At 37.8% G+C, this 57,671-nt stretch carries 59 protein-coding genes (1 of these 59 only partly in view); 14 read left to right on the top strand and 45 right to left on the bottom strand.

Annotated features, from left to right (window positions below):
- The 4 genes from MKL62_RS11850 to MKL62_RS11835 form a co-directional block, all read right to left on the bottom strand.
- Window positions 1-569, bottom strand: the 5' portion of a protein-coding gene (locus MKL62_RS11850) for a LysR family transcriptional regulator (protein ID WP_001983834.1). 328 nt of this gene lie to the left of the window's left edge; the window shows 569 of its 897 coding nt (coding positions 1-569); it begins with the start codon at window positions 567-569; its stop codon lies beyond the left edge, outside the window.
- A gap of 237 nt (window positions 570-806) precedes the next feature.
- Window positions 807-1,703 carry a LysR substrate-binding domain-containing protein gene (locus MKL62_RS11845; protein ID WP_001047845.1) on the bottom strand — a complete coding sequence of 299 codons (897 nt, stop codon included), beginning with the start codon at window positions 1,701-1,703 and terminating at the stop codon, window positions 807-809.
- Window positions 1,704-2,482: 779 nt separating this feature from the next.
- On the bottom strand, window positions 2,483-2,704 hold the full coding sequence (locus MKL62_RS11840) for a hypothetical protein (protein WP_000668585.1): 222 nt from the start codon (window positions 2,702-2,704) through the stop codon (window positions 2,483-2,485).
- A 91-nt stretch (window positions 2,705-2,795) separates the two neighbouring features.
- A complete protein-coding gene (locus tag MKL62_RS11835; RefSeq protein WP_000922092.1) occupies window positions 2,796-2,981 on the bottom strand; it encodes a hypothetical protein in 186 nt (61 codons plus the stop codon).
- Window positions 2,982-3,394: 413 nt separating this feature from the next.
- On the opposite strand from MKL62_RS11835, the gene MKL62_RS11830 reads away from it, so the two are divergent.
- Window positions 3,395-4,813, top strand: a complete 1,419-nt coding sequence (locus MKL62_RS11830; protein ID WP_005128698.1) for an aspartate ammonia-lyase — start codon at window positions 3,395-3,397, stop codon at window positions 4,811-4,813.
- A 53-nt stretch (window positions 4,814-4,866) separates the two neighbouring features.
- Here MKL62_RS11830 and MKL62_RS11825 read toward each other — a convergent pair whose 3' ends face one another.
- Window positions 4,867-7,071: a TonB-dependent siderophore receptor gene (locus tag MKL62_RS11825; RefSeq protein WP_032000181.1), complete on the bottom strand. Its 2,205-nt coding sequence runs from the start codon at window positions 7,069-7,071 to the stop codon at window positions 4,867-4,869.
- Window positions 7,072-7,590: 519 nt separating this feature from the next.
- Here MKL62_RS11825 and MKL62_RS11820 point away from each other — a divergent pair.
- A complete protein-coding gene (locus MKL62_RS11820; protein ID WP_000222732.1) occupies window positions 7,591-8,877 on the top strand; it encodes an MFS transporter in 1,287 nt (428 codons plus the stop codon).
- Window positions 8,878-8,916: 39 nt separating this feature from the next.
- On the opposite strand, the gene MKL62_RS11815 is transcribed toward MKL62_RS11820, so the two are convergent.
- Genes MKL62_RS11815 through MKL62_RS11780 form a run of 8 tightly spaced genes read right to left on the bottom strand, consistent with a single transcriptional unit; the run spans window position 8,917 to window position 16,128 of the window.
- Window positions 8,917-9,198 carry a DUF971 domain-containing protein gene (locus MKL62_RS11815; protein WP_005128701.1) on the bottom strand — a complete coding sequence of 94 codons (282 nt, stop codon included), beginning with the start codon at window positions 9,196-9,198 and terminating at the stop codon, window positions 8,917-8,919.
- The gene (locus MKL62_RS11810; protein WP_005128702.1) at window positions 9,182-10,180 is read right to left on the bottom strand and encodes a HEAT repeat domain-containing protein; all 999 of its coding nucleotides are present in this window, start codon (window positions 10,178-10,180) and stop codon (window positions 9,182-9,184) included. The genes MKL62_RS11815 and MKL62_RS11810 overlap by 17 nt, the downstream gene beginning before the upstream one ends.
- Window positions 10,177-11,016, bottom strand: a complete 840-nt coding sequence (locus tag MKL62_RS11805) for an ABC transporter ATP-binding protein (protein WP_000028991.1) — start codon at window positions 11,014-11,016, stop codon at window positions 10,177-10,179. The genes MKL62_RS11810 and MKL62_RS11805 overlap by 4 nt, the downstream gene beginning before the upstream one ends.
- A 1-nt stretch (window position 11,017) precedes the next feature.
- Window positions 11,018-11,872, bottom strand: a complete 855-nt coding sequence (locus tag MKL62_RS11800; RefSeq protein WP_005128703.1) for an ABC transporter permease — start codon at window positions 11,870-11,872, stop codon at window positions 11,018-11,020.
- A gap of 34 nt (window positions 11,873-11,906) precedes the next feature.
- On the bottom strand, window positions 11,907-13,337 hold the full coding sequence (locus MKL62_RS11795; RefSeq protein WP_005128704.1) for an ABC transporter substrate-binding protein: 1,431 nt from the start codon (window positions 13,335-13,337) through the stop codon (window positions 11,907-11,909).
- Between the two features lie 19 nt (window positions 13,338-13,356).
- A complete protein-coding gene (locus tag MKL62_RS11790; RefSeq protein ID WP_000864074.1) occupies window positions 13,357-13,602 on the bottom strand; it encodes a 4Fe-4S dicluster domain-containing protein in 246 nt (81 codons plus the stop codon).
- 20 nt (window positions 13,603-13,622) lie between these two features.
- Complete coding sequence (locus MKL62_RS11785; RefSeq protein WP_005128705.1) at window positions 13,623-15,356, bottom strand: fumarate reductase/succinate dehydrogenase flavoprotein subunit; 1,734 nt, start codon at window positions 15,354-15,356, stop codon at window positions 13,623-13,625.
- A 28-nt stretch (window positions 15,357-15,384) separates the two neighbouring features.
- Entirely contained in the window at window positions 15,385-16,128 is a 744-nt protein-coding gene (locus MKL62_RS11780) for a GntR family transcriptional regulator (RefSeq protein ID WP_000080819.1), read from the bottom strand.
- 241 nt (window positions 16,129-16,369) lie between these two features.
- On the opposite strand from MKL62_RS11780, the gene chrA reads away from it, so the two are divergent.
- Window positions 16,370-17,719: a chromate efflux transporter gene (gene chrA, locus MKL62_RS11775; RefSeq protein WP_005128707.1), complete on the top strand. Its 1,350-nt coding sequence runs from the start codon at window positions 16,370-16,372 to the stop codon at window positions 17,717-17,719.
- A gap of 83 nt (window positions 17,720-17,802) precedes the next feature.
- Here chrA and MKL62_RS11770 read toward each other — a convergent pair whose 3' ends face one another.
- Entirely contained in the window at window positions 17,803-18,411 is a 609-nt protein-coding gene (locus tag MKL62_RS11770; RefSeq protein WP_000771643.1) for an FMN-dependent NADH-azoreductase, read from the bottom strand.
- A 95-nt stretch (window positions 18,412-18,506) separates the two neighbouring features.
- Between MKL62_RS11770 and MKL62_RS11765 the strand changes: the two genes are divergently transcribed.
- A complete protein-coding gene (locus tag MKL62_RS11765) occupies window positions 18,507-18,902 on the top strand; it encodes a winged helix-turn-helix transcriptional regulator (protein WP_001983845.1) in 396 nt (131 codons plus the stop codon).
- Here the strand turns inward: MKL62_RS11765 and MKL62_RS11760 are convergent.
- Complete coding sequence (locus MKL62_RS11760) at window positions 18,899-19,753, bottom strand: helix-turn-helix domain-containing protein (RefSeq protein WP_000331400.1); 855 nt, start codon at window positions 19,751-19,753, stop codon at window positions 18,899-18,901. The genes MKL62_RS11765 and MKL62_RS11760 overlap by 4 nt on opposite strands.
- Before the next feature lie 166 nt (window positions 19,754-19,919).
- On the opposite strand from MKL62_RS11760, the gene MKL62_RS11755 reads away from it, so the two are divergent.
- Window positions 19,920-20,837 (top strand): DMT family transporter, encoded by a 918-nt coding sequence (locus MKL62_RS11755; protein ID WP_001023744.1) that lies wholly within the window; start codon window positions 19,920-19,922, stop codon window positions 20,835-20,837.
- 32 nt (window positions 20,838-20,869) lie between these two features.
- On the opposite strand, the gene MKL62_RS11750 is transcribed toward MKL62_RS11755, so the two are convergent.
- The 4 genes from MKL62_RS11750 to MKL62_RS11730 all read right to left on the bottom strand — a co-directional run bounded on the left by MKL62_RS11750 (window position 20,870) and on the right by MKL62_RS11730 (window position 25,311).
- Window positions 20,870-21,874 (bottom strand): homoserine dehydrogenase, encoded by a 1,005-nt coding sequence (locus MKL62_RS11750; RefSeq protein ID WP_005128709.1) that lies wholly within the window; start codon window positions 21,872-21,874, stop codon window positions 20,870-20,872.
- Window positions 21,875-21,983: 109 nt separating this feature from the next.
- Window positions 21,984-22,775 (bottom strand): sulfite exporter TauE/SafE family protein, encoded by a 792-nt coding sequence (locus MKL62_RS11745; RefSeq protein WP_005128710.1) that lies wholly within the window; start codon window positions 22,773-22,775, stop codon window positions 21,984-21,986.
- Between the two features lie 175 nt (window positions 22,776-22,950).
- Window positions 22,951-24,606 carry a bifunctional protein tyrosine phosphatase family protein/NAD(P)/FAD-dependent oxidoreductase gene (locus MKL62_RS11740; protein ID WP_005128711.1) on the bottom strand — a complete coding sequence of 552 codons (1,656 nt, stop codon included), beginning with the start codon at window positions 24,604-24,606 and terminating at the stop codon, window positions 22,951-22,953.
- Window positions 24,607-24,615: 9 nt separating this feature from the next.
- Complete coding sequence (locus tag MKL62_RS11730; protein ID WP_005128712.1) at window positions 24,616-25,311, bottom strand: MBL fold metallo-hydrolase; 696 nt, start codon at window positions 25,309-25,311, stop codon at window positions 24,616-24,618.
- Window positions 25,312-25,502: 191 nt separating this feature from the next.
- On the opposite strand from MKL62_RS11730, the gene MKL62_RS11725 reads away from it, so the two are divergent.
- Both MKL62_RS11725 and MKL62_RS11720 read left to right on the top strand, forming a co-directional pair.
- Window positions 25,503-26,774, top strand: coding sequence for a sigma-54 interaction domain-containing protein (locus tag MKL62_RS11725; protein WP_005128713.1), 1,272 nt, complete (start codon window positions 25,503-25,505; stop codon window positions 26,772-26,774).
- A gap of 69 nt (window positions 26,775-26,843) precedes the next feature.
- Window positions 26,844-27,755 carry a bestrophin family protein gene (locus tag MKL62_RS11720; protein ID WP_000637002.1) on the top strand — a complete coding sequence of 304 codons (912 nt, stop codon included), beginning with the start codon at window positions 26,844-26,846 and terminating at the stop codon, window positions 27,753-27,755.
- A 48-nt stretch (window positions 27,756-27,803) separates the two neighbouring features.
- On the opposite strand, the gene MKL62_RS11715 is transcribed toward MKL62_RS11720, so the two are convergent.
- Genes MKL62_RS11715 through MKL62_RS11690 form a run of 6 tightly spaced genes read right to left on the bottom strand, consistent with a single transcriptional unit; the run spans window position 27,804 to window position 34,641 of the window.
- Window positions 27,804-28,862 (bottom strand): 2,3-butanediol dehydrogenase, encoded by a 1,059-nt coding sequence (locus MKL62_RS11715; protein WP_005128715.1) that lies wholly within the window; start codon window positions 28,860-28,862, stop codon window positions 27,804-27,806.
- A gap of 29 nt (window positions 28,863-28,891) precedes the next feature.
- Entirely contained in the window at window positions 28,892-29,677 is a 786-nt protein-coding gene (locus tag MKL62_RS11710; protein ID WP_000238433.1) for an acetoin reductase, read from the bottom strand.
- A 26-nt stretch (window positions 29,678-29,703) separates the two neighbouring features.
- Window positions 29,704-31,107: a dihydrolipoyl dehydrogenase gene (lpdA, locus tag MKL62_RS11705; protein WP_005128716.1), complete on the bottom strand. Its 1,404-nt coding sequence runs from the start codon at window positions 31,105-31,107 to the stop codon at window positions 29,704-29,706.
- Window positions 31,108-31,117: 10 nt separating this feature from the next.
- On the bottom strand, window positions 31,118-32,644 hold the full coding sequence (locus MKL62_RS11700) for a dihydrolipoamide acetyltransferase family protein (RefSeq protein ID WP_005128717.1): 1,527 nt from the start codon (window positions 32,642-32,644) through the stop codon (window positions 31,118-31,120).
- 1 nt (window position 32,645) lies between these two features.
- Window positions 32,646-33,665 (bottom strand): alpha-ketoacid dehydrogenase subunit beta, encoded by a 1,020-nt coding sequence (locus MKL62_RS11695; protein ID WP_005128719.1) that lies wholly within the window; start codon window positions 33,663-33,665, stop codon window positions 32,646-32,648.
- 13 nt (window positions 33,666-33,678) lie between these two features.
- Complete coding sequence (locus MKL62_RS11690; RefSeq protein WP_001177517.1) at window positions 33,679-34,641, bottom strand: thiamine pyrophosphate-dependent dehydrogenase E1 component subunit alpha; 963 nt, start codon at window positions 34,639-34,641, stop codon at window positions 33,679-33,681.
- 364 nt (window positions 34,642-35,005) lie between these two features.
- Here MKL62_RS11690 and lipA point away from each other — a divergent pair, with 364 nt between their 5' ends.
- Both lipA and MKL62_RS11680 read left to right on the top strand, forming a co-directional pair.
- Window positions 35,006-35,992: a lipoyl synthase gene (lipA, locus tag MKL62_RS11685; RefSeq protein ID WP_005128721.1), complete on the top strand. Its 987-nt coding sequence runs from the start codon at window positions 35,006-35,008 to the stop codon at window positions 35,990-35,992.
- A gap of 157 nt (window positions 35,993-36,149) precedes the next feature.
- Entirely contained in the window at window positions 36,150-37,289 is a 1,140-nt protein-coding gene (locus MKL62_RS11680) for a helix-turn-helix domain-containing protein (RefSeq protein WP_005128722.1), read from the top strand.
- A gap of 46 nt (window positions 37,290-37,335) precedes the next feature.
- On the opposite strand, the gene MKL62_RS11675 is transcribed toward MKL62_RS11680, so the two are convergent.
- Window positions 37,336-38,088, bottom strand: coding sequence for an iron-containing redox enzyme family protein (locus MKL62_RS11675; RefSeq protein WP_000126114.1), 753 nt, complete (start codon window positions 38,086-38,088; stop codon window positions 37,336-37,338).
- Window positions 38,089-38,408: 320 nt separating this feature from the next.
- Between MKL62_RS11675 and MKL62_RS11670 the strand changes: the two genes are divergently transcribed.
- Complete coding sequence (locus tag MKL62_RS11670; RefSeq protein WP_000775755.1) at window positions 38,409-39,638, top strand: GGDEF domain-containing protein; 1,230 nt, start codon at window positions 38,409-38,411, stop codon at window positions 39,636-39,638.
- 94 nt (window positions 39,639-39,732) lie between these two features.
- On the opposite strand, the gene aroC is transcribed toward MKL62_RS11670, so the two are convergent.
- The 7 genes from aroC to MKL62_RS11635 all read right to left on the bottom strand — a co-directional run bounded on the left by aroC (window position 39,733) and on the right by MKL62_RS11635 (window position 46,088).
- A complete protein-coding gene (aroC, locus tag MKL62_RS11665) occupies window positions 39,733-40,824 on the bottom strand; it encodes a chorismate synthase (protein WP_000918444.1) in 1,092 nt (363 codons plus the stop codon).
- 12 nt (window positions 40,825-40,836) lie between these two features.
- Window positions 40,837-41,841 carry a 50S ribosomal protein L3 N(5)-glutamine methyltransferase gene (gene prmB / locus MKL62_RS11660; RefSeq protein WP_000441019.1) on the bottom strand — a complete coding sequence of 335 codons (1,005 nt, stop codon included), beginning with the start codon at window positions 41,839-41,841 and terminating at the stop codon, window positions 40,837-40,839.
- Window positions 41,842-42,077: 236 nt separating this feature from the next.
- Window positions 42,078-43,283 carry a tryptophan synthase subunit beta gene (trpB, locus tag MKL62_RS11655; RefSeq protein WP_005128723.1) on the bottom strand — a complete coding sequence of 402 codons (1,206 nt, stop codon included), beginning with the start codon at window positions 43,281-43,283 and terminating at the stop codon, window positions 42,078-42,080.
- A gap of 36 nt (window positions 43,284-43,319) precedes the next feature.
- On the bottom strand, window positions 43,320-44,507 hold the full coding sequence (locus tag MKL62_RS11650) for a vWA domain-containing protein (RefSeq protein WP_005128724.1): 1,188 nt from the start codon (window positions 44,505-44,507) through the stop codon (window positions 43,320-43,322).
- A gap of 15 nt (window positions 44,508-44,522) precedes the next feature.
- The gene (locus tag MKL62_RS11645) at window positions 44,523-45,374 is read right to left on the bottom strand and encodes an AAA family ATPase (RefSeq protein ID WP_001271636.1); all 852 of its coding nucleotides are present in this window, start codon (window positions 45,372-45,374) and stop codon (window positions 44,523-44,525) included.
- A gap of 29 nt (window positions 45,375-45,403) precedes the next feature.
- On the bottom strand, window positions 45,404-45,790 hold the full coding sequence (locus MKL62_RS11640; protein WP_001206390.1) for a hypothetical protein: 387 nt from the start codon (window positions 45,788-45,790) through the stop codon (window positions 45,404-45,406).
- On the bottom strand, window positions 45,783-46,088 hold the full coding sequence (locus MKL62_RS11635) for a YcgL domain-containing protein (RefSeq protein WP_000543500.1): 306 nt from the start codon (window positions 46,086-46,088) through the stop codon (window positions 45,783-45,785). The genes MKL62_RS11640 and MKL62_RS11635 overlap by 8 nt, the downstream gene beginning before the upstream one ends.
- A gap of 442 nt (window positions 46,089-46,530) precedes the next feature.
- On the opposite strand from MKL62_RS11635, the gene MKL62_RS11630 reads away from it, so the two are divergent.
- Entirely contained in the window at window positions 46,531-46,695 is a 165-nt protein-coding gene (locus MKL62_RS11630; RefSeq protein WP_000086293.1) for a hypothetical protein, read from the top strand.
- A gap of 71 nt (window positions 46,696-46,766) precedes the next feature.
- Here MKL62_RS11630 and MKL62_RS11625 read toward each other — a convergent pair whose 3' ends face one another.
- The 7 genes from MKL62_RS11625 to MKL62_RS11595 form a co-directional block, all read right to left on the bottom strand.
- Complete coding sequence (locus MKL62_RS11625; RefSeq protein WP_000367442.1) at window positions 46,767-47,108, bottom strand: hypothetical protein; 342 nt, start codon at window positions 47,106-47,108, stop codon at window positions 46,767-46,769.
- A 130-nt stretch (window positions 47,109-47,238) separates the two neighbouring features.
- Complete coding sequence (locus MKL62_RS11620) at window positions 47,239-47,505, bottom strand: hypothetical protein (RefSeq protein WP_000183702.1); 267 nt, start codon at window positions 47,503-47,505, stop codon at window positions 47,239-47,241.
- Between the two features lie 502 nt (window positions 47,506-48,007).
- The gene (locus MKL62_RS11615; protein WP_005128728.1) at window positions 48,008-49,132 is read right to left on the bottom strand and encodes a ribonuclease D; all 1,125 of its coding nucleotides are present in this window, start codon (window positions 49,130-49,132) and stop codon (window positions 48,008-48,010) included.
- A gap of 305 nt (window positions 49,133-49,437) precedes the next feature.
- Window positions 49,438-50,034, bottom strand: coding sequence for a recombination mediator RecR (gene recR, locus MKL62_RS11610; RefSeq protein ID WP_000490551.1), 597 nt, complete (start codon window positions 50,032-50,034; stop codon window positions 49,438-49,440).
- A gap of 9 nt (window positions 50,035-50,043) precedes the next feature.
- Window positions 50,044-50,373 (bottom strand): YbaB/EbfC family nucleoid-associated protein, encoded by a 330-nt coding sequence (locus MKL62_RS11605; RefSeq protein ID WP_001024697.1) that lies wholly within the window; start codon window positions 50,371-50,373, stop codon window positions 50,044-50,046.
- Window positions 50,374-50,638: 265 nt separating this feature from the next.
- Window positions 50,639-50,875, bottom strand: a complete 237-nt coding sequence (locus MKL62_RS11600) for a hypothetical protein (RefSeq protein WP_000917295.1) — start codon at window positions 50,873-50,875, stop codon at window positions 50,639-50,641.
- A 177-nt stretch (window positions 50,876-51,052) separates the two neighbouring features.
- Complete coding sequence (locus MKL62_RS11595) at window positions 51,053-52,240, bottom strand: O-succinylhomoserine sulfhydrylase (protein ID WP_005128729.1); 1,188 nt, start codon at window positions 52,238-52,240, stop codon at window positions 51,053-51,055.
- A 133-nt stretch (window positions 52,241-52,373) separates the two neighbouring features.
- Here MKL62_RS11595 and MKL62_RS11590 point away from each other — a divergent pair, with 133 nt between their 5' ends.
- The gene (locus MKL62_RS11590; RefSeq protein ID WP_005128733.1) at window positions 52,374-53,459 is read left to right on the top strand and encodes an alpha/beta fold hydrolase; all 1,086 of its coding nucleotides are present in this window, start codon (window positions 52,374-52,376) and stop codon (window positions 53,457-53,459) included.
- A gap of 80 nt (window positions 53,460-53,539) precedes the next feature.
- Here the strand turns inward: MKL62_RS11590 and MKL62_RS11585 are convergent, their stop codons facing one another.
- The 5 genes from MKL62_RS11585 to MKL62_RS11565 form a co-directional block, all read right to left on the bottom strand.
- Window positions 53,540-54,307 (bottom strand): class I SAM-dependent methyltransferase, encoded by a 768-nt coding sequence (locus tag MKL62_RS11585; protein ID WP_000934177.1) that lies wholly within the window; start codon window positions 54,305-54,307, stop codon window positions 53,540-53,542.
- Window positions 54,308-54,481: 174 nt separating this feature from the next.
- Entirely contained in the window at window positions 54,482-54,856 is a 375-nt protein-coding gene (locus MKL62_RS11580; protein ID WP_005128734.1) for a cell envelope integrity TolA family protein, read from the bottom strand.
- Between the two features lie 178 nt (window positions 54,857-55,034).
- A complete protein-coding gene (locus MKL62_RS11575) occupies window positions 55,035-55,259 on the bottom strand; it encodes a hypothetical protein (protein WP_000826149.1) in 225 nt (74 codons plus the stop codon).
- 500 nt (window positions 55,260-55,759) lie between these two features.
- Window positions 55,760-55,960 carry a hypothetical protein gene (locus MKL62_RS11570; RefSeq protein ID WP_000564581.1) on the bottom strand — a complete coding sequence of 67 codons (201 nt, stop codon included), beginning with the start codon at window positions 55,958-55,960 and terminating at the stop codon, window positions 55,760-55,762.
- 129 nt (window positions 55,961-56,089) lie between these two features.
- Window positions 56,090-56,515, bottom strand: a complete 426-nt coding sequence (locus tag MKL62_RS11565) for a GFA family protein (RefSeq protein ID WP_000065217.1) — start codon at window positions 56,513-56,515, stop codon at window positions 56,090-56,092.
- 264 nt (window positions 56,516-56,779) lie between these two features.
- Here MKL62_RS11565 and MKL62_RS11560 point away from each other — a divergent pair, with 264 nt between their 5' ends.
- Window positions 56,780-57,049, top strand: coding sequence for a YARHG domain-containing protein (locus MKL62_RS11560; protein ID WP_001037927.1), 270 nt, complete (start codon window positions 56,780-56,782; stop codon window positions 57,047-57,049).
- Between the two features lie 18 nt (window positions 57,050-57,067).
- Window positions 57,068-57,481, top strand: coding sequence for an HIT family protein (locus tag MKL62_RS11555; protein WP_000312749.1), 414 nt, complete (start codon window positions 57,068-57,070; stop codon window positions 57,479-57,481).
- Window positions 57,482-57,671: the final 190 nt, after the last annotated feature.

The raw sequence follows: 57,671 nt of genomic DNA, 5'->3' as shown, positions 1-57,671 counted from the left end.
ATATAATCCTCTAAAGTGAAATTATTTGGGTCTAAACGTGGATGGCTTTTTGAGCTAATTACGACATAGTGTTGACGAAAAAACTTCTGCTGATAAAAACCTTCTTCTAACTGCGGTAAAAAACCTATGGCTAGATCAATTTCACCGTTTGCCATTTGATAGCTAGTTTCTGGTGTAATCGGCCTAATATTTAAGCGAATCAAAGGGGCTTTTTCTTTTAAATAATTGGTTAGTTGCGGCAACAAAACCAAATGAGACACATCAGTCATCGCAATCGTAAACAACTGATCTGAGGTCAAGGGATCAAAGTTCACATTAAAATTATTAATGCTTTCAACCTTATCAATAACTTCGCTAATGAGTGGAAAAATTTGCTTTGCCAGTTCAGTCGGAATCATTTCATTACCGACTCGAATAAACAAAGGATCATTAAAATGTTGGCGGATTTTGTTTAGACCATTACTAACGCTCGGCTGTGTCAAACCAATGGCATCTGCAGCCATTGAAACACTTTTGAACCGATAAATATGATAAAAAATATTTAATAATCTACTGTCTAGATCAAACAAAATTGTCTCCGCTTGGACTCAATAATCCATTGAAATAAGCTCAAAGTAGGTATGAAAGAGATAAATACTCCTATACTCTACTTTTGACTTATTGAAATTTACTCTAAATTATCAAAGAATTTAGACAAGGGGCAATGCTTTATACTGCCTTTCATCGTAAAGACCAAAGCATAATCTACTTATTTGCTTAATTTATATATAAATATCGTGTACTTCATTATTTCAAACGAGTAGACGTTATAGATCTTGCTGACCTTTAAAACCATTCCATATTTTCTGTACCGACTTATTATCACTCAAATTATTTTTGAAGATGTAAATATCTTGAGCAAGGCAATATTCTTGTTGGTCTAAAATGACTAATTTTCCGGCTGCAAGGTCTTCTTCAACATTAATTTTTGGAATCCAAGCAACCCCTAGACCTTGTAAAACCAGCTCTTTTAAATTGGTGGCATTATCTGTTTCATATAACGTTTTATATATAAGCTTACCTTCAATCAGTTGATCCACCAGTTTTCTTAAGTACGCGTGTTTACTATACGCTAACAGAGCAAAGTTACTTTGTATTGTATGTTTCGGGCTATGGTCGGGTTCAGTTGCAGAGACCGGTACAATAACCGTTTCAGCAATTTTGATACCACTTAAAATATCATCCCCAACTTTTCTAATATTGCTTTTATCTGCATAGCAAATCATAAAGTCACAAGCACCTTCTTTTAACAAAGACAGGCCTTCTCCACTATTCGTTGCGACAATTTCAATTTTTAAATCACGAATAAGTGTAGGAAATTTCTTTAAAAAAGTAGTTAAAAATCCAGAAGCTAAAGAATGAACAACGCAGAAACGAATGGTCGATTCAGTTTCATTTTTAATATTTTTAATGAGTTTTGCGGTCTCCTCTACCTGTTTTTCAATATTTTTAGACATCACTAATAAAATTCGACCAATGTCTGTAAATTCGATGTTGTTTTTGTTGTTCCTAATAATGACTTCAGCACCAATCATTTCTTCAATTTGTTGAATTCTTCGAGTAAATGCAGACTGGCTAATAAATCTTTTCTCTGCTGCTTTTGAGATTGAACGTTCACGTTCTAATGTGAGGAGATCCTCTACCCAACGGACTTCTAAATTCATCTTATCTATTCCCTTTTAGATTTGTAATTTTATTAATTGATATTTTTGGGAAGTAGCATAAATAAATTTAGTGATAAGAAAGAATGATAAAACATAGGGAGTACCTGCAAAAATGCGAGAAGTGAAAGGACAAAGCCAATCTATAAAATTAAGTATTTAATAATTCTGACATAGAAAAGAAGATAAGAAAATAATAGGTTTTGTTTTCACGAGACAAGAGATGAACATAAGTACAATTCAGCTAAAAAAATTATTTAAATCAAACAATAAAAAGCCATCATAAAAATAAATAAGTGATCTTAACAAGATAACTTTTAGAAATAAGCACGAACTTATATTTGTACATTTTATTGATAAAAAAAGTCCGCACCTTGGGGAAGAATGCGGACTGTAAACTGTTTCAATAACCAATCCTTATGTTATTGATTAAATTTTTCAGAATATTAATTAAGATACTTTTCCACTATAAAAGGTAGTTAAAAAATCTATTTTCATACCCTTTTTACTTTGCCTAACCCAAAAAATATGAAAAATGATTTTTTTTACTCACTCAATGGGTTGGTAAGGTAATAATTGATAAGAAAATGATTACCTTACCTCATTTCAGGATTTAAGCAGTCATAATAATTGATTGTATTTAAATACAATATTTGAAAAGAGTATAAGATAAAAAGATAATTCCGACTATTATACTAAAGTATCTATTTGAGTGTACGCAAACGTATTGAGTCCCCTTTAAAAGCGGTGACGATTTTCGCAGACGGGTTGATCAAAATGACCTAATATTCACCAATCAAGTAGTATAACTTTCTTGAAATTTCAACCATCATATTAGAAGTATATTGACTGATTTCAAATATCTGTTTTTTCTGTGGATTGAAAACCATATTGTCTTTTTCATCACTAAAAAAAACATAAGTTGTGTATTTATCCATGTGATGAATATGCTCTTTCAAGCTGAGTTTCTCACCAGAATTAGGGTCATATGCAATAAACTTCATTCTCATGCATTTGTCTCTTTACAGCGTGCTTACACCTTATAAAATTTCAGTCAAAAGATTATTTAACAGACAATAATCTTGAATGCCTAAATTATTGATACGATGCAGTAGGGATATTTTGTTTAGCTTTTTGAATAGATAACTCAGCATTCTTAATTGATTGCTCAGCTTCTTTAAGCATGTGCGAACTTTTAGTTTCAGCTTTTTCTTCATTACCCCAAAGGAGATAACAAGCAAAACTTCCCAATATTAATAAAGCAGCAGTTACTTTTAACATAAACTTAATAAATCAAAATTTTCTGTATTATAAGTATTTTTATGTGAAATGCATCACAATTTTATTAAAATTTATTAAACAAAACTCATTATTTGCTTATATAAATTAACTTTCACATGAAAAATCAAATATTTTTTTGATTTTAATACACGGAAATGATTGCTTAGTTTTCTGTATAAATTTTGATTTACTTATATTTTCACACCTTTGACCAATCTATAAAATTAAATAAATATTTGAATATATTAAACTTTAGAACAAGTATTCATTCTATATACGCTCATATACCAACGATTATTTCTCGACTACCCTCTTTTTTGTTATGCAAAAAATGCATAATTACTTTAATAAATGCATTAGAAGTGAAGCATTTCGAATTCTAAGATGAATCATCTTAACTAATTCGAAGTTTAATGATGAACGCTGATATTACTACCCGTATTGAGAAGGATCTTATTGGTCATCGAGAAATCAACAATGACCATTATTACGGAGTTCAAACATTACGTGCTTTAGAAAATTTCAACTTAACAAATAGCAAAGTTGCAAATTTCCCTAATTTAATTAAAGCATTAGCTATGGTTAAACTAGCTTGTGCTGAAGCAAACTATAATCTTAAAAACTTAGATCAAACTAAATTTGAAGCGATTGAATACAGCTGTAATCAGCTTATTCGTGGTAATTTCCATGACCAGTTCCCAATCGACATGATGCAAGGCGGTGCTGGCACTTCAACCAATATGAATGCAAATGAAGTATTGGCAAACGTTGCTTTAGAATATATGGGCCATTCTAAAGGTCAATATCAATACTTGCATCCAAATAACGACATTAATATGTCGCAGTCAACAAATGACGTATACCCTACTGCAATTCGTTTAGGTTTATTACTTAGCCTAGATGAGTTAAATCTTCCATTTAACAATTTGATTCTTAGCTTCTTGAATAAATCTCAAGAGTTTGCACACATTTTAAAAATGGGTCGTACTCAGTTACAAGACGCTGTGCCTATGACATTAGGTCAAGAGTTTGGTGCTTTTGCGGTAACTCTACAAAAAGACCTTGAGCAAATTAATACGCTTATTCCAAATGTTTTAGCTTATATGAATCTTGGCGGTACAGCGATTGGTACAGGAATTACCACTGAATATAGTTACCGTGAACTCGCGATTCAAGCACTTGCAAAAATCTCTGGTAAGAAAATTAAGTCAGCTCCAGATTTGATTGAAGCCACTTCTGATATGGGTGACTTTGTTCTTTTATCTGGTTTATTAAAACGTACTGCAACTAAACTTTCAAAAATTGCCAATGACTTGCGTTTACTTTCAAGTGGTCCACGTACTGGCATTAATGAAATTAACTTAGAAGCACGTCAACCTGGTAGCTCGATCATGCCAGGTAAAGTAAACCCAGTTATACCTGAAGCAATGAACCTTGCTTGCTTCCAAATTATTGCAAATGACTTGGCTGTAACTTTAGCTGCTGAAGCTGGTCAATTACAATTAAATGCAATGGAACCACTTATTGCATTCAAACTGTTTGAATCGATGGACTTGCTTGGTAAAGCAATGGCAATGTTCCAAACTAAGTGTATTGATACGATTACGGCGAACCCTGAACACTGTAAAGCTTTGGTTGAAAATTCAATTGGTATTGTGACTGCACTTAACCCATACCTAGGTTATGAAACTACAACTCGTATTGCTAAAACAGCAAACGAAACTGGGCAAAGCGTATTGGCTTTAGTTCAAAATGAAGGTTTATTATCAGCACAAGTACTTGATGATATCTTGTCGATTAATAATATGGTTAAACCAAAAATGTCGGCTTAATTCCTGAAATAAAAAGGAGCTTTTATAAGCTCCTTTTTTATTTGTTCTATATTTTAAAAACTGAAAGTTGTAGAGAACTGGGCTGTACGTGGATTACCTAAGAATAAATAGTCATCACCCATAAATGCCCCTACATCACGCCAATATTTCTTGTTAAATAAGTTATCAATATTGAATCTAAAAGTTGTGTCATGCCCAGCAAAATTTGTTTTATAGGCAGCACCAATATTAAAGACACTATATCCGCCTACTTTTGCAGTTCCCTCTTTATTTGCATATTTACTGCTACTGTATTGCATACCACTCAATAATCTTAAACCTTCAACTGACGGTACTTTATAAGATAACTGGGCTGTGGCACGTACTTTCGGCACATTTTGAGTTTGATGACCTTTGTAGTTGTCAGTATCAATATCAACAAGACGAGACTTGGTATAGGTAACACCTGAACTTACATCAAGTGTATCGGTTAAGGCACCTGTTAAACCTAACTCAATACCTTGATTGTGTTGTTCGCCTTGTGAAATAAAATCGAAAGTTCCTTCTGCATTTACTTTGCTATATTGATTGTCTTGTTTTAAATCAAAAATAGCTGCTGTTACTAAGAAGTTCCGAATTTGTTGCTTAACACCAACTTCATATTGTTCAGAGTTTTTAGGAGATAGAACTTCTAGAGCATTATTAGCGAACCACGGAGCTTCACCACCATCTGATAATCCTTTGGCATATGAAGCATAAAGATTAGTCGTGGAAGTTGGACTATACATGAGTGCTAATTGTGGCAAGAATTTGTTTAAATCCGTATCACGGCTTTGCTGCCCATCTGAATTATAAGCTTGCTCATCAAGGTGAATCAGTTTTCCACCGAGTAGAGTTGACCATTGATCATTAAATTGAACTCGGTCAGATACAGTAAGTGCAGTCTGATCACTCTCTAGAGCTTTGTAACGATCGCCTGGGCTTTCCGATGAAGGACTGTAGTCGACCGTATCTTCATAGATATTGCCTGTTCCTACCCCTACATTCAGTGGTGTATGGTGTTTTAAGGTTTTATATGTACGTTGTAATTCGAAAGCGATTTGATGCTGAATATTGCCAGTGTTGAATTGACCATTTAACCCAGCAGCGAACTGGTTAGTAATTCGTGTATCATCTGGGCTGCGGAAGTCATAAATGTCATAATTTCCGTGTTTATCAAAAGTATTGCCCAAACCGGTAACTTCACAAATGCTGCTATAACATCCCCATGGGAAAGCACTATTATCATCAATCACAACACGGCTTTGCGATGCACTTAAGCTACCATTCCATTGATCGTTAAATGCATATTGATATTTCAAACTCGTATTTACACTGTTATTTACAACAGGTTTACTCCAAGACTGATAACCCAATAAACGGTCTTGATCTACATTTGTTGGTACTTCTTGCCCATCAAGCAGCTGATAACCGAGTACTGAACGTTGGCTTTGATGCTGAGCTTCAATGTCAAACAGTAGTTTAGAGCGATCATTAATTTTCCAGTCTAAAGCAACTGAACCAAACTCACGCTTACCATTTGCGTGATCAACATTTGGATGGATGCTTTCATGGGCTAAATTGATTCGATAACCAAAACTATCATTAACAAAGCCGCCTACATCCGTTGCCAGTGTATAACCACCTTCTGAATTTGCATCGACTGTAATGTTTTTAACATCGGCTGGTCTTTTGGTTACATAGTTAATCACACCACCTGGTGTCGACATTCCACTTTGAATTGCAGAAATGCCTTTTAAGATTTCAACTTGTTCTTTATTTTCTAAAGCTACATTTTGTTCGCCACGTATGGTATGGCCATTAATGAGATAGCTTGAGCCTAAATCAAGCGCAAAACCACGTGCTACAAAATTTGGATAGTAGCCAATTGCAGCATAACCATCGCCTAAGGATGAATCATTTTTAATCACATCGGTCAGTGTTTTTGCGTGTTGATCTGCTATACGTTCAGATGTAATGGTGGTAATAGATGCAGGGACTTTCTTTACATCACCAGTTTGAAAACCAGATAAACTCACTTTTTTTGATGTGTATAGTGCATCACTATTTTGTGTAGCGTTCACAGTAATGGTTGGGAGCTTCGAAACCTCCGCTTCATTTGCATAGACGACAGATGTTATGAGTGCAATAGATGAAGCCAATGCTGTTTTAGAGCATGTCATGAAGTGAAGATTTAACGAACGTCTTTCCATTGAATAACTACCTGCCATACCGTGCATAATTTGAAGCGCTAGAAATAAGTGCTGAGCCGATTTTTAGCCACGCAAGAATACAGCTACATATATTGAGAAACAACATATTCTGTATTTTTTCGATTAAGTGAATTTAGTTCGACTTTTTTCAACTTATCATTCTATGAATTTCATTTATTTTCTTGGGAATTGATACTATAACTTTTTAAGTATTATCAAATATTCAAAATACACTTAAGCTCAAAATGGCACTTAAAAGGAGAAACAGAATAGAAAAATACTGGTATTAAATTAGCTTACTGATTTTAAAAACAATTAATTATGCAGTTAAATAAAAGGAAGTGTTCGATCATTGGTAAAAAATTCTTTAAATCGAACAAAAGGACGTAATCTCACTAGAATCGAATTTTAAAATTAGAAAAAATGAATGGTTAGGAATTCTAAGGACGTGCTCAGGGTCGAGTGATTTTTAAAAAGTTCATTCTATTTTCTGTTTAGCCCACCTAAAAAGTTCCTAGTTTTTGTCTACAAAGTGATGGAAGTAATATGACATATACTCAGGAAGAAAAACGTAGCAGGATACGTGGGATTGTAGGCGCAGCCTCTGGTAATTTAGTCGAATGGTTTGATTTTTATATTTATGCAGTATTTGCTGCTTACTTTACTCAAGCTTTAACCGCGCCAGATATGGATAGCACAACTAAGTCTATTTATGTTTGGGGGGTGTTTGCCGCAAGCTTCTTTATGCGTCCGATTGGAAGCTGGCTATTTGGTCGTATTGCAGATCGACATGGCCGAAAGAAGTCGATGATCATATCAATCTGTTTGATGGCTTTAAGCTCCTTTTTATTTGCAGCTTTGCCTACTTATGATCAAGTCGGTTTATTTGCCCCTTTTCTGTTACTCCTTGTTCGTTTACTTCAAGGCTTATCAGTGGGTGGTGAATATGGCGCCGTTGCCACTTATATGAGTGAATTAGGCTTAAAAGGTCAGCGTGGTTTTTACTCATCTTTCCAATATGTCACCCTCTCTGGTGGTCAATTGCTTGCAAGCTTACTGGGCGTTATTTTATTGACGTTCTTAAGTGAACAACAATTACATGATGGCGGTTGGCGTATTCCATTTGTTATTGGTGGTATCGCAGCAATCTTATCTTTGCTTGCACGTAGTCGTTTAGAAGAAACACTTTCTCATCAAGACAGCGAACGAAAAGAGTCTGGTAGCTTAAGAGAACTCTTTAAAAAGCACTGGAAAACCTTTTTATTAGTGGTTGGATACACTTCTGCTGGTTCATTAACGTTTTATGTAGAGACCGTTTATTCAAAAACCTATTTAACCAACTTAGGGATGGACGGAAAAACCGTTGGTTATATCATGACCTTTGCCCTATTTGTCTATATGTGTGCTCAACCTGTATTTGGTGCAATTTCAGACCGTATTGGGCGACGCTCTTCAATGTTGGCATTTAGCTTATTGTCCGCCATTTTTATTTATCCCGTCATGGTGATCGGGATGCGTGCCTATATAGATTCTCCGATCATCATTACCTTGCTACTCATCTTTATGATGATGTTACTCAGCTTCTATACTTCTATTAGTGGATTGGTAAAAGCTGAAATGTTCCCACCTCATGTGCGAGCTTTAGGCGTAGGTTTTTCGTATGCAGTAGGTAATGCGCTGTTTGGTGGTTCTGCACCTTCAGTTGCCTTACAGTTCAAAGCTGCCGGAATTGAAAATACCTTTTTTATATATGTGATTGTCATGCTGATTATCTGTTTCTTATGTAGCCTTGCGCTTCCTAAAAAACCAGATTATTTAGAACATGATCATTAATTAAATAAGATGCCTTCTGTCCCAAGCAGAAGGCATCTTTTAGCTCTTAGCAAATTCTTTTAAAAAAGCCCATGGAAAAATCCCTTTATCATGCCCATCACTAAAGCAAATTTGGGCACCATAACCTTGATCAAACATAGCTGTCACTTCAACATTTTGATGCTCTATTTTAATTTGTTTAATCCGCTTCGCTCGGCAAAAGCCACATGGGCAAATTTCCCTTAAACTTTGATGACTCAGACATGCGCTTGAGCCATCGGTCCATATAAAGTGAACCTGCTTATTTATAGTGTCGACACGGATATCAGGTCTGATTTGCATACTTCACCTCACCAATTTGATTTAATCCAATACGAATCGCTTTTCGTACTTCAGGATCTGGATCATTTTGATGTTGTTCCAATAGCTTCTGAGCTTCTGCTGTACCAATTTCACCGAGTGCTAAAGCGACTTCTTTACGCAAGTTACTAATTTCATGCTTAAAGTTATCAGTCAAATGAGCAACTGCCAGATGTGATTTAAGTAGTCCCAAGCTCCGTACTGCTGCAATACGTACTTGCCAATACAAGTCTGATACAGCATGAATTAAAGGAGCTTCGAGCTGAAAAATACGTAATTTTCCAATCGTAAGAGCAGCTTCCACTCTTAGTTGCCAACTTTCCGAAGTTAAAGAGTGTTGAAGTGCTTGGATGACCTTTGCGGATATACTCTGACTATAAGCCAAACCACCTGTTGCAATACGGCGGACCTCATCATCTGTATCTGTTTCGGCAATTTTTGCCAATATCGTAATTGCTTGGTCTTGTTGTAACCAACTTAATGCACTGACTGCCTCACGGCGTACAAATGCATCTTCGTGGTGTACCAAAGCAGATATCTCTTCAAACAATTGCTGTGGTCGTAAAGGTTTTAAAGCACGCAGAATTGCACTAAGAGCAAAAGTATCCGTATGCTTTAAATACGGTGCCAGTATCTGGGCTGATGCCGCATTTTTGACTTCACTTAAACTCTGGCTGGCAGCTTGTCTCACATTCAGATCAACATCAAATAAGGCTTGCGCCAATATTTGCAAACTGCTTGGGTCTTCCCAGCTTTCTAGTTTTTTTGCCGCTTCTTCACGAACTAAAGCTGAAGAGTCGTGTTGTAGTGCTGCATGCAGCCACGGAAGTAAACTCGGATTTTCTTCATCACCAATATTCATTAAAGCGACAAAGCGGATCTTTTCATCTGCATGATTGAGCTGCGCAAGAAATTCCTGATTATATTCATTGAGGTCGTCTAAAGCTTGATAATAAAAACTCATTCGTATTCCTTAATTTGTGATTTCTTTCCAAGCCCTAATGGATTTAAACGGCTTAACTCTTCTTGTTGAGTGGCTTCTTTTAACGTTTGGATGCAATGTTTTTTAATGGCTGTAAATTCACTACTCGTTACAAGCTCAACATCCCGTGGACGTTCAAACTTAAGTGGAATTTCTTCAATAATTCGCCCTGGTCGATGGCTCATAATCAACACTCGATCGGCTAAAAAAAGTGCCTCATCAATATCGTGGGTAATAAATAAAACCGACGTTTGAATTTCTTGCCAAATTTCGAGTAATAGCATTTGCATTTTTAAACGAGTTTGAGCATCTAACGCACCAAAAGGCTCATCCATTAATAAAATGCGAGGTTGATTAATCAATACTCTCGCAATTTCAACCCGTTGCTGCATACCACCAGAAAGTTCAGCTGGAAATTTATGTTCAAAACCTTTAAGTCCGACCAGATCAATCATTTTCTGAGCTTGTTCAATACGCTTTTGTTTAGCGATGCCTTTCATTTTTAAACCAAAGGCAATATTTTCGAGCACGCTTTTCCACGGAAATAAGGTATGTTGCTGAAACACCAAACCTCTATCTGGATGAGGTTCAAATATCGATTCATCATCGACCGTTAAAGACCCAGAACTAATTGGTAAGTGCCCTGCTAAAGCACCTAATAATGTTGATTTACCGCAACCCGACGGGCCAAGTAGACATATAAACTCGCCCGGTTGTATTTCGAAATTAACCCGATCTAATGCTTGAAAACGATTTTTAGCTTGCCCTAAATGTAGAGATAGATTTTGAATACGTACATGGCCTTGTGTAATTGACATTTTAAGACTTCCTTAGTTGATACCATGGAGTAAATCGGTTTCCAATCACACGCACCAATGTACTGCTAAACATACCTAACGCTCCTATTAGCACCATGCCAACCACGATATTGCTATAGTTTTGCAAGGTAAAAGATTCCCACGTGAAGTATCCAATTCCATGTTGCCCCGAAATCATTTCCGCAGTCACTAAACAGAACCAACAAGTGCCCATTCCAATAGATAAACCCGTAATAATGTTCGGTAATGCGCCCGGAATAATGACTTCATGAATAATGGCAAGATCAGAAGCACCCAGACTTTTCGCTGACGCAACGAGCCTTGGGTCAACTGCACCAACGCCATGTACGGTGTTTAATAAAATTGGAAATAAAGCCCCAATAAAGGTAATAAAAATCATAGACGCTTCTGAGGATGGAAAAATCAGAATTGCTAAAGGGATCCATGCAACTGCTGGTATTGGACGTAATACTTCTAATGGTGGCATTAGAAAGGCAGCCAGTTTTTGATAACGTCCTGCCAACAAACCAATGCCTACACCAATTAGAGCCGCAAGCACAAAACCAACCACTACACGAAATACACTAGATTCGACATGTTCAAACGCAGTGCTGAGTTGAAAAAAAGCCCAAAGCGCATGGATGACATCTAAAGGTGTCGGGACATTGCTAAAGTTCACAAAGCCTAAATTTATTTTAAACTGAGCAAGTCCTTGCCAAATGACTATCCAAAAAGCTATAGATGTGAAAGCAATCACATGGCTTTTTAAACGCGCTGGATATGATCTCAACTGCTGAAAAAATTTAGTCAAAAATGTACTTTGGTTTTTTGGTTTTGTTTGGACCAAACTACTCATTCGTCACCTCCTGCTCATTAGGTAAGACAACACATCAGCTCTGTTTTACAAGCTGAATAGCTTTAAAGTCATATACTTTTCCACCCTGTTGTTTAGCCCATTTTTCAGCATCATCTTTTAATAAAAAGGCTTGAATTTGTCCTGCTTTGTCTGTGGCATACCATGCTAAATTAGCAAGTAACTTAATGTCGGACTGATGATCTTGGCTATAAACCACACGCACCGTTTTTCCATCGGCTTGTATTTTCTTTAAATCAGAAAAAGCATGCTCAGGCGTTTCGTAGCTACGAACTTTTTCTTCACCCGTTACCCAAATTTGGGTCACCCGATCAAATGTTTTGATGGGTTGGCCAGTTAAAGCGTCATTGGCAACCAAAGGTGATTTTGTATAGTCAGCCAATTGCTGGCTGTAATTAAGTCCAGATGCTTGAAATGCGTCCTTAATATATTGGTCATCAATAAATTTATTTACATCAAGCGTACCGTCGTTTTTTCCTAAAACTTTTAAGGTATCTATCGCAATTTGAGTCGCTTTTCGATATTCAGGTTTCCACGTTAAGTCACGAGTTTGCAGACCTAAAGGGCCATGAAATAGATAAACAACTTCGGCAGGAATACCTGTTTTTTCAGCAATAAATTCACTATATTTTTCTGGCTGTTCCTGAATCAGACGATTCGCTTCAATAGTTGCTTGTAAATAGGCTTTTATAACTTCTGGATGCTGCTGTGCATAATCCTTGCTCGCAAGTGATCCATGAAATGTAGGTGATTTTGCTTGTGAACCATCATAGATTTTTTTAGCAAAACCTTGGTAAGCAAATAACTCTCCAAATGGTACGAAGTCAGCATGTGCAGCAATCTTATGACTTTTTAATGCAGGTCCCGCCACTTCTGGCGCCTGAGCAATCACTTTAATATCTTTATCAAGTTGCCAGCCTTCAGCCTGAATCGCTCTTAGCAATAGTCCATGAGCAGTTGAAGCAAAAGGTACGGAAATGGTTTGTCCTTTTAGTTCTTTCAGTGATGTTACTTTTGAGTCAATTGGAACAACAATCGCATTACCGCTACCATTAATACTGCCTGACAATGGCGCTAAAAATATGCTTTCTTTCCCAGCTTTTTTAAATGCCGCTAAATTATTAACCGCAGGAAAGTCAGCCATTGCTCCCAAATCTAGACGCCCAGCCACCATCTCACTGGTAAGTGGTGCACCAGAGGTAAAGTTTTTCCATTGAATATCATATTTAACGTGTTTGTATTTACCATCTTTAGGCAAATATTTTGGTAATAAATTCAATTCACGAATTAGCAACCCACCTGTTGCACAGTTAATGGTCGTGTCTTGTGTACCAATGGCGACACGCACAGTTTCTGTTTTACTGCCGCACCCCAAAGTGCCGAGTACCATGGCACCAATTAAGCTACTGAGTAATAGTTTTTTATTGATCAATTTATTTTGTCTCATGTTACGTATTCCAAATTAATTATTTGAGTAGGTATGGGATATTTACTTTGACTGCATCTGTTGGGCAGTCCTTTTCACAAGGCATGCAATACCAACATTCATCAAATTGCATATAAGCTTTTTGAGTTGTTGGATCGATTGCCAATAAATCCATTGGACAAACATCTACACAGACAGTGCATCCTTTATCAGCAATACATTTATCTTCATCGATAATGACGGGTGCGACAGTACGGTGCTGTACTTCTTTAAAAATAAAAGCCATGATTTGAATTCCTGATTTATTTAGTCTGCTAGAGCAACATCTTTTTGAATGCGTAAACGGTCATACGACACAGCTTCATCTTGATTAATCGGAACCAGATAAGGCTCGATTGGCTTTTTGAAACTGACCATATTGCCGTGTTCATCTTTTTTCAAATGCGCGTGACAGAACCAATCCGAGTTATTTTTTTGAGGGAAATCTGCTCTATAGTGGTACAGTCCCCAGCGGCTTTCCTCTCTAAACAGTGAAGCTCTAGCTGCCATTTCCGCACAATCTCGAATAAAAGAAACTTCAGCGGCACGCATCAGCTCATGTGGGTTTCTGGCAGAAATTCGCTTAATATCTTGTTTGATTTCTTCAAAACGCTTGAGCCCAATTTCCATTTTTTGGCGAGTTTTAGGGGGCTGCAAATAGTCATTTACAAAACGGCGCAGCTTATATTCCACTTGCTCTGGAGGTAAACCTTCTGAGCAATTCAGTGGCGCAAATAGTCGAGCTTTTTCTGCTTCTATTTCGCTTTGGTTTAATTCACTATCTTCAACTGCATTCACGTATTGCGCAGCATTTACACCTGCAAACCATCCGTAGGTAAATGCACCAAGCATATAATTGTGAGGTACAGCAGCCATATCGCCAGCACTGTATAATCCTTTTACTGAAGTCTCAGCTTTTTCATTGACCCATACGCCAGAAGCGCTGTGCCCGCTACAGAAACCAATTTCTGAAATATGCATTTCCACCATATCTTGACGGTAATTGGTTCCTCGACCCTCATGAAAACGTCCACGGCTTGGGCGCTCATTGGTATGCAAGATTTCTTCGATGGTTTGAATGGTTTCTTCGGCCAGATGATCTACTTTTAAATAAACAGGACCATTACCACTTTCCAGTTCTTGGTAAAACTCCCACATCATTTGACCACTCCAGTAGTCACATTCAATGAAACGTTCACCTTTACTGTTAGCGGTATAACCTCCTAAAGGACCAGTCACATAGGCACAAGCTGGGCCGTTATAGTCTTTAATCAATGGATTAATCTGGAAGCATTCTAAGTTAGCAAGCTCAGCACCTGCATGGTATGCCATTGCATAGCCGTCACCTGCATTGGTTGGGTTTTCATAAGTGCCCATTAAATAGCCGGAAGCTGGCAAACCTAAACGCCCTGCGGCACCACAACATAAAATGGCAGCTTTCGTTTTAATGACATAAAAGTCACCACTACGACAGTCAAAACCAAGTACACCATTGATTGCACCTTGCTCATTTTTTAAAAGCTTTGTGGTGACAATCCGATTATTAATTTTGACTTGAGCACGCTTTAACTGACGATATAAAACTTTTTTAACGTCATGGCCTTCGGGCATTGGTAAAACATATGCCCCCATGTGATGTACTTTTTTTACTGCAAATTCGCCAGTCTCATCTTTTTCAAACTTAATACCCCATTGATCAAGTTGTTGAATAGTTTTGAAACTATGCTTTGCATATGCATATACAGTGGTTTGGTTAACTACCCCATCGTTGGCAATGGTAATTTCTTTGGTGTATTGCTCAGGTGTTGCATAGCCCGGAATGACAGCATTATTCAGCCCATCCATTCCCATTGAAATCGCCCCACTGCGCTTTACATTCGCTTTTTCAATGAGCAAGACTTTTAAATTGGGGTTTTCTTGTTTTGCTTTAATCGCAGCCATTGGTCCAGCAGTTCCACCACCAATCACCACAATATCGAACTCAAGATATTTAGTTTCCATTGAATATTCCTTATTTTTATTTGAGTTATTAACGATGAATACGTAAACGGTACTGGAAGGTATCGCCTGAGAAATAGAGATATTCATAGTCAATCGGTTGGCCATTTGCGTCATGAGTCAAACGTTCAACGCGTAATACAGGAGTTCCGATTTCGACTTGCAACAAAGCTGCTAATTCTTCATCCGCTACCGTGGCATCAATGCTTAAATCCGCATGTCCCAAAGGGATGTCACACTCTTGTTCTAATGCCTTGAAAATATCGGTTGTACGTAAATCAATCGCTTTCTCTTTAAGTTTCAAACCAATATGTTCTGGCAAATAAGTCAACTCATACGACACTGGCTGACGGTTGAGTAAACGGACACGTTGAATTTCATACACATTGGCTTTAACTGGTAACTTTAATTTGGGTACAACATGCATCGGGACCTGCTTAAGCTCGGCGGAGATGACACGGTTTAAAATTTCGTGACCAGCAGATGACATTGCTTCTGCAAAACCCTGCAAACTTGAGATGTTCTGGAACGTTTTTGGCTTACTTACAAAGGTCCCTTTACCTGGCACCTTAAAAATATAGCCTTCCAACTGTAATTGGTTGAGCGCTTGGCGAACTGTAATTCGACTTACACCAAATTGTTCAGCAAACTCATTTTCAGATGGAATTTGGCTCAGTACGGCATATTCACCATTTACAATTTTATTAAGGATGAGTTCCCTTAACTGATCGTAAAGAGGCTTGTGATTTTTGGGATCTTGGGGTAGCTGGCTCACGGCTCACAACCTGTTATAACAACTTGAGCAAATAATGTTTAAAATGTTTCAGCTTTGGAAATAATTTAAAGCGATAACTTTAGTTAAAAAAATAATTTCATTTAATATCAACAAATTAATAAATAGTTATCTATAAAAGTTGAATGGTTATCATAAAAAATACATTTGTGTTTGTTATGCTATAAAACATACTCCGTTATGCCATAAACGTAAAAATTAATATTATTTTTTAGGGGATAATATGCAACAAAAACAATTAAATACCCCTGATGATTCAGTGGAACAAGTCACCTTCTGGCAAGCCTTCTTATTTTGGCTCAAGCTTGGTTTTATTAGCTTTGGGGGGCCAGCTGGACAAATCGCTGTGATGCATCAGGAACTAGTTGAGCAAAAGCGCTGGATATCCGAAAAAAGATTTTTACATGCACTGAACTACTGCATGTTGTTACCCGGTCCTGAAGCGCAGCAGTTAGCAACCTACATTGGTTGGCTTATGCATAGAACTGCGGGAGGATTGGTTGCAGGTATTCTATTTGTATTACCCTCTTTATTTATTTTAATTGGGCTATCTTGGGTTTATATAAAATTTGGAGATGTGCCTGTTATTGCAGGTATTTTTTACGGGATAAAGCCTGCCGTCACTGCAATTGTCTTTCATGCAACTTACCGTATAGGTAGTCGTTCGCTTAAAAATAAGTTTTTATGGGTCGTCGCGATTGCAGCGTTTTTTGCCATTTTTGTCTTAAAACTTCCTTTCCCGCTTATCGTTTTATCAGCTGGTATTGCTGGCTATTTAGCGAGTAAAAAGTACCCAGAACTATTTTCCTCAGCGGCTGGACATAAAGCCAGTCAAAAAGATTATGGTCCGGCATATATTGATGATGATACTCCGACACCAGAGCACGCTAAATTCTATTGGTCACGGTTAGCCAGACTTATTTTTGTGGCAATCGCTTTATGGTTATTGCCAATTTTAGCTTTAGGCGCATATTTTGGATGGCATCATTCCTATACCCAAATGGCTTGGTTTTTCACTAAAGCTGCGCTGCTTACGTTTGGGGGCGCTTACGCGGTTTTACCTTATGTCTATCAGGGGGCTGTCAATCATTTTGGATGGCTTTCACCTACACAAATGATTGATGGATTGGCACTTGGTGAAACTACACCCGGTCCACTGATTATGGTCGTTGCCTTTGTTGGTTTTTTAGGAGGTGTAAATCATTCATTACTAGGCTCTGAGCATTTATTTTTTGCTGGAGCACTCGGTGCAGTCATTGTGACTTGGTTTACCTTTCTATTTTCATTTATCTTTATTTTTGCGGGTGCGCCCATTATTGAGTCTACACATAACGAAATTAAATTTACTGCCCCCCTCACTGCCATTACTGCAGCTGTGGTCGGTGTCATTTTAAATTTAGCACTATTTTTTAGTTACCATGTGTTATGGCCACAGGGTTTTTCAGGCCATTTTGATATTGTCGCAGCCCTCATTACTGTGGCTGCATTTATTGCTTTATTCCGATTTAACATTAATGTGTTATATGTCATTTTTGCTTCGGCACTGGTTGGGCTCGCTGTCACTTTCTTCTAGTTATTTACTGATTGAATTGATTTCTTAAAATCATAATCTCAATAAGGCCGAACAGTTCCTTTACTGTTCGGCTATTTATATTTTTAACCCGCTAACTGGGCAATTTGCGCTGCTGCATTATCTAAGGCAGCTTGACGTGCTTCTGGTCCGAAAGCGATTCCTTCGGCGCGCACAAAAGTGATATCAGTCACCCCAATAAAATTGAAAAACGCTTTGATATAAGTTTCTTGATAGTCTAAAGCTTCGGCTGGTGAACCTTCTGAATACACACCACCACGCGAAGAAGCAATAATGACACGTTTCCCTTCTACTAAACCTTGAGGACCGTTTTCCGTGTAACGGAATGTTTTACCAGCAACAGATAGACGGTCAAGCCACGCTTTTAACTGTGATGGGAAGCTAAAGTTATACATAGGTGCGCCAATTACAACGATATCTGACGATAAGAACTCATCCAAATATTGGGTGTTTCGTGCAACACGTTGTTGCGCTATTTCATTATTAGGTTCAACACCTTGCCATGCTAAAAACTCAGCATCAGACAAATGAGGAATTGGCTCTAAAGCAAAATCGTGATGAATAATTTCTGCATCTGGATAAGCTGTGCTGAGCTGACGAATAACAGATGAGGTGAGTTGGCGGCTAACAGACTGCTCACCTAAAATACTTGTGTCAATTTGAAGTAGTTTCATCGCTTATACCTACAGTATAAAATTGTTACTTGAGCTAATTATGTTACTACTATTATTCTTATGCACAAGAAGGCACATTTAGGGAACCAAGTAATATGACTGTAACCATACCTCATGATATCCAGAGTTCAGATTGCCAAAGAGTTAGTCAAGTATTGGCTAGAGTTGGAGAGAAATGGAGTATACTCATTGTAATGACACTTGCATCACATCCTCATCGCTTTTCTGAAATAAAGAGACGTATCAATGGAATATCGCAGCGTATGCTTACATTGTGTTTGCGTGGTTTAGAACGAGATGGGTTGGTTAAACGTACAGTTTATCCTGTAGTTCCACCTCATGTTGAATATGAATTAACTCCACTGGGCCATTCACTTACAGAACCTGTAATTGCTTTAGGCCAATGGGCTCAGCAGCATATTGCGGATATTGATGCGGCAAGAGCTGCATTTGACGCAGCTCAGGAGAAACCAATTACATTAGACACTTAACGTAACTGCGAAGGACTCATGCCATAAAATTGTTTAAAGCGATGACTTAAATGGCTTGCTGAACTAAACCCACATACTAGGGCAATATCTTGCAAAGAAAGCTGAGATGACTGAATTAGTCCTTTGGCCTTAGTTAAGCGTCTTTGCATGACATATTGGTGAGGCGCCATATTCATGGACTGTTTAAACATATGAGCAAAATGGTATTCGCTTAAATTCACAACATTTGCCAAATCAGACAAAGTGAGTGCCTGATCTAGATGATCTTCAATCCATTCCTGAATATATTTGAGTTTATGAGGTGCCAGCCCACCCTTGATAGTAGGCTGTTGCCATTGAACACTGCTATATTTTCGAATTAAGTGATTCAACAATAAACTTGCCGTTGTACTCATTTGCAAATGATTTGAAGAATCTTGCCAATCGCAATCTAACAAGAAAAATTGATATAACGCCCGAATCCGTTCATCGTCATTAAAGACAACTTCGTTTAGTTCAATTTGATTCGGCTCTTTGTCCCATATTTTTTCAGCAACATCACGCAAATGTTGATCGGTGTAGTACAAGTGGACAAATTTAAGCCCACCACGTATGTCCCAAGTTGACTCCTGATGTTCGGGTAATAGGCAAAAACGTCCCGGCCCACCACCATTTTTCCAGCCCGCAGGTGTTTTTTGATAGCTTTCATAACCATCTTGAATATAAAGACTTAAAGTGTGGTGATCGCTACAGACACTTACACGATCTTGCTGATTAGACCAAAATGCAAGTTGCATATTTTCATCAAGCACCACAGTTTCGTGAAGCTTGGCTTTAGACTGCTGCAGCTGTTCTAAAGTTTGATAAGCCATGCAAAATTAAAACGAATATGATTGAGCTTAAGTTAACCATATTCAGCAAAATTCAGCTAGTTTAGATCTATAAAAAACGCAAGATCTTGCATGTACAACACAAGAATATATACGTGAAAAATGAAGCATTCCTAGATACTTAAGCTTGGTAATCGAGGATGAAGTTATGAATATTTTACTCTATGTTGCGGTGGTGTTGATTTGGGGAACAACATGGATTGGAATTGCCGTTCAAAGCCATTATGCAACACCCGTTGTCGCAATTTTATGGCGTTTTGCTATTTCAGCCTTATTACTTTGGGTTGTTTTACTATTTTCAGGAAAATTACAGCGAATTGCTTTAAAAGATCACTTGTTCTGTATGCTGCAAGGACTTTGTGTTTTTGGCCTAAACTTTATTTGTTTTTATACTGCGGTTAAATATGTAAATAGCGGTTTAGAGTCTGTCATTTTTTCGATGGCGGTTTTCTTTAATGCCATTAATGCGCTTATCTTTTTTAAGCAGAAACCTTCCCCAAACTTTGCACCAGCTGCACTTTTGGGCCTAAGTGGTATTGTTTTACTGTTTTGGCATGACCTGATTAATAGTCAGTTTAATGCGCAGCTATTAATGGGTATTGGGCTATGTGCAATAGGCACTTACGGTTTTTCGTTAGGGAACATGATTAGTGTTAGACACCAAAAACGTGGTCTAAATATCTTTTCAACAAACTGTTATGCAATGACTTATGGCGCATTGGTGATGTTAATTCTGGCTTTATTTACAGGACAAGATTTAATGCCGCCGATGAATTTCCCATTTTTAAGCTCGGTACTATACTTGGCTGTATTTGGTACGGTTATTGGGTTTTCAGCTTATTTTTCTCTGGTCGGACGAATTGGTGCAGCCAAAGCAGCCTATAGCACGTTGCTCTTTCCTTTAGTTGCTTTAACAGTTTCTACTTTCTTTGAAGGATATGAGTGGACTTTAAATGCTGTATTTGGAATTTTACTCATCTTACTTGGTAACTACTTAATGTTTAGTAAGTTTGAAATTGGAAAGAAGTTATTTAGCAGTCAAAAAAATTGTGAGAAGCAGGCATAAAAGCCTGCTTTTTTTATAAATCATAATTAATTTTAGCAGCCAGTTTTTAGCATCAACTCAAAATCTTTTAAAGCCGCGGCTGCTGTGGCTAATGGCGCAGATGCCCCTCCACTGACAACAAATTCCCCCATTTCTTGCGTTAACACCCGAATACATTTATTAGAACCTTGCAGATGAGCAAACGGATGATTTGCTGGGACTAACCTTAATTCAACACCTGTTTGAATTTGCTGATTCTTAATATGAATAAAACCAACCAGACGAGGAATTACATTTTCTTTTTTCCAACCACGAATATGTTCAGCCGTAACGTGACTAATTCCTTGTCTTGGAATATCTTGAATTTTTACATCAGCCCCCAAAACAGTATTGGCTAGTATCGTAATTTTGGCAGCAGTATCCCATCCATCTACATCGAAAGAGCTGTCAGGTTCTGCAAACCCTTTTGTTTGAGCTTTTTCAAGAGATTCTGCAAATGCGCATTCGTGTTGCAACATATCATTCAAAATAAAATTCGTGGTTCCGGTAAAGACACCTTCTATTTCTAAAATTTGGCAGCCAGCTAAGTTATATTCAAACAAATCAACCGTCGGTAAAGCTGCAGCAGTGGCACCGCTAAAAAATAGTTTTTTATTGTGCTGATGTGCCAAGTTAATTAGTTTTTTACCTTCTACGACTAAAGCACCTTTAGATACCGCAATCGCATTCATGTTATTTGTTAAAGCATAATTTAAATAAAATAGGCCTTTTCCACCTGTCACATAGTCACTTGGTCCAGTCTCAATAATGACATCTGCTTGAACCTTTTCTAAAAACTTTTGCTCTGTTAGGCCTGCTTGATATTGTGTTTTATCTAGCCACTTTGAAGCTTGTAAACCATCTTGGTTAATTAAACCTGATGATGAGTTGCAGACACCCACTAAACGGGCATCAATTTGATATTTTTGTTTATAGTATGTCGATCGATTTAAAAGAAGCTCTGCAATTTGTTGCCCAATCCGTCCAAAACCACAAATTGCTACATTAATTCGCTTCATTTCACTTTCTCAAAAATTTAAATGGTTTAAATCAATTTTCCAAAGATAATTTTAATATCTCATCTTGGAAAAATTGCTATTTATAGAGAAGGTTAAAATACTATATCGCTCAGATATTTGTTAGATTAACAATCTTAATAACCATATAAATTGCGACAGCAAAAACCATTAAAGCAAAGACCTTTTGTACAATTGCAGACGGAATAAACCGAATAGCTCGGCGTCCTAATAACATACCGAATGCACATGCGAGTGCAAACGCACTAGTAATGGCGACTGGATAGTGAAAGCCCTCTGCAATATGCATCACAATACTCATGCCACTAATCAGGAAAATAATCATAAGTGAGGTTGCAACAATGCTATGCATATCCAAATTTGTGACTTTTCTAAGCGCGGGTACAATTACAAAGCCGCCACCCACCCCGAGCATCCCAGTTAAAAGCCCAGCAATAATCCCGATGCTCGCAAGCACACCACCAGTTTTAAAATTCCAGATAAAGCGTCCCGTACTTGGGTTGACCTGACACGGCGGGTTATGAAAATCCGAAATTCGGTTACTAATAAGTCGATAACCCACTGTAAACATGACCAAGCTAAATATTAACATGAGCCAAATAGGTGAAATCGTGTTAGCTATTAAAATGCCGATATGTGCCATAGGAGTACCAATTAAGGCAATCCAAATCGCAGCACGATAACGAACAATCTTTTTAAATAAGCCTTCAATGGTTCCTATGAGAGTAGATAGCGCAACCGCCAACAACCCAATCGGCGCAGCTTGCGCCACGCTCCAGCCTTGACTGGTCATAAGCGCGGGTACAGCAAGAATGCCACCACCCGCACCGGTAAGACCAAGTAAAAAGCCAATCACAATGCCTTCAACGACAGGTAATAACATATTAAAAGCCTAAAATTGCATATACATCGTTTGCAGTAGACTGCTGGTTAATGAGTGAGTTGATCTCGTCTTCTTGCGAAGCTTTAACCGCTTCTCAGGGCAAAGCGTTGCTTTGTTTATCCTCTTCCACTCGAACATAGTTCTCGTCTTGCGCTCGTACAAAGCATTGCTTTGTTTATCCTCGCTCAGGTTTGACCATCCACTCACGGCCTTTAAGCATGCCTTGCCAATAAATCGGCGGTAAAATCTGCTCTTTAAGCAGCCAAGCCAAACGAGAAGGTTTTTGCCCATCAATCACCCATTTTGGAAAACTTGGAAGTAATTTGCCGCCGTAGCCAAACTCAGCCAGAACGATTTTTCCACGCTCTACTGTGAGTGGACATGAGCCATAGCCGTTGTACTCGCAGAAGTTTTGCTCACCTTTGAGCTGGGCTATAACATTAACCGCAACGATCGGAGCTTGTGCCCGTGCCGCAGCAGCAGTTTTGGCATTAGGTGCATTCATCACATCGCCTAAAGCAAAAATATTGGCATGTTGTGTGTGTTGTAAGGTTTGAGGATTAACACTCACCCAGCCTGCTTCATCAGTAAGAGAACTTGCACGAATAAAGTCGGGCGCTTGTTGTGGTGGAACAACATGCAACATATCGAAGTCTGTTTCGACCAATGCTGCATTTTCATCATTCACCACTTTGAACCATACTTTCTTTGCAGGCCCGTCTACTTTGACAAGTTGATGGTTAAAATGAAGTTCTGAACCATATTTTTCGACATATTGCATTAGTGCAGGTACATATTCCTTCACACCAAATAAAACACCGCCGGTGTTATAAAAATGGATAGATATATTTTTGAGTTTGCCTTGCTTTAACCAGTAGTCCGCTGAAAGGTACATTGCTTTTTGAGGAGCACCGGCACATTTAATCGGCATAGGTGGCTGGGTAAAGATTGCCTTTCCACCGTTTAGCTGTTGCACCAGTTCCCATGTATACGGCGCTAAATCATAACGATAGTTAGACGTCACCCCATTTTTACCTAAGGTTTCAACTAAGCCTTCAATGCCATGCCAATTGAGTTTTAAACCAGGACAGACGACTAAGGCTTTATATTGAATGGGTTGGCATCCTTCCAAAATAACTTGATTATGCTCAGGATCGAATCCAGCAACTGCTGCTTTCATCCATTTCATTTTTGAAGGAATCACACTTGCCATTGAACGTGCGGTTACTTGAGGTTTAAAAATACCGCCACCAACCATGGTCCAGCCCGGTTGATAATAATGTGTATCTGCGGGATCAATAATGACAATATCTAAATGAGGTTCACGACATAAAAGACTCGACGCTACAGAAATTCCTGCTGCCCCAGCGCCAACAATCACAACGCTATAACAAGGAATTGTGACTGGTTCATGATCACGTTTTAAAATACGTGGCACCAAGCCTTTTAAGTTAAACCCAAGCTTATTACCCGACTCAACTAACAGTGCTGCATCTGATGGAGCAACTTCAGCCAAAGCCCACAAACTGATTGCACGCATACCAGAGCGACAATATGCTAAAACGGGCTTCTGAGCATTCTGATAAAGCTGCTTAAACTCGGTAACTTGTTGATCGGTAATTTTACCACTAATAACAGGCTGATAGATTACGTTTAGGCCATGTCGCTGAGCTGCTTCTTCAATTTCAATCACGTTAGGTTGATCTGTACCTTCTCCATCTGGACGATTACATATCAGAGTTTTTATTCCTTGGTCTGCAATTTTCGCAATATCGTCGGCAGTAATCTGGCCAGCAACATAAAAATCTTGATTAACTCGTTTAAGTTCCATATTGCCACCTTATAATTGTGAAATTGAGCCGCAAGCCTGATTGGCAGGTAGCGCTTTATCGATCTGTTTTGGGTATGGAAGATTTAAATTATTCATTAATTTAATAAAATCTTCACGCGAGCGATTTTGACCTAGACGTGAATTATTTAAGCGTTCATAACCGATCGTTGAAGACAAACGACCTTTATAATCGTGTCCCGGATATACAATAGTGTTGTCAGGTAAGCTGAAAAGTTGTTTATGAATACTGTCATAAAGTGTGCCTGCATTACCTTGCTGGAAGTCAGTTCGACCGCAGCCGTCAATTAATAATGCATCACCAGTGAAAATCATGTTTCCAACTAGGTAACTCGTACAAGCATTGGTATGGCCTGGTGTATAGCGTGCTTCAATACTGAGATTGCCGACTTTAAGCATGCAACCATCTGTAATTAAAATATCTCCACAATTTACATCTGAGTTTCGATGTAAAACTGATTTGCAATGAAACCGTTCACGAAGTAAATCTGCAGCGGTAATATGGTCTGCATGAACATGAGTATCTAAGGTATAGATAAGCGTAAATTGATGCTGCTCTAATTCTTTTGCATAAATCTCTATATCTGATGCAACTGGGTCAATTAAAACAGCCTCTCGTGTTTCTTCACACCCAAGCATATATGTATAAGTCGAACTTTCTTTTTCAAAAAACTGCTTAAAGAACATGATTTATATCCTAATAGTTTATTTCTTTCCTATATTTTGCAAATAAGATGCCAATTATTTAAAATTAAATAATAAATATAAAAATCAAATATTTAAAACAACAAGTAAAATTAAAGTTAGAAAACAAACGCAGCTTGATGTTCCTATGAAACTCAAGTATGTTTCAATGAAACGATTGTGAAACATATGAAATGGCAAAGTTAAATTTTGAGTCAGAACAAGATTTTTTTATTTTATTTGAGCAATTAAAAGCTTTATTCCCAAATGCGAGTCTGTTTTTAGCAGACACAACGACTCAAGCAATTCACTATAAATTTAATACAGACGATATTTCTGTAGAGAACATAGCAGCGCTTACTCAAGACCATCACAATCAATATCTTGAGATCAATACTCCTAAAATGAGAAAGCGATTTATCTATCAAGAACATGATATTTACATCGCAGAGCATCGCATTATCGGGAAATTGCATATTCTACAGCCCGTTAGCATAGAGAATGATATTGCTGATCAAGTAGAGCTAACAGAACAATTGCAAGACTTGGCTAAAGTTTTCAATAGTTGTTCACCAGAAATGACTCGTATGTTTTCAATTATTCAAAGAGTGGCAATTACTGAGTTTCCAGTGCTCGTACGCGGTGAATCTGGTAGCGGTAAAGAACTTGTGGCAAAAGCAATTCATGATTATAGCCAGCGTAAAAATAAGATCTTTGTTGCCATTAACTGTGCAGCTTTAAATTCTAATATTTTAGAAAGTGAACTCTTTGGGCATGTGAAAGGTGCTTTTACAGGAGCAATTCGTGACCATAAAGGTGTGTTTGAACGTGCCGCTGGTGGAACGCTGTTTCTGGATGAAATTGCCGAGATTCCTTTAGAGCTTCAAGCTAAATTATTACGGGTGTTAGAAACAGGTGAATTTACTCCTGTAGGTGGTGAAAAACCAATTCAGGCTAATGTCCGCATTATTACAGCAACACATAAAGCTTTACGCGAAGAGGCTAAGGCTGGGCGTTTCCGTCATGATCTACTCTACCGTCTACGCGTAATTCCAATTTTCATACCACCACTCAGAGAGAGAAAAGTCGATATTCCTCTTATTGTCGATCAGATTTTAAAAGAGAGCTCAACCCAACTCGATACAATGCCTCGCCATGTTAATCAAAAAGCCATGCAAGTTTTATTGAATTATGACTGGCCGGGAAATGTTCGTGAGCTTAAAAACACCCTTCTTTATGCTTTAACCATGGCAAATGGTAAGGATGAAATTGAAGTCGAAGACTTACCAAATGAACTCTTAAATGCAGATGATTACGTTAAATTACCCGAGACAAATGCAGAGCTTAGTCCAGAAAATGTGCAAGCAGCTTTAGAAAAATATAACCATAACCTGAATATGGTAGCGAATATTTTTGGAATTAGCCGCACTACTCTTTGGCGATACAGACAAAAGCATAAGCTTTAGCTAGGTATTTAGCTCATCTAAGGCGTATCATATTGCACTTGGTTAGGTTCGTTAGTTCAAAGGCTTTATATGATTGTTCGTGATAAAAGCAATGTATTTAAACTCTTATTTGCTTGGAAAGGAACAATTTTGCCGAAGGTTTTGCCTGCACTGAGTTTTGTTGTACTTATTTCAGCCTGTGTGGTCTGGCTCTCTTATTATCATTGGATTCAAATTCCTACCGTACCCGCGATCGGATTTACCATCTTTGGCGTGATTCTTTCGATTTGTACAGGCTTTAGAAATAACGCATGTTATGACCGTTGGTGGGAAGGCCGCAAGCTCTGGGGTGCTTTAATTGCCAATGCCAGACATATTGTTAGAGATAGCCATGTTTTATCTAATGAACAACGTGAACATTTAATTCATCAGGTCTTAATTTTTAGTAATTTATTGCGTGATCGTTTACGTCAACAAACAGTCGAACCCACAAAATTTCTTGAGCATGCCTATTTAAATAATTCTTCACTTAATTATTTAAATGAGCATATTAATGCACCTCAATTTGTACTCGAAAATATTCAAAAAGATTTAGTCAAAGCTCTAAAAGACGGCGAAATTAGTGACATTATCTATGGCACTCTGACACGCCATATTGTTGAGCTAGGTAATATTCAAGCGGGTTGTGACCGTATTGCTGGGACACCTTTACCCTACTCATATTCAGTACTTTTGCACCGCGCCGTTTACTGTTTCTGTTTCATTCTACCATTTAGCCTTGAAGCAGCTTTAGGTATTTGGACACCGCTTATTGTCGGCTTAATCGCTTATATGTTTTTAGGACTAGATGCATTAAGCGCTCAAATTGAAGAACCTTTCGGTTTGCAAGAAAATGATTTACCGCTCGACTCTATTGTGCGTTTGATTGAACGTGAGTCTCTAAGTTCTTTAGGACAGCCATTACCCCCTATTATTGAAGCCCAAGACAACAATTTACTTTAATAAAAAAGAGCGAATCATCGCTCTTTTTTTATAGGCTTAAGTGTCTATTTATGGATGTACGATAATCTTAACGGCTGATTCATTGTTATGAATTAAGGTTTCAAAACCTTGTGAAATCAAATCATCAAGTTGAATGCGCTGCGTAATAAAAGGTTCCAGATTTATTTTACCTTCTTCAACCAGTTTAATAGTCTCCTGATGGTCATTTACATAGGCAATTGTGCCTCGTACATCAAGCTCTTTCATTACTACACTATGCACATTAATTGATGCTGGATGGCTCCAAATCGAAACAATAACTATAACGCCTGTTGGTTTCACTGCCGCAACCAAAGTATCTAATACCTTGTTAACGCTACTACATTCAAACGCGACATCGACACCATTACCATTGGTAATTTTCATAACCTCAGAAACAACGTCAACTTCAGACGGGTCTAAAATATAATCTGCAACACCCGACTCTTTGGCTTTTTCTTTACGTTTGGCACTTAGTTCGGTAATGATGACCTTAAGCCCTTTCGCTTTTAAAATTGCCGAAAGCAATAAACCAATTGGGCCCGCACCACCAACCAGAGCAATATCTCCAGCCTTTGCACCACTGCGCACATAGGCATGATGACCAACCGATAAAGGTTCAATTAAGGCTGCCTGATCTAGCGGAATTTTATTGGAAATTGGATGCACCCAACGGCGTTTAACCGCAATTTTTTCCGATAAACCACCACCATGACCACCTAAACCAATAAAGTTCATATTTTTGGAAAGATGATAATTATCGCCCGGTCCAGTCGGTACATCATCCGCCACAATATAAGGCTCTACGACGACATGCTGGCCAATTTCAATATCATCAACACCTTCACCAACGGCATAAACCACACCTGAAAATTCATGTCCCATGGTAATCGGTGCAGATTCACCTGAAATAGGATGCGGATGTCCACACGGTGGAATAAAAATTGGCCCTTCCATAAATTCGTGCAAATCTGTACCACAGATTCCACACCAAGCTACCTTAATGCCTACAGTGCCGGGAGTGACTTCTGGTTCAGGAATATCTTCAATACGAATATCACCTCTGTCATAAAAACGCGCTGCTTTCATTATTATCTCCCTCAAATCAGGATGTTGTTTTAGCGATAGACAATTCCGCCGTCCGTTAAAATGGATTGACCCGTAATATAGTCTGAATCTTCACTTGCCAGAAAAGCAACTAATGCGGCTACATCGTCTGGTGTTTGGGCCCTACCTAAAGCAATGCCTTCCACATACTTTTTATAAGTTTCACCAATTGCAGCACCGGTAATTTCAGCAAAACGTTTATCGATTTCAACCCACATGTCCGTTCCGACAATTCCGGGGCAATATCCATTTACCGTAATACCGTGACTGGCATATTCTTTTGCCGCAGCTTGGGTAAGTGCTCGTACCGCAAATTTGGTTGCCGAGTAAATACCGAGTAAAGCAAACCCATCGTGGCCTGCAATTGAGCAAGCATTAATGATTTTACCTTTATGTTCGCGTTGTTTAAATTTTGCAGCAGCAGCCTGTATTCCCCACAGTACTCCACCAATATTAATATCAACAATTTTTTGAAATTCATCAGGTGTGATATCCGCAATCGCTTGAACTTGTGCAATTCCAGCGTTATTAATCATGACATCAAACCCACCAAGGGCTTGCTCAGCATGATTTATAGCAGCATACACCTGCTCGCGGTCACTTACATCAGCAATAAAAGTGCTCGCATTTACACCTAAAGCCTGAATTTCCTGCTGCACATCGTTGAGTCGATCTTGTTTCATATCAACTAATGCAATATGTGCCCCTTCTTGCGCCAAGCGCAGGGCAATCCCACGGCCAATGCCTTGGGCTGCCCCAGTCACTAAAGCAACTTTATTTTTTAATCCCTTAACCATGTTCAACTCCTGTAAATGTAGAATTTCTACATATGAATCGCTCGTTGCATTGAAGCCAAAATAGATTCATGCATGGCTTCTGATAATGTTGGATGCGGGAAAATCACTTGAGCTAAACTTTCATCAGTTGCTTCTAGATATTTCGCAATGGCAAATCCTTGGATATGTTCGGTCACTTCATGGCCGACCATATGTGCACCAAGCAGCTCGCCCGTTTCTGCATGTACCACCGTTTTAACGAAACCTGACGCATCTCCAATTGCCAAAGCTTTACCATTTGCAGTTAAAGAAAACTTACCAATACGTATAGGTAGATTCTTAGCTTTTGCTGCATTTTCCGTTAAACCAATACTTGCCACTTGTGGATGTGTAAAAATACAACCGGGTATCTGGCTACGGTCGAGTGAATGGACGTTTGCCACACCAGCGATTTTCTCGACACATATCATGGCTTCATGGCTTGCTTTATGAGCGAGACAAGGCGCTCCAGCAACATCACCAATGGCATAAAGCCCTGCTACGTTGGTTTTACAATAGTCATCAATTGCCACAAAACCTTGTGGATTGAGTTCTACACCTAAACGTTCTAGTCCTAGCCCTGTGGTATTCGGCTGTACACCAATTGCCGAGAGCACGCGGTCAAAAACAAGCGTTTGAACATCATTTGCCGTTTCAACCACACAGTGGACTTGCTCATTTTCAATCTGAATACTTTGAACGACAGCATCGGTTAAGACTTTCATACCTTTTTGTTCAAATTGTTTTCTAACAAATTGAGCAACTTCTGCATCTTCGGTCGGTAAAATTTGTTTAGCCAAATCAATAAGGGTCACCTGACATCCCAAATCTTGATAAAGGCTAGCAAACTCACTACCAATTGCACCTGAACCTACAACCAGTAAACTTTTCGGTAACTGCTCTGGAACAAGCGCTTCTTTATAGCTCCAGACATATATTCCATCGACAGGAAGTTGAGGAACATGTCGAGCTTTAGCTCCAGTTGCCAAAATGATATGTGGTGCACTCAAATCCTGACTATTACCTTGAGCATCTGTCACTTCAAGTTTTTCTTTTGCCGTAAGCTGAGCACGACCATTAAAAACCGTCACCTGATTCTTTTTCAGTAAGTAATCGATGCCTTGTACTAATTGAGCTGACACTTGTCGGCTATGTTGCACAAGCTTTTGAATATCAAAATCGAGTTGGGATACCTGAAAACCAAACTGTCCGGCATGTTTAAACTGGGTTGCGAGCTCTGCCCCTGCAAGCAAAGCTTTGGTTGGAATACAGCCCCAATTTAGACAAATTCCGCCTAAATGTCGCTCTTCTACAATTGCGGTTTTTAACCCGAGCTGGGCTGCACGAATTGCAGCCACATACCCACCCGGTCCCGCGCCAATCACAATTAAATCAAATTGAGCTTCTGACATGCGGGTTCTCCTACACCAAAATTAAAGCAGGGTTTTCAACAAACTGCTTAAAGCTGGCCAAGAATTTCGCCCCAACTGCGCCATCAATAACTCGGTGATCGCATGACAACGTCGCTGTGACAATCTCACGAACCACTACATTGCCATTTTCGACAACAGCGCGAGATTCCGAAGCACCTAATGCCATAATTGCACCTTGCGGTGGGTTAATAATGGCATCGAACTGTTTAATGCCTAACATTCCTAAATTTGAAATGCTAAAGCTACCACCCTGAAACTCGTCAGGTTGTAACTTGCCAGTCTTAGCACGAGTTGCCAAATCACGCATGTCATCGGAAATTTGTGCCAACGATTTTTGATTTGCAGCTTTCACAATGGGTGTAATTAAACCGTTTGGAATCGCTACGGCCACGGAAATATCCGCTTGAGAGAACTGTAAAATTGATTGAGTCGCCTCATCAAATTGAACATTCACCTCTGGTACTTTAATCAGCGCGGCGGCAGCTGCCTTAATTAGCATGTCATTAATAGAAAGTTTGACTTGTGGAACAGTCTCATTAATCTGCTTACGTAGTTTTTGCAAAGCTTCTACGTTGAGATCGACCACTAAACGGAAATGCGGTGCGTTACGTTTTGCAGCCTGTAACCGTGAAGCAATCGCTTTACGCATCCCATTCATCGCCACCGTCGTAACGGTTGATTGTGGTTGGGCTGCACATTGCACAGGTTGTTCATTTACCGATGTTGGGTTATTACGATAGTAAACTGCCTCAACATCTTCTTTACAGACACGGCCACGAGTACCTGAAACACGGCAATCATTTAGGTTAATGCCCCACTGCTTTGCTAAACGACGTGCTACAGGCGTTGCTAAAACTTGGCTATCATCGGCCGTAGATTTAACCACTTTAGCTTGAGTTTGCTGCTTAACATCAGGCCATTGACCACCAGCCGCTTGTACAGCTTTCTGGATGTCTTGAACACTAATGCGGCCTTCACGACCAGAACCTGTGACTTTCGCTAAGTTCACATTGTGCTTTTCTGCAAGCTTTAACGAATGTGGCGTTGCAAACAACTCATCAGATGTTTGATAGCCTTGTAATGACTCTGGTACAGCGTAGTCATCTTTCGCTACCTTTGCAGGAGCTGAAGCACTAGCTGCTACAGTCTGTGGTTGTTCTGCTTTTTCAGCAACAGGTGCAGATGTTTCCGCTTTACTTTGCTCCGAAGGTGCTTGAGCTGCTGAACCACCTAGTGATGCGATAAACTTTTCAATTTCTGCATCAGAAACTTCACTATCAGCACATACGGCAATAAGACCACCAACAGGTAAAGTATCACCATCTTTCGCTAAAATTTTACGGAGCGTTCCAGCAAAAGGCGCTTCTAACACATTGACGATTTTTGTGGTTTCAATTTCACAAATTTCATCGCCTTTATTAAAGCTATCACCCTCTTTAATCAACCATTGGGCGATCGTGCCTTCTTCCATGGATAATCCCCATTTCGGGATCTCCAGCGTTTTAATTTCGCTCATCCTAAGCCTCCAATGTTTTTCGCACAGCTTGCTCAATACGCTCTACACTTGGAATCCATTCTTTTTCTAAAACTGGAGAGAATGGAACAGGCGTATGTGGTGGCGTTACGAGTTCAACAGGTGCTTTCAAATAGTGGAAACCTTTTTGCGCGATCAGGGCGGCAACATCATGACCAAAGCCACAGCGTGCCGCTGATTCATCCACAATAACCACACGCCCAGTCGATGCAACAGATTCTAAAATTCCTTCTTCATCCAGAGGTGAAATTGTGCGAGGGTCGACCACTTCAACCGAAATGCCATCTTTTGCTAGTTTATCTGCTACTTCATTAGCGCGATGTACCATCAAACCTAAAGCAATAATGGTCACGTCTGTTCCTTCACGGGTGTAATTTGCTACACCAAAAGGAATGGTATATGCATCATCTGGAACTTCGCCTTTAATGTCATAAAGCATTTTATGTTCACAGAACACTACAGGGTCATCATCACGAATAGCCTGAATTAATAGCCCTTTCACATCATATGGGCTAGATGGAACCACAACTTTTAAGCCCGGAACCGCAGCAAATACGTTATACGGTGACTGAGAATGCTGAGCTGCCGCAGAGAAACCTGCGCCAATCATGCCACGTACAACCATTGGCGCTTTTGCTTTTCCACCAAACATATAACGGAATTTAGCGGCTTGGTTATAGAGCATGTCATGACACACGCCGTAGAAATCCATAAACATTAAATCGGCAACAGGACGTAAACCTGTTGCAGCAGCACCAGCAGCCATACCGATAATTGCAGACTCGGTAATTGGTGTATCAATCACACGATCCGAACCAAACTCTGTCCATAAACCTTTGGTTACGCCCAATACACCACCAAAACCTTCTAATTGGTTTTCTTCAGTGTTTTTACCGCCGTGCCCACCGCGGACATCTTCACCAACAACAAATACGGTTGGATCACGGCGCATTTCTGATTCAATGGCTTCTTTAATTGCATTACGAAAACTTTTATTTGGCATCTTTACTATTCCTTTAGTAAGAGACATAGACGTCAGTAAGGAGTTGTTCTGGTTTCGGATATGCCGCAGCACGGGCTTTAGCAACGGCATCATCAACATTTGCCTTTGAAGCTGCATCAATCTCGTCTAGTTTGGCTTCATCAATTTTGCCTTTGACTTTTTCTCGGAAAATTTTCAAAGGATCTTTATTTTCTTTGATGAACTCGACTTCTTCTTTAGAACGAATCAAGCCAGGATCACCTTCGAAGTGGCCATAAAAACGGTTTGTGATGGTTTCAATCACGCTTGGACCTTCACCACGGCGCGCGCGTTCAATGGCAGTTTGAGCGGCTTCATAGACGGCAAAGAAGTCTGTACCATCAACTTTAACTGCCGGTAAACCAAAGCCTGCTGCACGACCAGCAATGTCTTTGCTTCCTACAGCGTAATCATGACCAGTCCCCTCACCAAAACCGTTATTTTCAAAAACGAAAATCACGGGAAGTTTAAGAACAACAGCCATGTTCATCGCTTCAAAAGTAAGGCCTTGGTTTGAACCACCATCACCTGTAAAAGACAGTCCGACGCCACCAGTCTTTAAAGTTTTCGCTGTCAACGCTGCACCAATTGCTAAAGGAGGCCCACCACCCACAATCCCGTTGGCACCGAGCATACCTTTATCTAAATCGGCAATATGCATAGAACCGCCTTTTCCACGGCATAGTCCGTCATCTTTACCGAAAATTTCCAGCATCATGGCGTGAATGTCACAGCCTTTTGCAATACAGTGTCCATGTCCACGGTGTGTTGAAGTGATATAGTCTTTGTCGGTTAAGTTTTCGCAAATCCCGACTGCTACAGCTTCTTCTCCGCTATATAAGTGAATAAAGCCTGGAATATCACCATTGGTATTTTCTTCATGAAGTCGATCTTCAAATTCACGAATATCACGCATGCGTTTATATGCTGCGAGTAATTGCTCTTCCGTTAATTGCATATCCTTTTCCTTTATTATCTTGATTATTAAAAATCAACCAAGTTTCAGCGAGTGTTATATATTTCGCTATAAATAATAAAACTCAATTTAATTTAATATGCTATTAGACTAAAAAGTTTTAAATAAGTTTTTTAGCTATTAATTTTTATTTATCACAAACTTACACCACAAAAATAAAATTAAAAAATTTTAATTCATTTCATGCACTTGTGAAACAAACCTTTAACCAACCTTTATTAATTTATAATATTTGCTGTGCACTATACGCATTAATAAATTCTTTATTTCTTATTTATAGAAATAAGGTTTTTTATTATAACCAGTCTAGTTGCAAATTAATTTAATATAAAATGGAATTTTATATATGGACTTAAAAAAGCAAATAGAAACAGGTATTAAGTTAAGAGGAATAGATAAAGTTTCTCGTATTCCCATTAAAATTTTACCTACCGAAGAATTACCTAAAAAGCCTGAATGGATTCGAGCAAAAATAACTGATTTCGAAGAAATTCAACGTATCAAAAATTTATTACGCCAACAAAAGCTACATAGTGTTTGCGAAGAGGCCGCATGTCCAAATCTACCTGAATGTTTTGGTGGTGGTACGGCAACATTTATGATTATGGGAGATATTTGTACAAGACGTTGCCCTTTCTGCGATGTAGCACATGGTCGTCCAATGCCTTTAGATGAAAATGAACCTATACATCTAGCTGAGACGGTCGCTAACCTAAACTTAAAATATGTAGTCATTACCTCTGTAGACCGTGATGATCTACATGATGGGGGCGCAGCACATTTTGTGAAGTGTATTGAAGAAATCAGAAACCGTTGTCCAGATACGCTAATTGAAATTTTAGTTCCGGACTTTCGTGGCCGTTTAGAAACAGCACTCTCTACATTAAGCTTATCACCACCCGATGTATTTAATCATAATATTGAGACAGTACCGCGTTTATATAAAGCAATGCGTCCCGGTTCTGACTATCAGCATTCATTAAATTTATTAAAACGTTTTAAAAAATACTGTCCTGATATCAAAACTAAATGCGGTCTAATGGTAGGGCTAGGAGAAATTGAAGCTGAGGTTATTGCTCTACTCAACGATTTAAAAGATCATGATGTAGATTTAGTGACTATTGGACAATATTTACAGCCCTCTAAATCACATGCCCCTATTCACCGGTTTGTGAATTTACAAGAATTTGAAAGATACACTCAGCATGGTCAGCGTTTAGGCTTTAAAAATATCTGGAGTGCGCCGATGGTCCGTTCTAGCTATTTTGCCGATCGGCAATATTTCGGAGAACCTGCCCCAAAGCCATTTTCAAGAGAGGATGTTTTGTCATAGGGCGAGGCGAAATAACAAAACTTACCCAATAGGATAATAGTCAAACCGTTTAAAATTATTTAAGGTAAATGAAATAACGAGGAAATAGTCACAATAAGAAAGCTAAACCTGTTGAGCGGCCACGGATACGCCATTTCAACGATAAAGGAACTTCGATATGGATATGTCAAAACAATTATTATTGCCTTCTACAGACAACCTTCCGTCTTTCTTTAGACCGGAAACAATCTCTGAAACCCCTTGTTTAGGAAAAAAGCCGTCACTCGATCTAGATGCAGCTCCTATATTTGATCTAGATCAGGAATGGCAACATTCCTTATTTGGTCGTTCAATCCAAGAGTGCCATAGAAATTTGATGCATATTGCTGAAGATGCAGATATGGCAATTGGGGTGACTGACCCTCACGGTACTTTACTCTGGACATGGAGTAGTACACCTATGCGTTCATCTGCCGAACAAGTCCATTTTGTTGAAGGTGGACAATGGTCAACCCAAGCAGTTGGTCAAAATGCAATTGGTCTTGCCCTAAATACACATTCTGCAAGCTGTGTTTATTCACATGAAAACCAGATGAACAGCGTTAGAGACTGGGTATGTTATGCAGCGCCTATCACCGATGCAAACACAGGCCAGTTTTACGGCATTATGAACTTATCAACTAAATATCAAAAGCATAACTCACTTGGAATTTTAGCTGTTGAACGCTGTGCCGATATTATAAAACAAGCCATTCAACTTCATCAAAAGAACATTTTATATATTAAGGCGCTAGGCACGCCTAAGGTTCAATACAATCAACATGGCTTGACACTCACGCAGCGCCAAATCGAAATTTTATGTATTCTTGCTTTATGTCCGGAAGGCATAAACTTAGAAGAGCTTCACTATGCCTTATATGGCGATCGACCAGTGAGTACCACTACACTAAAAGCTGAGCTCTCACAGCTTCGAAACCTGATTCCCGATGTGATCGAGTCACGACCATATAGACTTAACTGTGAAATTCAATGTGACTTTCTCATGGCTGAGCAAGCACTAAACTTAGGTTTTACTGCAACCACTTTAACACTGTATAGAGGTAGTTTTTTAGCCAAGTCAGAAAGTCCGTTTTTGTGTGCTTGGAGAGATTGCTTTGACGCCCGCTTGAGTCATGTGATTTATCAAATTGATGATGTAGACCAACTATTACGTGTGGTTAGCCGTGTTCCCGACCGTGTTGATGCCGTTGAACGCTTACTTGAACTTCTGCCCGAAGAAACACCGTATCGGGCAAAGCTCTTAAAATTGCTTGAATAAAATAAAAGGGAGAATATGTAGAATATTCTCCCTTTTTAAGATGAGATCAAGCAGAGGCTTGAAGCTGTACTCTATAGCAATCGTCTAAAGCTAATTCATAATACCGCAGCCCTTCTTCTGCCGCATGAAATGCTTTTTGCTGCCAATCAGGACGTTCATTGCACAAACGTTTAATCAGCTCCATGGCTTCATAAGGATGTAAATCATCATAATGAGCATGTGCACGTAACCAAGCTAAAGAACGCTTATCAATGGTAACTTCCGGATGATCCGTATAAGCGTGTATGCCTTTATAGACTTGAATAGACCAGTCACCTGTCGCCCATTCAATTGCTAAATTGGTCGCTGCCAGACATTCAGCCAAGTTGCCACGATGACTCATATTCCAAAGAAAATGATTCACCGCATTCATCGAAGCTGGCGGACGAACACTATCGAGTTGTTCTACCGTTAATCCAAAACCTCTAGCCCAATCCCGATACCACTGTAAATGGCGCTCTTCGACCTTAATATTTTGAATTAACCAATCTCTTGTTTCAGTAACGCCAGGTTCTGCAAAAGCAGTTGCTTTAGCTAACGCACCAGCCATATATGACGGGAAATGCGCTACCAATGGATAGAAGTTAAGTAAAGCATAACGGAAACTTTCTAGGCTCAATCCCCCATTGGCCATTTCAGTAAAAAACGGATGTTTACTCACCCGCTCCTTCACTGGTAAAAGATCCTCCCAAAACCGCTGAGACCATCCATTATGCGGCGTAATTTCTAAACTCATTCCATATTGATTTAGAGCAGTCATTGCTAATTTTCCTATTTATATGACAGCAATCATCTGTACTTCACGGCTATAAGTCTATCCGAAAATGATAAAGATACAATCTTTAATCGACCATTTGTAATTTTTTCTCAAAGGTTTCGAATCTTTAGATAATTGTGACGCTAATCATTGAAATGTCGTGATTTTTATCACAATTAGGGGGCGTAAAAATCATTACTTTTTTAAAAAATCTGTATTATTATTTTAAATAAACCACACATTATATAACCAATACTTTTAGATGGAACTTTAATAAAACAAGTCTCATTTTATGCCAACTTCCAATATAGAGAGCATTAATTATGAAGTTGCAAGGTTCCAATATATTGGGACAGGAACAAATAGATTTATTAACCACACGCGGATTAAATTTCGTATGGTTTCCAAAGCAACTTGAAACGATATATCGTTTTCAATATCAAAATGGTGCAGCCTATGAGTTTCGCTATAGAGCACCTATTATTTTAATATTATATTTATTTTTAAGCTTTGGTATATACCAAGTTTTACCAACCGAACAAGTTTTATCCTGGTTAAGCTATTATTCTTGGGTAGGCATAATTGTTTTAATCGCCTGGATTTTATCATTTATTAAAAAATTAAATCAGTGGTTTGATTATTATGTCGGAATTGGTTCTTCCGCTGCCGTCGCCATAACATTTATCTTAATTAACGTTTTAGAAAATGGCCAAGATAATGTACTTTTTCATGCAGCAATGATGTATGCCATTGTAATTATCTATGGTGCGGTAGGCATGCGTTTTTATACTGCCATTATTGCAGGATGGGTCGGCGGTCTTATTGGTATTTTGGTAAGTACCTATTTGAACGGAGACATAGACTGGACCTTCCTGAACCGTACATATACGTTTAGTAGTTTCTTAGGCATGACCCTTGCCTATGCTACGGATCGTCAGCACCGTGAAAACTATTTACAAAACTGTATGATTGAGCTCAACCGTATTGAACTCATGCAACAAGCTCAACAACTGTCACTGCTTTCTCAACAAGATGCTTTAACCGGGCTTGCTAACCGACGTTATCTTGATGAAACACTTGATAATGAATGGCGACGCGCATTACGCCATGAGACTCCTCTTACTATTATGATGGTTGATATCGACTTCTTTAAACCATATAACGATAGCTTAGGCCATCTCAAGGGTGATCAGTGTTTAAAAGATATTGCGACTGCAATTTCCTCAATCGCTGCTCGTAGTGGCGATTTGGTTGCCCGTTATGGCGGTGAAGAATTCTTACTTTTGTTCCCGATGACAAATGCACAACAAGCCAAAATTCAGGCCGAAAGATTAATGAATGCAATTAAGAAAATTGCTATTGTTCATCCATGTAGTAGTGTTTCACCATACGTAACTATTAGTGTTGGCGTGGCGACCACAATTCCACGTTTAAATGATTCAATTTCTGCTTTTGTTAGTCGTGCTGATCATGCGCTCTATCAGGCAAAAACAAATGGCCGCAATCAATATCAAATTGCTTTGAATGAAGAACAAATTGTAGATCTAACTTAAATTTATTTTTAAGGTAATCATGTGATTTCAATAAAAATAGAAAAGCCACATAATTTTGATTATGTGGCTTTTTTAATATGCTGATTAGAATTAACTATGGTTCAATTGGCGCAAATGGAGGAACAACATCCGCGTTTTGAGCACGGTGGCGTAAGAAATGATCCATTAGAACTATCGCTAACATTGCTTCTGCAATCGGAGTTGCTCGAACGCCCACACACGGGTCATGACGGCCTTTAGTTAACACATCAGTATCTTCACGATTTAAGTTAATCGTTTTACCTGGCGTTGTAATACTTGCTGTTGGTTTTAGTGCAATCGCCACACGAATGGTCTGGCCACTTGAAATACCACCTAAAATACCACCAGCATGATTCGCTAGAAAGCCATGACTAGTCAATTCATCACGAGTTTCATGTCCAAACTGTCCTGCTACAGCAAAACCATCACCAATTTCAACACCTTTAACCGCATTGATACTCATCATTGCATGTGCAATATCAGCATCTAAACGATCAAAGACAGGCTCACCCCAACCTACAGGAACTTTTTCGGCTAAAATTTCTAACTTAGCACCACAACTTGTACCTTGTTCACGTAAAGACGTAACCAATGCTTCAAAACGAGGAACAGCATCTACATCGCCACAGAAAAATGGATTATTTGGAACTTCATTCCAATCTAGTTTTTCAGCAACTTCATTACCAATTTGAGTCACATGACCGCGGATCAGAACACCAAATTTTTCTGCTAAATATTTCTTCGCAATAGCACCAGCTGCAACACGCATAGCAGTTTCACGAGCACTTGAACGGCCACCACCACGATAGTCGCGGAAACCATACTTTTGCGTATAAGTGTAATCTGCGTGACCCGGTCTAAAAGTTTGTGCAATATTTCCATAATCTTTCGATTTTTGGTCTGTATTGCGAATGAGTAAACCAATTGGCGTACCAGTAGTTTTACCCTCAAAAACGCCAGAAATAATTTCAACCTGATCAGGCTCTTTACGCTGAGTCGCAAATTTGGAGGTTCCCGGCTTACGGCGATCCAGATCTTTTTGCAAATCTTCTTCGGTTAATGCAAGGCCTGGTGGCACTCCATCAACAATTGCCATTAAACCAACCCCATGCGATTCACCGCATGTAGTCACACGAAAGAGTTGTCCAATACTGTTCCCTGCCATATGTCCAACTCCTTAAACTTGTTCTTCAAATAATTTTCTATAACGACGACATTGTTCAGCAGTCAAAGCAAAAATACCTGAACCACCTTTTTGGAAAGTAAGCCAGTTGAAATCAACTGTATTAAAGTTTTGGCGCATTGCCCATTCAGAGTTACCCACTTCAATGACAATTAAACCATCTTCAGTTAAATAATCTGCCGCTTGAGCAAGCATTTTACGCACGAGGTCTAAACCATCTTGGCCTGCTGCCAATGCAAGCTCAGGTTCGTGTAAAAACTCTTCCGGTAAGTCAGCCATATCTTCGGCATCAACATACGGAGGGTTACTTACAATTAAATCGTACTGGTTTTCAGCTGGAATTTTTTCAAATAAATCCGACTCAAGTAATGCAACTTGATATTGTTTATTATGATGTTCAACGTTAATTGATGCTACTTCTAAAGCTTCTTTAGAGATGTCTGTTGCATCTACTTCTGCATCTGGATAAGCATAAGCTAAAGCTACCGCAATACAGCCAGAACCTGTACACATATCTAAAATACGTTGTGGAGTTTTAGGCTTGGTATTTTCTGGTAAGTTATTAAGCGCTTCACGCATTTGGCCATTTTCATCTAAACAATAGGGCGCAAAACGTTGCTCAATTAACTCTGCAATTGGTGAGCGAGGAATAAGTACGCGCTCATCCACATAAAATGGCTTATTAAAGAAATAAGCTAAATTTAATAAATAAGAAGTCGGAATACGCTCATTAATACGGCGCTCCAACAAGCTTAAGAATTCTGCTTTTTCACTTGGTAAAAGCTTCGCATCTAAAATCTCTGAATCTGCAGACCATTCAAGAGATAAGGTTTGTAAAACTAATGCAGAGCTTTCTGCGAAATAATCTTCAGTACCTTGTCCTAAATGTGCATCATATTGACGTAATGCTGACACCCCAAAACGAATAAAATCTCGAATTGTTGATAAATTTTCAGCAGCTTCCTGTAAATGTTCAGGGCTAATCGTCGGTCGCTCCACTTAGGCGTCTCCAAAGGCAAATTTTGCAAAGTGACTATTCTACTGAGTGAGGTAGTGCAAAGCAACGCTTTGCCTTGTGAACCAGTGTTTTACATATCTATCTCGAACAGTCACGGCTCAAAATCAAAATACTTTGTTTTAATTAAGAAATAATGAACTTTTAAGTAGGGTAAAATTTAGTCTATAAAATAAAAAAGCGGCCTTTCGAAATGAGCCGCTCTTTAAGTATATTTAGTTTAAAGCTTAAGTTTTTCTGCCACATAATCAGAATCTTTATCGCCACGACCCGACAGATTCACCACGATCATGGTTTCTTTCGGCAGTTTTGGCGCTTCACGTATTGCCCATGCGATAGCATGTGAGCTTTCAAGCGCAGGAACAATACCTTCAACTCGTGATAAGGTCATAAACGCATCTAAACATTCTTGGTCAGTTGCAGTGCTATATTCCACACGGCCTAAATCTTTTAAGAAACTATGTTGTGGCCCAACACCAGGATAGTCCAATCCTGAAGCGATAGAATGCACAGGTAAAGGTTCACCAACCTCATTTTCAAGAACATAACATGCCATACCATGAATTTGGCTTGGCTTACCTAATGTTAGGGTTGCCGAATGCATATTTGTATCTAGCCCATGCCCAGCAGGTTCAACTCCTACAAGTTTCACATCTGAATCATTTAAAAAAGCTGTAAACGCACCGATTGCATTTGAACCGCCACCGACACATGCGACAACACAATCTGGATTTTTTCCAAATCGTTGATGCGTCTGCTCTTTAATTTCCTTACCAATAATTGATTGAAAATCTCGAACCATTTTAGGAAATGGATGTGGACCAACCACAGAACCAATCGCATAAATAAAATTTTTAGGATCTTTTAAATATTCTTCAAACGCGCTATCTACAGCATCTTTTAAGGTTGCTGTACCGCGAGTTACTGACACCAAATGAGCGCCCAAAATTTTCATTTTGACCACATTTGGATGTTCTTTTTCAATATCTACTTGCCCCATGTGGATTTCACATGGAATACCAACTAAAGCACAAGCCGTTGCTAAAGCCACCCCATGCTGACCCGCACCCGTTTCGGCAATGACTTTCTTTTTGCCCATATACTTAGCAAGTAGGGCCTCACCTAAACAGTGATTAATTTTATGGGCACCGGTATGATTTAAGTCTTCACGCTTTAAATAAATTTGCGCGCCACCTAACTGTTCTGAAAGGCGTTTTGCATAAAATAAAGGACTTGGACGGCCGACATAATTTGCAAAGAGGTCTGCTAATTCATTTTGAAATTCTGGTGTATGGCGAATTTCTTCATAAGCAACATTAATTTCATCCATTGCTTCTTTTAAATGTGGAGGAATAAATTGCCCTCCATATTCACCAAAAAATCCTTGTTCATTCGGTAAAGCAATACCATTAATTTGATGTTGCATATCATCCCTCTTTTTAAATTATTAAAGTTATCAAGTTTATCGAGAAAGGTAACGCGTCAAATCCTCAATGCCTTTTAAGGTCATTGGATACATATGGTTTTCAAAAATCTCTTTAATCCAACCAATTGTTTGAGTGTAATGCCAATACCCTTCTGTTTCAGGGTTTAACCATGCTGTTTTATCAAAATGCTGACGTAGGCGACGTAACCAAACTTCACCTGCTTCATCATTCATATATTCAACCGAGCCACCTACCGTTTTCAGCTCATACGGTGCCATACTGGCATCACCTACGACAATTACACGATAGTCACGTCCATAGGTATGAAACAAGTCCCATGTGTTCATGCGAGTAGCTGTTCTTCGGTAATTATCTTTCCAAACATAGTCATAAAGACAATTATGGAAATAAAAGTATTCAAGCGTTTTAAATTCTGTTTTAGCTGCGCTGAATAACTTTTCACATTGGGCAATGTGTGCATCCATCGAACCACCTACATCAAACAACATGAGCACTTTGATTCGATTTCGACGCTCTGGCACCATTTGAACGTCAAGAATACCCTGCTTGGCCGTTTCACGGATTGTACCGTCAACGTCTAACTCTTCGGCAGCACCTTGTCTTGCAAATTTACGTAAACGTCGTAAAGCAATTTGCATCTGACGAGTACCAAGAACTTGGTCATCATCTAGATTTTGGTATTTACGCTGTTCCCAAACTTTAACCGCTGAACGTTTACGGCCCGGCCCACCAATTCTGACGCCTTCCGGATGGTCACCAAAAGCACCAAAAGGTGAAGTTCCACCCGTGCCAACCATACGGTTACCACCTTGATGTTTTTTATGCTGTTCACGTAAACGCTCTTCTAGCATTTTCATCAGTTCTTCTAAAGAACCTGCTTTTTGAAGTTCAGCTCTTTGCTCTGGTGTTAAATGCTTTTCTAGAAGTTCTAAGTCGAACCAGTCTTTTGGAAGTTTATGGACTTGCTTGAGTAACTCATCAATATCAAAGGTTTCTATGCCATCAAAGTAATCTTTCATGGCACGATCAAACTTATCAAAAAAACGTTCATCTTTAACTAAAATGGTTTTTGCGAGTTGATAGAACTCTTCTTGATCGGCAAAAACTAGCCCTTCGCTTACTGCACGATTTAAGTCAATCAGTTCACGAGTCGTGACTGGAACACCATATTTTCGTAAGGTGTAAAATAACCGCACAAACATGGGTTATTCCCTCCTTTAACGTCGCGACATGAAAGCCAAACGTTCAAGCAGTTGCACATCTTGCTCGTTTTTAATGAGTGCGCCATACAAAGGTGGAATAGCTTTTGATGTATCTCGATTACGTAGTACATCTTCAGGCATATCATCTGCCATAAGCAGACTCAACCAATCGATCAGTTCAGATGTAGATGGTGGTTTCTTCAAGTTAGGAATTTCACGGAGCTTGAAGAAAACTTGAAGCGCTTCATTTACCAAAGTTGCAGAGATATTCGGGAAATGTACCGAGATAATTTCGCGCATCGTTGCTTCATCTGGGAACTCAATGTAATGGAAGAAACAGCGACGCAAGAAAGCATCTGGCAATTCTTTTTCATTATTTGAAGTAATAATTACGATTGGACGTTGAGTAGCCGTAATTGTTTCGCCTGTTTCATAAACATAAAAAGACATTTTATCTAGTTCATGTAACAGGTCATTTGGAAATTCAATGTCTGCCTTATCAATTTCATCAATTAAAAGCACACAGCGTTCTTCACTAGTGAAAGCTTCCCACAATTTACCAGGCTTAATATAGTTCTTAATATCGTAAACACGATCATCACCAAGTTGGCTATCACGTAAACGAGACACAGCATCGTATTCATATAAGCCTTGCTGCGCCTTAGTCGTTGACTTGATGTGCCAAGTAATGAGTTTTAAACCAAGACTTTCTGCCACTTGCTCGGCAAGTAAAGTCTTACCTGTACCCGGCTCACCTTTAACCAATAAAGGCTTTTGCAAAGCACGAGCTGCTTTTACAGCAAGTTTAAGACTATCAGTCGCGATATATTGATCTGTACCGGTAAAATGTTGGGTATCAGCAGACATGTAGAGACCTTATTTTTCTATTTCAATGGTTAGATGGAACGCATGCTTTTGTTTGTTATATATTTTGACCAACAATAGCCAATAACCAAACCTAGACCGATTACAAACAGAATTAAGGATAAATTTGACCAGATTAAAGGACTATCTTTAGTTAAAACACCAAACAGTAGTCCAAAAATAGCTGGTGCTACAGATGCATTAGGCCCTTCCGAAACAGTCGGTGTCACCAAAATAGCAAAAACAACTAACCAGCTTATTGCGCCCAAAGTGGTAGGTAAGCGGCGCATTAAACGCCACCAGCACCACAAGGCAATAATAGCGCCAACGCCATAAGCTGTTAAAGCAATAATCTCTTCAGGAATTGCATCGAGAGAAGAAAGTAATTGATTTAAAATTCCAGCTTGATCTTCACGCACCACGTAAGCCCTCTGGTTCAACTGCATTTGGGTTAATTAACCCTTCTGGCGGCATCTGAATAAAGAAGCCTTTTGTTTGTAATGAGTCTAGAACATGTAAAACATTTACACGCGCTAATTTACGTGTTGGAGCCAATTCTAAATGCATGACAAACGTTGCACGGCCAAAGGCTTGTAAAACAGCTTCTGGAACTTTTTCAAACGGATCGGCTTGCTCCGTTTCATCAGGATAGTTTGGACGAGCAATATAAATGTACATTTCATCTTTTTTGCTCGATCTATAAATATCACAGTGCATTTCAAATCAACTCTTGAACTAAGGACAGCATACATGAAAAAAAACGACAGACACACGCAGGTTTGTTTACGCATCAGTCGTTTTTTCTTTTCTTGCGAAATATTAACCTACAACAATCATTAAGGTCGATAAATAACTTTTAATTTTCCAAAGTTTTAAATTTTCAACCTTCATTAACTCTTTAATTTTACATAAAAAATCTTTTTGTCGACTTTTATAAAATAAAAATTTTACATTTTAAAAACAATAAAATTTGAACTAAAGCAGACTAGCTTTGATTTAATCTATTGAATTTTATAAATTTAAGGTTAAGTATAAAGTTAAATAAGCTCTAAATAAGATTCAACTTATGTATACAGGATAAGACATTATTTAACCGTTTTTGATTTTTAATATGATTCAATAATAGAAGATCTTAAAAGAAACTATGGAGGTCTATGCTATGTCTCGTGGCGACAAATCATCTTATACAGCAAAACAAAAACGTCAGGCGAAACATATTGTTGAGAGTGAAGTAGATAGAGGTCATTCTCAAGAAGAAGCTGAACGTATTGCATGGTCTACCGTCAATAAACAAGATGGCGGCGGCAAGAAAAAATCACATTAAAACTACCACTGGATACTTCTTTAGTTGGCCTATGACTAAAGAAGTATCTTATCAACATATTAACGCAAGCATTAAAAGATTCTTGAGCCTTGCATATAATCATTACTTACCTGATTTAGAGTATTTAAGATTATATGGTCATCTTGAGTACGTAAGGCTTCATTTAAGCGATTCATGTAATTCACTAACATTTCTTTCGAAGCTTGAGCGAACTCGGTAGTTACCGCTTCATCTTCATATAAGATGACATAACTACGGGCAAACCCATAAATGAGATAAATTACAGCTTTTTCGTTTAGGTGTGATGAATGTTTGAGATGGTGTTCACAGGCACTTTTTAAATTCTTAAATGCATCTGTACCAGTAGATTGATTTTTGAAAGATGAAAGTATTGTTTGGAAGTTCATATCCATATTCCACTCAAAAAGTAAAGCTACAGAAGAAGGATAAACCTGTCAAACAATATGTTGATTATTATGAATTTAGATTGTAAAAAATTATAAAAAACGCCCAAAACCATGGGCGTTTTCATTAAACAAAAGCTTAGAAACTGACTTCAATATTGACTGTTGTACCAGATTGCTCAATATTGGTTGAAACATTAAAACCTCGTATTTTTAACTCTTCCTCTACCTGTGTGATATGTTCAGGATGCAAAGCATCTATTGGAAATTGAAAAACTGCCCGTCGCTTACCTTCTTTCGAGATTTCCTCGGTTCCAGATAAAATTTTTTCTAACAATAGTGCTTGATCTATTTTTACGTCTTTCGCATTTTTTCTTGCCTGTTCAGCATTAAAATTATTCGTCATATTTATATCTCTAATTATTAGTAGTTTTCATTTATAACATAAAAAAATTGATCTCAATATTAGCTTATTATTGATTTTAAAAACTTTTTACACCTCCATATATAAAATTAGAGGCCTCCTCTCCCCGAGAAGGCCTCTATATTTCTGCACCGAAACAAACTTATAGTTATATATTGTTTATTTTGAAATTGTTTTTCTTGCTACCAAGAATATACAGACCTGTATATATACACAATTGAATTTTTCTCACTAATAAAGTTAATTTAATTCAGCATGACTTTCTATAATTAAGATTAAATTATCTTTTTATAATTTAAACTTTATAAAATCAGTAAAATGTAAACTCAAACTAAACAAAAAGTTAATCTTATAAAGACTAACTTATTAAATGACTTTATTTTAAAGTTATATTAACGAACACCAACTGATCAGTTATTAATCAGATAAGTTATTTTGAATCTTAAAATTCAATTTAACTGAAAACTTTTCTTAATACGTAAACCTAAAATAAAAGACTGGCTTTCTCTTCTTTAAATAACTGAATAAGCGGCTTAGTTAAAAGCTCATAGCGCCAACCCAATAAATAATCTGGGAGATCCTGTTCATCACCTTTAGTAAGCACATGCTGATGAATCGCATTTAACCATTTCTTACGTAGTAAAACTTCTTTAGGTATAGAGGTTTGTTCTATCGCTTTAGCAATTAATGCATCCATTTTATTTAGGGTTTCTTTGGATGTAATTTTAAAAGGTTTAGCAATTTTAGCTGGCCAGTGTCCTTCAACAGGTAAGTCTTTTAAAAGATCAAGAATAATCTTTCCATATTCACGAACAACATTCGGACGGATATCTTTTACTTGAGATAATTGGAAACTATTGCGTGGATTTTTTTCGACTAAATCAATCATCGTCGAATTTCTAAGGATAAAACTACGTGGCTGGTTTGTTGCTCTAACCACCTCTTCACGCCACTCACTTAAATTTTGCAATTGCATTAATTGACGACGTGAATGACGATAATTGCCCACATCTGTATATAACAACGGGGTTGGTGTTTCACTAATAATTTCTTTGGTTAAACTACTACAATCCTCAAGAACATACTCATAAAGCCCTTTTTGTTTAAGCTGATCTTTAATATGGTTAGCCAATTGCATAAGGTATAAAACATCATTTGCCGCATAACATAGCTGTTGCGGAGATAAAGGGCGTGCCAACCAGTCTGATCGAGTCTGATCCTTTTCAATATCAATCTCTAAACAAAGCTTTAATGCACCTTGATAACTTACTTGTAAACCATGTCCCAAAAAGGATAATCCAACTTGAGTATCAAAAACATTTAATAGGTTTTGTTCATTGGCATAGTGATAGATTAAATCAATATCTTCACCACATGCATGAAAAATATTTTGTTGAGCAAGAAAGATTTTTTTCCAAAACTCGCTTAAATCTAAAGACACTCCATCCAGCAAATATACATTTCCGTTGACATTGACTTGACATACTCCAAGTTTAGGCCAAAGGGTATCAACCTTAATAAATTCTGTATCAAGTCCATAAGTTGAACATTGATCCATTTGTTGAAGAACATCAACCAATTCGGTTTGCTGTTGGATAAACTGAAACATGCTTTCTCAAGTAAATGCAAAGAGTGCTTTAAACTCTGGTATATATAACATAGGATTAGAAAAATGCTACTGAATCCTTGATGAATAATCTATTTTTGAACAATTTTCCAAAAAAGAGATAATTTTTTGATCATTATTTTAAATTTTTCAAATTTAATGTCCTTCTAAATGTTTATTTTTTACAAAAGCTTTTTTTAATTTATATATTCACTGAGTAGTTTTTAAAAATATGTTTTTGTCTTTTAAAAAGATTTTTTGATAATACGATATTATTCAAAAAATATTTGAAATAAGCACCGAGGTACTTATTTCATACGCATACGGTTATGAACAGCCTGACTTAAGGTATGACTATCCACATATTCAAGCTCGCCACCTTGTGGTACGCCTTGAGCAATACGTGTCATGTGAATAGGTAAATGCTTCGTCGCTTCAACCAAATAATGTGCCGTCGCCTGACCTTCCACAGTAGCATTAGTTGCCAAAATGACTTCTTCGATCGTACCTTGGCTTAAACGTTGGATTAGATAAGGAATGCCTATTTCTTCTGGCCCGATTCCATCTAATGGAGAAAGGTGTCCACCCAACACATGGTATTTGCCACGAAAACTACCACTTTGCTCGATTGCCATAACATCTGCCGGAGACTCAACTACACAAAGCAATTGATCATCTCTTTCTGTTGAAGCGCAAATATCACAAATTTCGTGCTCTGTTAAAGAGTGGCAAACACTACATTCATGAATATAACTTGATGCTTCATGTAGAGCATGTGCTAAAGCAAATGCACCTTCACGATTTTTCATCAAAAGATGTAAAGCCATACGTTGGGCCGACTTCGGTCCAACGCTAGGCAAAATACGTAAAGCTTGAACGAGTTGTTCAAATCTATCACTAAACACTGATCTTCCTTAGAACATGCCTGCTAAACCAGGGGGTAAACCCATACCTGAGTTAGCTTTTTGCATTTTTTCTTCAGAAACTACTTCAGCTTGACGCACAGCATCATTCACCGCAGCTGCGATTAAGTCTTCAATCATGTCTGGTTCGTCTTGAAGTAATTCTGGATTAATTTCGATACGTTTTACGATATAACGGCCAGTCATTGTTACTTTAACTAAACCACCACCCGCTTCAGCGTGTACTTCAGTTTGAGCAAGCTCTTCTTTAGCCTTTTTTATATTTGATTCCATATCTTTTTGCATGCGCTGCGCTTGCTGCATGAGCATATTGATATTCATAAACCTAACTCCGTATCTCTATCAAATATTTCAAGTATTATTGATAGTCATATAACACTTCGGAACTTAAACTCTTTGAACGCCCCTATCGATCAGTAAGATCATTGAGGTCAGTACGTTTAAATCAAAATTAATCCGCAATTCTGACACAATAAATTAATGTTTTCTATTGGTATCTATGAAACTCTTTTAGGTAACTCATCCATTTAAAGCTTTCTATACGAAACTTTTTACTGCGAAGGCCAGTTCTAAAATTTAAGTTAAGCTACTGCGAGGCTTGGAGGGTGCTATTGTCGGGTTTATATTCATTTAAAGGAATTTTCTGAAAAGAGGCATTCGCTTTTTCTATTGTATGATCAGCTTCTTCAACTGATTTATTTGCATCATTAATCAATAGAACAGTTTCGTTAATTTGAGTCGGTTCATCCTTTTGGGCAAATACTTTGTATCCAACCAAACCAATTGCCCCTATAGCGACTAAAATAATTATAGGTTTAAGCATGGTTAAAAACTCACTTTGTTATTTTTATTAAATTTAGAACTTTTATACGTTGTGATTTTTAATTCATTTACAACAAAATGTAGCTTTTTTATTTCAATCGTTGTTTGTGAGTAACTTCCCTTAAAGTAAAGCCACACCAAAATGAGTGTGGCTTAATTCTTAGATATATAAATTTTATTAGATCAAATCTAATCCACGTGAGATATCACCAATAATATCGTTAATATCTTCTAAGCCAACCGAAACGCGGATTAAGCCTTCTTGAATACCAGCAGCTTGTTTTGCTTCAGCAGAAAGTTTGCCGTGTGTGGTTGTAGCAGGATGCGTAATTGTTGATTTCACATCACCTAAATTACCCGTGATAGAAATAAATTTGGTGTTATCAATAACCTTCCACGCGCCTTCACGCTCACCTTTAACTACAAAAGAAACAATCCCGCCAAAGCCATTTTGCTGTTTTGCTGCAAGTTCATGACCTTCATGAGTTGGAAGCCCGCCATAATAGACCTTTTCTACTTTTTCATGGGTAGACAACCACTCGGCAAGTTTTTGAGCATTTTCACAGTGCGCTTTCATACGTAAACGCAAAGTTTCTAATCCTTTTAAGAAAATCCATGCATTAAACGGACTCATAGATGGCCCTAAAGTACGCACTACGCTAAAAACTTCTTCTAGGAGTTGATGTTTACCTACCACTGCACCACCTAACGCACGGCCTTGGCCATCTAAATATTTAGTCGCAGAGTAAATCACTAGATCTGCACCCAACTTTAACGGTTGCTGTAAAACAGGTGTACAGAAACTATTGTCAACAGCAAGTAATGCGCCATTTGCATGTGCAATATCTGCAAGCGCTTGGATATCTGCGATTTCAGCTAATGGATTAGACGGTGACTCAACAAATAATAGTTTAGTTTCTGGACGTACTGCATTTTTCCATGCATCTAAATCGCGTAGATCAACAAATGTGATATCTACACCAAATTTGGCAATGTATTTTTCAAATAAAGCGACAATAGAACCGAAAACTGCTCTTGAGCAAATAACATGATCACCTGCTTTTAGATACGCCATAGCAATCGATAGAATTGCTCCCATACCTGAGCTTGTAGCCACGGCACGTTCAGCCCCATCTAAAGCCGCTAAACGTTTTTCGAACATCGATACAGTCGGATTAGTAAAACGAGAATAGATATTTCCTTGAACCTGACCAGAAAATTTTGCAGCTGCTTCAGCAGCGTTTTCATATACAAAAGATGAAGTCAAAAAAATTGGTTCGCCATGCTCACCTTCAAAACTACGAGTGTGTCCGGTACGAATGGCTAAAGTATCAAGTTGGTATTCTAAATCATCAGACTGGTTCATTAAATGTTCGCCTTTACTGGTCATGTACTAAAAACTATCATCATTTTGAGTGCCTAAGGTATTTAAGGTCAAGGTAAACCTGAAAATTATCGCTTAGACTTCAATCAATCTTTAGTATAGTTGGTAAAACAAGATGAAACGCTTAAAGTCCCTTGTCTCAGAACAAAGTCAAATCAAGCACCTCTCTACCCGACTATTTCGTCCTCAAACATTAGTATTGTCACAAAGCACTCCGTTTGAAGTGATTGGTGAATTCAACCAAACCCGTGTTCGTTATTATGCAGCTACAGAAAAGAACTTTAGAGAACCATTAGTATTTGTGGCACCTTTAGCTATTAATATGGCGATTTATGATTTATATCCATATCGTTCTCTTATCAAATACTTCCAAAATGCAGGTTTTGACGTATACCTTGTCGATTGGGGGCGTTTAGGCTTTAAAGATAGACATCTTAACTTTTTATCGTTTATTGAAGATTTTATTCCTAAAGCTATAGAGCTTGTTCGAACACATTCAGGCAGTGATCAAATTTCTCTACACGGATGGAGTATGGCTGGCATATTCGTTACTTTATATACAGCGCATAATCATCCGAATTATGTCAAAAACCTTATAGTTTTAGGTAGCCCAATCGATAGCTATGCTTCTGGTTATATTGGAAAACTCTATCGAACCATAAACAACACTATTGCCCGCAATAAAAAGCTTCAGGAACGTATTTACTCAGGTTTACCGAAGCGTTTGATTCATACTCCGGGCATTTTAAACTCCTTAGGCTTTAAAATTCTTGACCCTAAAGGCTGGTTCGATGGTCATATTCAATTACTTAAGAACCTTAATGACCTTCAGTTCGTACAAGAACATGCCACATTAAGCAGTTTTTTAAACAATATGATTGATTATCCGGGAGGTATTAATCAGGACATGTTATTTAATGTTTGGCTGCAAAATCCATTAAGACAAGGTTCTATTCAGTTAAAAGATAAAAAAATCGAATTAAAAAATATCGACTGTTCACTCTTAGTTGGAGCTGGTCGTAGTGATCAATTAGTGACGGCAGATGCAGCTCAGCCATTAAGTCAGTTAACCAGTAGCCAAGATGTTACATTTACTCTTATTCCTGGCGGTCATTTAGGTCTAATGTCAAGCCAAGCAAGTGCGCAGGAATTCTGGCCAAAGCTAGCAACATGGCTGAGTGAGCGTTCAACAAAAATCTGAATTTAGGCATAAAAAAGTCCTCTATATGAGGGCTTTTATCTAACGCTTTCTCTATGAACACAAACCCAAGCTTAGACTCATTAGAAGGATAGTTTTTTAAATACAAAGTACCCGACCTTACTTTCAAAACTTCCATCTTTTTGAATATTAAAATACTTTTTAACAACATCTGCTGCATTTTCTTGGAGATACCTAAGCGTTTTTATTTGATCTTCAGGTGTCTTCATGCGCTGTACCCAACTATCAAAATCTAGTTTGAGGGTTTGTTTCTCTAAAGTTGTTAATTCAAACCCAGCATCTTCAATAAAGTGAACCCAGTCTTTAATACTGTAATTTCTTACATGACTAGGGTCTCGAATCACTTCTATAGTCTGTAAAAATGTATCTAAAATAGGGAAACTTGAGCTAATAATATCAACAAAAATAACAGTGCCATTTGGCTTTAATACACGATTTATTTCTTTCATTGCTGTTGGGACATGCTGCCAATGATGGGCAGAATATCGACTAATGATTACATCAAATTGTTCATCAGTAAAAGGCATATCTTCAGCAATGCCTTGTTGTACAAAAATATTTTTTATTTTTCGAGCATTGGCAGCTTTTGACACTGTATCGAGCATTTCATGAGATAAATCATAAGCAAAAACCAGATCTGCATGGCGAGCAACGTTATAAGCTACATGACCACCACCGCAACCTAAATCTAAAACAACGGCATTTGGATATTCATCAATTTCTTTAATGAATTTATCAAACTCGACCCCTTCAGAGTGAGCGGTGCTATTCAAATAACTTAAAGATTTATTTTGATACTGTTTTAAATTTATCTCATGTTGATTCAACATGGCTTATTCCTCTTCTTTGATGAGTTAACCATAAAAGAAAAAGTAGATAAAAAATAATGATTAGTTTTTCAATAATTAATAAAATAAAGTTATAGTTTGTATCTCTATCAATTCTTAATAAAAAAACCACCATATGGTGGTTTTTTAATGTAAGGCCAAGTTCATATTTAAAAATTACTTTGCAGTAAATTTAATATTGAACTTTCTTACTTGTTTTCTAACTTCCGGATTAGAAGGTAAAACAAAGGGACTTGCACGCCATATCGCCTTTTCAATACTCGACTTAAACTTTTGGTCTTCTTTATCTAGAAAAATAATTTGCTCAATCTCACCAGTATCACTTAAAAAGACTTTAACGCTAGCACTCATTCCCACTGAAGAAGGCGGAACATTCCAAATTTTAAAGATCTTTTTTTGATATTGTTGCTTGTACTTTTCTACTTCTACAATAATTTTGTTATCATCACTTTTTGCTGGTGATAATAACTTAGAATTAATTGTGCACCCACTTAATAACAATATAGAAGTTAAAATAATGACGTTTTTCATTTATAAAACCAATTTTTTCAACGATTAAAATTTAACATTTTATCTTTTTAAAAACCACCTAAATGGTGGTTTTATGCTAAATAGCTACTACTAAATATGTTCTTAGCAAATTCTAAATTTTAGCTAATTTACGAGGATTATTTAGTTTAACTATTTAATTATAATTTTCAGCAACGTTTTAAAAAGATATTTTATAGCGGGAATTTATACTTGAGTGTTCAGGCATATCAGCAATATCCTGCTCAGTAAAAATTCCATGTTCAAGTACTTTAGTGGCATTAAAGGCAGTATTGACCGGAGTAACAGGCGATTTAGTAATATAATTTTCATCTGCTTTTTGTGTTAACGATGCACACCCATCTAAACCAAATCCTGTAGCCAATACAAGTAACAATCTCTTCATCTGTCTCACCTGTTATTATAAAAATCAAACAATCTAACAAATTATCCACTGATTGTCACATTTTTAAAACGATTAGGACTAAGCCAATTCTTTACAAAAACTCAATGAAATGTAAAGTAATTTGCATAAAGTGTTAAATTGTGTAAAATACCTAAATAATTTAATGATACGTTTTAACTTATGATCTTTTTACTTTTCTTATTTTTGTTATTTACCTTTGTACTCCTCTTAAATGCACATTACAAACACTAGGTATTTGTATCTGTTCTTCTCTTCTGTTAAATATTTTTTGAAAAATTAAATATTTTCTTAAAAGCGTTTACTTACTTTCTTTAGTCTAGATTTTTATAAATACAAAAAAAGCCCGCTTTGTAAGCAGGCTTTACCCTTTTTGATTTTTTGCGCTGATCATTCAGGACTTTTTGCTGTTTGTGACAGCGCTCGGATATTACACTTATACTTAAAGATTAAAAAGACTAATCTTTTTTAAACTGATACATTTACTCATCAATTTCAATCGGATCGCCGTCTTCAGGACGAATATGCCGTGTCCCATCATCAGCAGGATCGACACTAGAGCCATCTTTAGTAATCGAGTTATACATTTCGTCCTCTTTTTTATCGTCTATGAATTCTTCATCTTCAAAATCAAGAGGCTCGTCATCATCTTCAAAATTTAAAGGCTTTTCTTCATCTATCATGTGAACCATCCTTTTTAAGCTATGTGATTTCATGCTCAAATAAATATCGGATATATTCAACAGTGAACACACATCTTTTATGTAAAGAATACTTAAAAATTATTAAAATATATAAAAAGTTAAATAGTGTTATTCAAAATATTTTAAGAACTCTTCTAACTCAGGTAAATGTGCAAAGTTTTTATGAGCATCCCCTAACACAACCCAATCATGTTTTGACTCTATACAAAAATTAAGTTTTAAATCTGGTTTAAACGGTTGTTCAAGAAGCCCCAACGGTATCCACATATAGTTTGTACCATTAATTTTATTAGGGACAGGCGAGCCACATCTATTACAAAATGATGAAGTAAAACCAGTTTCTTTTTTATAGGTAGCCACATATTCCTTACCCATCAACCAATTAAACTGATTTTCTTTTACTAAAGTAGCGGCATTCGCTCCAGTACCAGTTTGTTTTCGGCATAAGCTGCAATGGCAGTGATAAACCGTTTTGATTTCACAAGGTACAGAGAATTTTACTTTATGGCATAAACAAGAACCGATGTTACTCATATAACGTACTTATTTCATTACTATAAAAATTTTAATCATGACTTTAAATATTGGTTAAGTATATATTTTAATTGTTTAATATAAAATATATCTAATCTTTTGATTTAAAAAAGATTATAAAAAAGATCTTGATATATAAAGCTTTTTTATATTATAAGGTGAAATGTGACTTTAAATAACACTTGAGTAATTAATAGTCATTGAAATATTGGGAATAAACCTTATATTGAGTACAGGTTCATACCTTTAACTGAGGAAAAGCTCATGAATAAATTAATGGTTGCGGTATTCGCTGGAATGGTGACCCTTGCCGGTTTCAGTGCTCAAGCTGCAACACCTGAGCAAGAATGTCAAAAATTGCAAGATGATTACAATTTGATTTATGCGTCAAAAGGCTTTTGTTTTAAAGACCAAGATGCTAAAGAAAAATATGGTAATGAAAACTGTCATACGACTAAGCCAAAATTCTCTGATAAAGAGCAGCAACGTCTAGACGCAATTAAAGAACGTCAAAAAGAATTGAAGTGTAAATAGTATTTAAAGGAATAATACATGGCATATGATGATCAAAATATCTTCGCAAAAATTTTACGTGGTGAACTTCCAGCGATAAAACTCTATGAAGATGATCAAGTTCTAGCTTTTATGGATATTATGCCCCAAGCCGATGGTCATGCATTAGTTATTCCAAAAACTCCTGCAGTAACTTTACTTGATTTACCTCCTGAAGCGGCAGCTTATACCATCCAGATCGTGCAAAAAATTGCTAAGGCAATGGAAACTGCATTAAATTTGGATGGAATTGTGCTCATGCAGTTATCAGGAGCAGCTGCCGGACAAACTGTCCCTCATGTTCATTTTCACCTAATTCCGACAAATGTTCACCAACTTGGCAAACATGCGGCGCAATTAGGAGACCAAGATAAAATCAAAGCTTTGGCTGAGAAAATTAAAGCAGCACTTTGATTTTAAGAGATAAAAGCGGAGTTTAAACTCCGCTTTTTTTATTTAAAAAGTGTAATAAAATCAAAAGAAAATAAAGTATTTTCAATTTTTAATTGTCATAAAACTGTCATTTCTTCTTCACTCCATTGTCACAAAGTTTACAGATACTTCTTAGCAAGTTGGTGAGCTTCTGTAACTTTTTGTACATAAG

Source organism: Acinetobacter sp. AOR01_HL (assembly GCF_027855455.1).
Lineage (GTDB): Bacteria > Pseudomonadota > Gammaproteobacteria > Pseudomonadales > Moraxellaceae > Acinetobacter > Acinetobacter baumannii.
Note: the sequence above shows the minus strand (reverse complement) of the source record. Positions and strands in the feature narration are given on the sequence as shown.

Excerpts from the sequence above, each read along its gene's own strand:
- MKL62_RS11595 (WP_005128729.1), bottom strand. The coding sequence starts at position 52,240 with ATGAACCAGTCTGATGATTTAGAATACCAACTTGATACTTTAGCCATT.
- MKL62_RS11745 (WP_005128710.1), bottom strand. The coding sequence starts at position 22,775 with ATGTTATTACCTGTCGTTGAAGGCATTGTGATTGGCTTTTTACTTGGT.
- MKL62_RS11575 (WP_000826149.1), bottom strand. The coding sequence starts at position 55,259 with ATGAAGAGATTGTTACTTGTATTGGCTACAGGATTTGGTTTAGATGGG.
- MKL62_RS11725 (WP_005128713.1), top strand. The coding sequence starts at position 25,503 with ATGGCAAAGTTAAATTTTGAGTCAGAACAAGATTTTTTTATTTTATTT.
- MKL62_RS11630 (WP_000086293.1), top strand. The coding sequence starts at position 46,531 with ATGTCTCGTGGCGACAAATCATCTTATACAGCAAAACAAAAACGTCAG.
- MKL62_RS11625 (WP_000367442.1), bottom strand. The coding sequence starts at position 47,108 with ATGGATATGAACTTCCAAACAATACTTTCATCTTTCAAAAATCAATCT.
- MKL62_RS11715 (WP_005128715.1), bottom strand. The coding sequence starts at position 28,862 with ATGAAAGCAGCGCGTTTTTATGACAGAGGTGATATTCGTATTGAAGAT.
- MKL62_RS11585 (WP_000934177.1), bottom strand. The coding sequence starts at position 54,307 with ATGTTGAATCAACATGAGATAAATTTAAAACAGTATCAAAATAAATCT.
- MKL62_RS11730 (WP_005128712.1), bottom strand. The coding sequence starts at position 25,311 with ATGTTCTTTAAGCAGTTTTTTGAAAAAGAAAGTTCGACTTATACATAT.
- MKL62_RS11750 (WP_005128709.1), bottom strand. The coding sequence starts at position 21,874 with ATGAAGCGAATTAATGTAGCAATTTGTGGTTTTGGACGGATTGGGCAA.
- MKL62_RS11740 (WP_005128711.1), bottom strand. The coding sequence starts at position 24,606 with ATGGAACTTAAACGAGTTAATCAAGATTTTTATGTTGCTGGCCAGATT.
- MKL62_RS11645 (WP_001271636.1), bottom strand. The coding sequence starts at position 45,374 with ATGTCTGCTGATACCCAACATTTTACCGGTACAGATCAATATATCGCG.
- MKL62_RS11845 (WP_001047845.1), bottom strand. The coding sequence starts at position 1,703 with ATGAATTTAGAAGTCCGTTGGGTAGAGGATCTCCTCACATTAGAACGT.
- MKL62_RS11815 (WP_005128701.1), bottom strand. The coding sequence starts at position 9,198 with ATGCAAATCAGACCTGATATCCGTGTCGACACTATAAATAAGCAGGTT.
- MKL62_RS11650 (WP_005128724.1), bottom strand. The coding sequence starts at position 44,507 with ATGTTTGTGCGGTTATTTTACACCTTACGAAAATATGGTGTTCCAGTC.
- MKL62_RS11755 (WP_001023744.1), top strand. The coding sequence starts at position 19,920 with ATGAATATTTTACTCTATGTTGCGGTGGTGTTGATTTGGGGAACAACA.
- MKL62_RS11560 (WP_001037927.1), top strand. The coding sequence starts at position 56,780 with ATGAATAAATTAATGGTTGCGGTATTCGCTGGAATGGTGACCCTTGCC.
- MKL62_RS11835 (WP_000922092.1), bottom strand. The coding sequence starts at position 2,981 with ATGTTAAAAGTAACTGCTGCTTTATTAATATTGGGAAGTTTTGCTTGT.
- MKL62_RS11805 (WP_000028991.1), bottom strand. The coding sequence starts at position 11,016 with ATGTCAATTACACAAGGCCATGTACGTATTCAAAATCTATCTCTACAT.
- MKL62_RS11710 (WP_000238433.1), bottom strand. The coding sequence starts at position 29,677 with ATGGTTAAGGGATTAAAAAATAAAGTTGCTTTAGTGACTGGGGCAGCC.
- MKL62_RS11770 (WP_000771643.1), bottom strand. The coding sequence starts at position 18,411 with ATGAAACTACTTCAAATTGACACAAGTATTTTAGGTGAGCAGTCTGTT.
- MKL62_RS11830 (WP_005128698.1), top strand. The coding sequence starts at position 3,395 with ATGATGAACGCTGATATTACTACCCGTATTGAGAAGGATCTTATTGGT.
- MKL62_RS11700 (WP_005128717.1), bottom strand. The coding sequence starts at position 32,644 with ATGAGCGAAATTAAAACGCTGGAGATCCCGAAATGGGGATTATCCATG.
- MKL62_RS11810 (WP_005128702.1), bottom strand. The coding sequence starts at position 10,180 with ATGAGTTTTTATTATCAAGCTTTAGACGACCTCAATGAATATAATCAG.
- trpB (WP_005128723.1), bottom strand. The coding sequence starts at position 43,283 with ATGCAACATCAAATTAATGGTATTGCTTTACCGAATGAACAAGGATTT.
- MKL62_RS11565 (WP_000065217.1), bottom strand. The coding sequence starts at position 56,515 with ATGAGTAACATCGGTTCTTGTTTATGCCATAAAGTAAAATTCTCTGTA.
- aroC (WP_000918444.1), bottom strand. The coding sequence starts at position 40,824 with ATGGCAGGGAACAGTATTGGACAACTCTTTCGTGTGACTACATGCGGT.
- MKL62_RS11605 (WP_001024697.1), bottom strand. The coding sequence starts at position 50,373 with ATGAATATCAATATGCTCATGCAGCAAGCGCAGCGCATGCAAAAAGAT.
- MKL62_RS11675 (WP_000126114.1), bottom strand. The coding sequence starts at position 38,088 with ATGACTGCTCTAAATCAATATGGAATGAGTTTAGAAATTACGCCGCAT.
- MKL62_RS11765 (WP_001983845.1), top strand. The coding sequence starts at position 18,507 with ATGACTGTAACCATACCTCATGATATCCAGAGTTCAGATTGCCAAAGA.
- MKL62_RS11635 (WP_000543500.1), bottom strand. The coding sequence starts at position 46,088 with ATGCACTGTGATATTTATAGATCGAGCAAAAAAGATGAAATGTACATT.
- lpdA (WP_005128716.1), bottom strand. The coding sequence starts at position 31,107 with ATGTCAGAAGCTCAATTTGATTTAATTGTGATTGGCGCGGGACCGGGT.
- MKL62_RS11785 (WP_005128705.1), bottom strand. The coding sequence starts at position 15,356 with ATGGAAACTAAATATCTTGAGTTCGATATTGTGGTGATTGGTGGTGGA.
- MKL62_RS11570 (WP_000564581.1), bottom strand. The coding sequence starts at position 55,960 with ATGATAGATGAAGAAAAGCCTTTAAATTTTGAAGATGATGACGAGCCT.
- MKL62_RS11620 (WP_000183702.1), bottom strand. The coding sequence starts at position 47,505 with ATGACGAATAATTTTAATGCTGAACAGGCAAGAAAAAATGCGAAAGAC.
- chrA (WP_005128707.1), top strand. The coding sequence starts at position 16,370 with ATGCAACAAAAACAATTAAATACCCCTGATGATTCAGTGGAACAAGTC.
- MKL62_RS11615 (WP_005128728.1), bottom strand. The coding sequence starts at position 49,132 with ATGTTTCAGTTTATCCAACAGCAAACCGAATTGGTTGATGTTCTTCAA.
- MKL62_RS11670 (WP_000775755.1), top strand. The coding sequence starts at position 38,409 with ATGAAGTTGCAAGGTTCCAATATATTGGGACAGGAACAAATAGATTTA.
- MKL62_RS11800 (WP_005128703.1), bottom strand. The coding sequence starts at position 11,872 with ATGAGTAGTTTGGTCCAAACAAAACCAAAAAACCAAAGTACATTTTTG.
- MKL62_RS11840 (WP_000668585.1), bottom strand. The coding sequence starts at position 2,704 with ATGAAGTTTATTGCATATGACCCTAATTCTGGTGAGAAACTCAGCTTG.
- MKL62_RS11600 (WP_000917295.1), bottom strand. The coding sequence starts at position 50,875 with ATGCTTAAACCTATAATTATTTTAGTCGCTATAGGGGCAATTGGTTTG.
- MKL62_RS11720 (WP_000637002.1), top strand. The coding sequence starts at position 26,844 with ATGATTGTTCGTGATAAAAGCAATGTATTTAAACTCTTATTTGCTTGG.
- MKL62_RS11825 (WP_032000181.1), bottom strand. The coding sequence starts at position 7,071 with ATGCACGGTATGGCAGGTAGTTATTCAATGGAAAGACGTTCGTTAAAT.
- MKL62_RS11555 (WP_000312749.1), top strand. The coding sequence starts at position 57,068 with ATGGCATATGATGATCAAAATATCTTCGCAAAAATTTTACGTGGTGAA.
- MKL62_RS11590 (WP_005128733.1), top strand. The coding sequence starts at position 52,374 with ATGAAACGCTTAAAGTCCCTTGTCTCAGAACAAAGTCAAATCAAGCAC.
- MKL62_RS11580 (WP_005128734.1), bottom strand. The coding sequence starts at position 54,856 with ATGAAAAACGTCATTATTTTAACTTCTATATTGTTATTAAGTGGGTGC.
- lipA (WP_005128721.1), top strand. The coding sequence starts at position 35,006 with ATGGACTTAAAAAAGCAAATAGAAACAGGTATTAAGTTAAGAGGAATA.
- MKL62_RS11695 (WP_005128719.1), bottom strand. The coding sequence starts at position 33,665 with ATGCCAAATAAAAGTTTTCGTAATGCAATTAAAGAAGCCATTGAATCA.
- MKL62_RS11680 (WP_005128722.1), top strand. The coding sequence starts at position 36,150 with ATGGATATGTCAAAACAATTATTATTGCCTTCTACAGACAACCTTCCG.
- MKL62_RS11760 (WP_000331400.1), bottom strand. The coding sequence starts at position 19,753 with ATGGCTTATCAAACTTTAGAACAGCTGCAGCAGTCTAAAGCCAAGCTT.
- MKL62_RS11690 (WP_001177517.1), bottom strand. The coding sequence starts at position 34,641 with ATGCAATTAACGGAAGAGCAATTACTCGCAGCATATAAACGCATGCGT.
- MKL62_RS11790 (WP_000864074.1), bottom strand. The coding sequence starts at position 13,602 with ATGGCTTTTATTTTTAAAGAAGTACAGCACCGTACTGTCGCACCCGTC.
- MKL62_RS11795 (WP_005128704.1), bottom strand. The coding sequence starts at position 13,337 with ATGAGACAAAATAAATTGATCAATAAAAAACTATTACTCAGTAGCTTA.
- MKL62_RS11820 (WP_000222732.1), top strand. The coding sequence starts at position 7,591 with ATGACATATACTCAGGAAGAAAAACGTAGCAGGATACGTGGGATTGTA.